69 protein-coding genes and 2 pseudogenes (2 of these 71 cut by a window edge) are annotated in these 55,123 nt (G+C 46.3%); 51 read left to right on the top strand and 20 right to left on the bottom strand.

Annotated features, from left to right (window positions below; translation table 11 throughout):
- The 6 genes from R5H20_RS13470 to R5H20_RS13445 all read left to right on the top strand — a co-directional run.
- Positions 1–407 carry the 3' portion of an isoprenylcysteine carboxyl methyltransferase family protein gene (locus R5H20_RS13470; protein ID WP_006636342.1) on the top strand. 103 nt of this gene lie to the left of the window's left edge, so only the last 407 of its 510 coding nucleotides appear in the window; its start codon lies off the left edge, out of view; the stop codon is at positions 405–407.
- A 64-nt stretch (positions 408–471) separates the two neighbouring features.
- The gene (gene fbpC / locus R5H20_RS13465) at positions 472–561 is read left to right on the top strand and encodes a Fur-regulated basic protein FbpC (RefSeq protein WP_006636341.1); all 90 of its coding nucleotides are present in this window, start codon (positions 472–474) and stop codon (positions 559–561) included.
- 139 nt (positions 562–700) lie between these two features.
- Entirely contained in the window at positions 701–4,267 is a 3,567-nt protein-coding gene (locus R5H20_RS13460) for a dynamin GTPase (protein WP_040347830.1), read from the top strand.
- A gap of 51 nt (positions 4,268–4,318) precedes the next feature.
- Positions 4,319–4,588: a YpbS family protein gene (locus tag R5H20_RS13455; protein ID WP_006636339.1), complete on the top strand. Its 270-nt coding sequence runs from the start codon at positions 4,319–4,321 to the stop codon at positions 4,586–4,588.
- A 78-nt stretch (positions 4,589–4,666) separates the two neighbouring features.
- Positions 4,667–4,816, top strand: a complete 150-nt coding sequence (locus tag R5H20_RS13450) for a hypothetical protein (RefSeq protein ID WP_006636338.1) — start codon at positions 4,667–4,669, stop codon at positions 4,814–4,816.
- Positions 4,817–4,909: 93 nt separating this feature from the next.
- Positions 4,910–5,797 (top strand): 5'-3' exonuclease, encoded by an 888-nt coding sequence (locus R5H20_RS13445; protein ID WP_006636337.1) that lies wholly within the window; start codon positions 4,910–4,912, stop codon positions 5,795–5,797.
- An 11-nt stretch (positions 5,798–5,808) separates the two neighbouring features.
- On the opposite strand, the gene sspL is transcribed toward R5H20_RS13445, so the two are convergent.
- Genes sspL through R5H20_RS13430 form a run of 3 tightly spaced genes read right to left on the bottom strand, consistent with a single transcriptional unit; the run spans position 5,809 to position 7,078 of the window.
- On the bottom strand, positions 5,809–5,946 hold the full coding sequence (gene sspL, locus R5H20_RS13440; RefSeq protein WP_006636336.1) for a small, acid-soluble spore protein L: 138 nt from the start codon (positions 5,944–5,946) through the stop codon (positions 5,809–5,811).
- Positions 5,947–5,988: 42 nt separating this feature from the next.
- On the bottom strand, positions 5,989–6,387 hold the full coding sequence (locus R5H20_RS13435) for a reverse transcriptase-like protein (protein ID WP_006636335.1): 399 nt from the start codon (positions 6,385–6,387) through the stop codon (positions 5,989–5,991).
- Positions 6,377–7,078: a queuosine precursor transporter gene (locus tag R5H20_RS13430; RefSeq protein ID WP_029418368.1), complete on the bottom strand. Its 702-nt coding sequence runs from the start codon at positions 7,076–7,078 to the stop codon at positions 6,377–6,379. The genes R5H20_RS13435 and R5H20_RS13430 overlap by 11 nt, the downstream gene beginning before the upstream one ends.
- A gap of 86 nt (positions 7,079–7,164) precedes the next feature.
- Here R5H20_RS13430 and R5H20_RS13425 point away from each other — a divergent pair.
- Positions 7,165–7,846: pseudogene (locus tag R5H20_RS13425) on the top strand (reverse transcriptase-like protein).
- Entirely contained in the window at positions 7,839–8,024 is a 186-nt protein-coding gene (locus R5H20_RS13420; protein WP_006636332.1) for a zinc-finger domain-containing protein, read from the top strand. Before R5H20_RS13425 ends, R5H20_RS13420 begins: the two are co-directional and overlap by 8 nt.
- Positions 8,025–8,063: 39 nt before the next feature.
- Here R5H20_RS13420 and R5H20_RS13415 read toward each other — a convergent pair whose 3' ends face one another.
- Positions 8,064–8,330, bottom strand: a complete 267-nt coding sequence (locus R5H20_RS13415; protein WP_006636331.1) for a DUF2564 family protein — start codon at positions 8,328–8,330, stop codon at positions 8,064–8,066.
- A gap of 158 nt (positions 8,331–8,488) precedes the next feature.
- Here R5H20_RS13415 and R5H20_RS13410 point away from each other — a divergent pair, with 158 nt between their 5' ends.
- Positions 8,489–8,671 carry a hypothetical protein gene (locus R5H20_RS13410; protein ID WP_003182837.1) on the top strand — a complete coding sequence of 61 codons (183 nt, stop codon included), beginning with the start codon at positions 8,489–8,491 and terminating at the stop codon, positions 8,669–8,671.
- Between the two features lie 60 nt (positions 8,672–8,731).
- Here the strand turns inward: R5H20_RS13410 and cspD are convergent, their stop codons facing one another.
- Positions 8,732–8,932 (bottom strand): cold-shock protein CspD, encoded by a 201-nt coding sequence (gene cspD, locus R5H20_RS13405; protein WP_003153604.1) that lies wholly within the window; start codon positions 8,930–8,932, stop codon positions 8,732–8,734.
- 272 nt (positions 8,933–9,204) lie between these two features.
- Here cspD and R5H20_RS13400 point away from each other — a divergent pair, with 272 nt between their 5' ends.
- Positions 9,205–9,894 carry an AIM24 family protein gene (locus tag R5H20_RS13400; protein ID WP_006636330.1) on the top strand — a complete coding sequence of 230 codons (690 nt, stop codon included), beginning with the start codon at positions 9,205–9,207 and terminating at the stop codon, positions 9,892–9,894.
- A gap of 58 nt (positions 9,895–9,952) precedes the next feature.
- Here R5H20_RS13400 and R5H20_RS13395 read toward each other — a convergent pair whose 3' ends face one another.
- Positions 9,953–11,104, bottom strand: coding sequence for a diglucosyl diacylglycerol synthase (locus tag R5H20_RS13395; protein ID WP_006636329.1), 1,152 nt, complete (start codon positions 11,102–11,104; stop codon positions 9,953–9,955).
- Between the two features lie 297 nt (positions 11,105–11,401).
- Entirely contained in the window at positions 11,402–12,310 is a 909-nt protein-coding gene (metA, locus tag R5H20_RS13390; RefSeq protein WP_006636328.1) for a homoserine O-acetyltransferase MetA, read from the bottom strand.
- 149 nt (positions 12,311–12,459) lie between these two features.
- Between metA and R5H20_RS13385 the strand changes: the two genes are divergently transcribed.
- The 11 genes from R5H20_RS13385 (at position 12,460) to R5H20_RS13335 (ending at position 22,688) form a co-directional block, all read left to right on the top strand.
- Entirely contained in the window at positions 12,460–14,139 is a 1,680-nt protein-coding gene (locus R5H20_RS13385; RefSeq protein WP_006636327.1) for a formate--tetrahydrofolate ligase, read from the top strand.
- A gap of 14 nt (positions 14,140–14,153) precedes the next feature.
- Positions 14,154–14,633, top strand: coding sequence for a glutathione peroxidase (locus tag R5H20_RS13380; RefSeq protein WP_006636326.1), 480 nt, complete (start codon positions 14,154–14,156; stop codon positions 14,631–14,633).
- Positions 14,621–15,283, top strand: coding sequence for an HD domain-containing protein (locus tag R5H20_RS13375; protein ID WP_006636325.1), 663 nt, complete (start codon positions 14,621–14,623; stop codon positions 15,281–15,283). Before R5H20_RS13380 ends, R5H20_RS13375 begins: the two co-directional genes overlap by 13 nt.
- Before the next feature lie 49 nt (positions 15,284–15,332).
- A complete protein-coding gene (locus R5H20_RS13370; RefSeq protein ID WP_006636324.1) occupies positions 15,333–16,472 on the top strand; it encodes a conserved virulence factor C family protein in 1,140 nt (379 codons plus the stop codon).
- A gap of 328 nt (positions 16,473–16,800) precedes the next feature.
- Positions 16,801–18,477, top strand: coding sequence for a dihydroxy-acid dehydratase (gene ilvD, locus R5H20_RS13365; RefSeq protein WP_006636323.1), 1,677 nt, complete (start codon positions 16,801–16,803; stop codon positions 18,475–18,477).
- An 87-nt stretch (positions 18,478–18,564) separates the two neighbouring features.
- Entirely contained in the window at positions 18,565–18,999 is a 435-nt protein-coding gene (locus tag R5H20_RS13360) for a BrxA/BrxB family bacilliredoxin (protein WP_006636322.1), read from the top strand.
- A gap of 42 nt (positions 19,000–19,041) precedes the next feature.
- Complete coding sequence (locus R5H20_RS13355) at positions 19,042–19,815, top strand: class I SAM-dependent methyltransferase (protein WP_224254543.1); 774 nt, start codon at positions 19,042–19,044, stop codon at positions 19,813–19,815.
- A gap of 269 nt (positions 19,816–20,084) precedes the next feature.
- Positions 20,085–20,690 (top strand): YpjP family protein, encoded by a 606-nt coding sequence (locus tag R5H20_RS13350; RefSeq protein WP_006636320.1) that lies wholly within the window; start codon positions 20,085–20,087, stop codon positions 20,688–20,690.
- Between the two features lie 16 nt (positions 20,691–20,706).
- Positions 20,707–21,252 (top strand): phosphatidylglycerophosphatase A family protein, encoded by a 546-nt coding sequence (locus R5H20_RS13345; protein WP_006636319.1) that lies wholly within the window; start codon positions 20,707–20,709, stop codon positions 21,250–21,252.
- Between the two features lie 312 nt (positions 21,253–21,564).
- The gene (locus R5H20_RS13340) at positions 21,565–22,053 is read left to right on the top strand and encodes a dihydrofolate reductase (protein ID WP_006636318.1); all 489 of its coding nucleotides are present in this window, start codon (positions 21,565–21,567) and stop codon (positions 22,051–22,053) included.
- Between the two features lie 14 nt (positions 22,054–22,067).
- Entirely contained in the window at positions 22,068–22,688 is a 621-nt protein-coding gene (locus R5H20_RS13335; protein ID WP_006636317.1) for a lysophospholipid acyltransferase family protein, read from the top strand.
- Between the two features lie 51 nt (positions 22,689–22,739).
- Here the strand turns inward: R5H20_RS13335 and trhA are convergent, their stop codons facing one another.
- The gene (gene trhA, locus R5H20_RS13330; RefSeq protein WP_006636316.1) at positions 22,740–23,378 is read right to left on the bottom strand and encodes a PAQR family membrane homeostasis protein TrhA; all 639 of its coding nucleotides are present in this window, start codon (positions 23,376–23,378) and stop codon (positions 22,740–22,742) included.
- Between the two features lie 15 nt (positions 23,379–23,393).
- The gene (locus R5H20_RS13325; RefSeq protein WP_006636315.1) at positions 23,394–24,395 is read right to left on the bottom strand and encodes a sigma 54-interacting transcriptional regulator; all 1,002 of its coding nucleotides are present in this window, start codon (positions 24,393–24,395) and stop codon (positions 23,394–23,396) included.
- A 241-nt stretch (positions 24,396–24,636) separates the two neighbouring features.
- Here R5H20_RS13325 and ilvA point away from each other — a divergent pair, with 241 nt between their 5' ends.
- The 7 genes from ilvA (at position 24,637) to ypmT (ending at position 29,558) form a co-directional block, all read left to right on the top strand.
- Positions 24,637–25,905 (top strand): threonine ammonia-lyase IlvA, encoded by a 1,269-nt coding sequence (gene ilvA / locus R5H20_RS13320; RefSeq protein WP_006636314.1) that lies wholly within the window; start codon positions 24,637–24,639, stop codon positions 25,903–25,905.
- Positions 25,906–25,998: 93 nt separating this feature from the next.
- On the top strand, positions 25,999–26,250 hold the full coding sequence (locus tag R5H20_RS13315) for a YpmP family protein (protein ID WP_006636313.1): 252 nt from the start codon (positions 25,999–26,001) through the stop codon (positions 26,248–26,250).
- A gap of 131 nt (positions 26,251–26,381) precedes the next feature.
- Entirely contained in the window at positions 26,382–27,224 is an 843-nt protein-coding gene (locus tag R5H20_RS13310) for a DegV family protein (protein WP_006636312.1), read from the top strand.
- Between the two features lie 65 nt (positions 27,225–27,289).
- Positions 27,290–27,823: an SCO family protein gene (locus R5H20_RS13305; RefSeq protein ID WP_373870211.1), complete on the top strand. Its 534-nt coding sequence runs from the start codon at positions 27,290–27,292 to the stop codon at positions 27,821–27,823.
- A gap of 128 nt (positions 27,824–27,951) precedes the next feature.
- On the top strand, positions 27,952–28,704 hold the full coding sequence (locus R5H20_RS13300) for an SGNH/GDSL hydrolase family protein (RefSeq protein WP_006636310.1): 753 nt from the start codon (positions 27,952–27,954) through the stop codon (positions 28,702–28,704).
- A gap of 10 nt (positions 28,705–28,714) precedes the next feature.
- Positions 28,715–29,281: a YpmS family protein gene (locus R5H20_RS13295; protein ID WP_006636309.1), complete on the top strand. Its 567-nt coding sequence runs from the start codon at positions 28,715–28,717 to the stop codon at positions 29,279–29,281.
- Positions 29,282–29,366: 85 nt separating this feature from the next.
- A complete protein-coding gene (ypmT, locus tag R5H20_RS13290) occupies positions 29,367–29,558 on the top strand; it encodes a protein YpmT (RefSeq protein WP_006636308.1) in 192 nt (63 codons plus the stop codon).
- A gap of 296 nt (positions 29,559–29,854) precedes the next feature.
- On the opposite strand, the gene R5H20_RS13285 is transcribed toward ypmT, so the two are convergent.
- Positions 29,855–30,280, bottom strand: coding sequence for a DUF4397 domain-containing protein (locus R5H20_RS13285; RefSeq protein WP_051056652.1), 426 nt, complete (start codon positions 30,278–30,280; stop codon positions 29,855–29,857).
- 89 nt (positions 30,281–30,369) lie between these two features.
- Between R5H20_RS13285 and R5H20_RS13280 the strand changes: the two genes are divergently transcribed.
- Entirely contained in the window at positions 30,370–31,722 is a 1,353-nt protein-coding gene (locus tag R5H20_RS13280; RefSeq protein WP_006636307.1) for an MATE family efflux transporter, read from the top strand.
- 21 nt (positions 31,723–31,743) lie between these two features.
- Here R5H20_RS13280 and R5H20_RS13275 read toward each other — a convergent pair whose 3' ends face one another.
- On the bottom strand, positions 31,744–31,992 hold the full coding sequence (locus R5H20_RS13275; RefSeq protein WP_006636306.1) for a hypothetical protein: 249 nt from the start codon (positions 31,990–31,992) through the stop codon (positions 31,744–31,746).
- 70 nt (positions 31,993–32,062) lie between these two features.
- Positions 32,063–32,497: a MarR family transcriptional regulator gene (locus R5H20_RS13270; protein WP_006636305.1), complete on the bottom strand. Its 435-nt coding sequence runs from the start codon at positions 32,495–32,497 to the stop codon at positions 32,063–32,065.
- A 362-nt stretch (positions 32,498–32,859) separates the two neighbouring features.
- Between R5H20_RS13270 and msrA the strand changes: the two are divergent.
- The 14 genes and pseudogenes from msrA to R5H20_RS13200 form a co-directional block, all read left to right on the top strand.
- Positions 32,860–33,390 (top strand): annotated as a pseudogene (gene msrA, locus R5H20_RS13265) (peptide-methionine (S)-S-oxide reductase MsrA); the annotation flags it as partial.
- 45 nt (positions 33,391–33,435) lie between these two features.
- Entirely contained in the window at positions 33,436–33,840 is a 405-nt protein-coding gene (gene msrB, locus R5H20_RS13260) for a peptide-methionine (R)-S-oxide reductase MsrB (RefSeq protein WP_236835546.1), read from the top strand.
- A 114-nt stretch (positions 33,841–33,954) separates the two neighbouring features.
- Complete coding sequence (locus R5H20_RS13255; protein WP_006636303.1) at positions 33,955–34,731, top strand: GNAT family N-acetyltransferase; 777 nt, start codon at positions 33,955–33,957, stop codon at positions 34,729–34,731.
- Positions 34,732–34,807: 76 nt separating this feature from the next.
- A complete protein-coding gene (locus R5H20_RS13250) occupies positions 34,808–34,942 on the top strand; it encodes a YjcZ family sporulation protein (RefSeq protein ID WP_081605340.1) in 135 nt (44 codons plus the stop codon).
- A 363-nt stretch (positions 34,943–35,305) separates the two neighbouring features.
- The gene (locus tag R5H20_RS13245; RefSeq protein ID WP_006636301.1) at positions 35,306–35,593 is read left to right on the top strand and encodes an MFS transporter; all 288 of its coding nucleotides are present in this window, start codon (positions 35,306–35,308) and stop codon (positions 35,591–35,593) included.
- Positions 35,594–35,789: 196 nt separating this feature from the next.
- On the top strand, positions 35,790–37,148 hold the full coding sequence (locus R5H20_RS13240; RefSeq protein ID WP_006636300.1) for an aspartate aminotransferase family protein: 1,359 nt from the start codon (positions 35,790–35,792) through the stop codon (positions 37,146–37,148).
- Entirely contained in the window at positions 37,132–37,821 is a 690-nt protein-coding gene (locus tag R5H20_RS13235; protein ID WP_006636299.1) for a CoA transferase subunit A, read from the top strand. Before R5H20_RS13240 ends, R5H20_RS13235 begins: the two co-directional genes overlap by 17 nt.
- On the top strand, positions 37,806–38,459 hold the full coding sequence (locus tag R5H20_RS13230; protein WP_006636298.1) for a 3-oxoacid CoA-transferase subunit B: 654 nt from the start codon (positions 37,806–37,808) through the stop codon (positions 38,457–38,459). Before R5H20_RS13235 ends, R5H20_RS13230 begins: the two co-directional genes overlap by 16 nt.
- A 13-nt stretch (positions 38,460–38,472) precedes the next feature.
- Positions 38,473–39,741 carry a peptidase gene (locus R5H20_RS13225; RefSeq protein ID WP_006636297.1) on the top strand — a complete coding sequence of 423 codons (1,269 nt, stop codon included), beginning with the start codon at positions 38,473–38,475 and terminating at the stop codon, positions 39,739–39,741.
- A gap of 27 nt (positions 39,742–39,768) precedes the next feature.
- Entirely contained in the window at positions 39,769–40,608 is an 840-nt protein-coding gene (gene ablB / locus R5H20_RS13220) for a putative beta-lysine N-acetyltransferase (RefSeq protein ID WP_006636296.1), read from the top strand.
- 130 nt (positions 40,609–40,738) lie between these two features.
- Complete coding sequence (gene ablA, locus R5H20_RS13215; RefSeq protein ID WP_006636295.1) at positions 40,739–42,148, top strand: lysine 2,3-aminomutase; 1,410 nt, start codon at positions 40,739–40,741, stop codon at positions 42,146–42,148.
- Positions 42,145–42,426 carry a YokU family protein gene (locus tag R5H20_RS13210; protein WP_006636294.1) on the top strand — a complete coding sequence of 94 codons (282 nt, stop codon included), beginning with the start codon at positions 42,145–42,147 and terminating at the stop codon, positions 42,424–42,426. The genes ablA and R5H20_RS13210 overlap by 4 nt, the downstream gene beginning before the upstream one ends.
- Positions 42,427–42,531: 105 nt before the next feature.
- On the top strand, positions 42,532–42,753 hold the full coding sequence (locus R5H20_RS13205) for a YozE family protein (RefSeq protein ID WP_006636293.1): 222 nt from the start codon (positions 42,532–42,534) through the stop codon (positions 42,751–42,753).
- Positions 42,754–42,918: 165 nt separating this feature from the next.
- Positions 42,919–43,599 carry a hypothetical protein gene (locus tag R5H20_RS13200; RefSeq protein ID WP_006636292.1) on the top strand — a complete coding sequence of 227 codons (681 nt, stop codon included), beginning with the start codon at positions 42,919–42,921 and terminating at the stop codon, positions 43,597–43,599.
- On the opposite strand, the gene R5H20_RS13195 is transcribed toward R5H20_RS13200, so the two are convergent.
- Positions 43,592–43,726 carry a hypothetical protein gene (locus tag R5H20_RS13195; RefSeq protein ID WP_006636291.1) on the bottom strand — a complete coding sequence of 45 codons (135 nt, stop codon included), beginning with the start codon at positions 43,724–43,726 and terminating at the stop codon, positions 43,592–43,594. The genes R5H20_RS13200 and R5H20_RS13195 overlap by 8 nt on opposite strands.
- A 122-nt stretch (positions 43,727–43,848) precedes the next feature.
- On the opposite strand from R5H20_RS13195, the gene R5H20_RS13190 reads away from it, so the two are divergent.
- The 3 genes from R5H20_RS13190 (at position 43,849) to R5H20_RS13180 (ending at position 45,112) form a co-directional block, all read left to right on the top strand.
- Positions 43,849–44,019, top strand: a complete 171-nt coding sequence (locus R5H20_RS13190) for a YozD family protein (RefSeq protein ID WP_006636290.1) — start codon at positions 43,849–43,851, stop codon at positions 44,017–44,019.
- Positions 44,020–44,125: 106 nt separating this feature from the next.
- The gene (locus R5H20_RS13185) at positions 44,126–44,737 is read left to right on the top strand and encodes a phosphatase PAP2 family protein (protein WP_006636289.1); all 612 of its coding nucleotides are present in this window, start codon (positions 44,126–44,128) and stop codon (positions 44,735–44,737) included.
- Positions 44,738–44,791: 54 nt separating this feature from the next.
- Complete coding sequence (locus R5H20_RS13180; protein ID WP_006636288.1) at positions 44,792–45,112, top strand: YodL domain-containing protein; 321 nt, start codon at positions 44,792–44,794, stop codon at positions 45,110–45,112.
- 37 nt (positions 45,113–45,149) lie between these two features.
- Here R5H20_RS13180 and R5H20_RS13175 read toward each other — a convergent pair whose 3' ends face one another.
- Genes R5H20_RS13175 through R5H20_RS13165 form a run of 3 tightly spaced genes read right to left on the bottom strand, consistent with a single transcriptional unit; the run spans position 45,150 to position 47,215 of the window.
- Positions 45,150–45,281, bottom strand: a complete 132-nt coding sequence (locus R5H20_RS13175; RefSeq protein ID WP_006636287.1) for a hypothetical protein — start codon at positions 45,279–45,281, stop codon at positions 45,150–45,152.
- 48 nt (positions 45,282–45,329) lie between these two features.
- The gene (locus R5H20_RS13170; RefSeq protein WP_006636286.1) at positions 45,330–46,196 is read right to left on the bottom strand and encodes a TIGR03943 family putative permease subunit; all 867 of its coding nucleotides are present in this window, start codon (positions 46,194–46,196) and stop codon (positions 45,330–45,332) included.
- A gap of 20 nt (positions 46,197–46,216) precedes the next feature.
- Complete coding sequence (locus tag R5H20_RS13165) at positions 46,217–47,215, bottom strand: permease (RefSeq protein WP_006636285.1); 999 nt, start codon at positions 47,213–47,215, stop codon at positions 46,217–46,219.
- A gap of 197 nt (positions 47,216–47,412) precedes the next feature.
- Here R5H20_RS13165 and deoD point away from each other — a divergent pair, with 197 nt between their 5' ends.
- Complete coding sequence (gene deoD, locus R5H20_RS13160; protein ID WP_006636284.1) at positions 47,413–48,111, top strand: purine-nucleoside phosphorylase; 699 nt, start codon at positions 47,413–47,415, stop codon at positions 48,109–48,111.
- 37 nt (positions 48,112–48,148) lie between these two features.
- On the top strand, positions 48,149–48,979 hold the full coding sequence (locus tag R5H20_RS13155; protein WP_006636283.1) for a M15 family metallopeptidase: 831 nt from the start codon (positions 48,149–48,151) through the stop codon (positions 48,977–48,979).
- A 136-nt stretch (positions 48,980–49,115) separates the two neighbouring features.
- Here R5H20_RS13155 and R5H20_RS13150 read toward each other — a convergent pair whose 3' ends face one another.
- Together R5H20_RS13150 and R5H20_RS13145 are read right to left on the bottom strand one after the other, a co-directional pair.
- Complete coding sequence (locus tag R5H20_RS13150) at positions 49,116–49,370, bottom strand: hypothetical protein (RefSeq protein WP_006636282.1); 255 nt, start codon at positions 49,368–49,370, stop codon at positions 49,116–49,118.
- 95 nt (positions 49,371–49,465) lie between these two features.
- Positions 49,466–50,173, bottom strand: coding sequence for a class I SAM-dependent methyltransferase (locus R5H20_RS13145; RefSeq protein WP_006636281.1), 708 nt, complete (start codon positions 50,171–50,173; stop codon positions 49,466–49,468).
- 135 nt (positions 50,174–50,308) lie between these two features.
- Here R5H20_RS13145 and R5H20_RS13140 point away from each other — a divergent pair, with 135 nt between their 5' ends.
- On the top strand, positions 50,309–51,706 hold the full coding sequence (locus R5H20_RS13140; protein WP_006636280.1) for a S41 family peptidase: 1,398 nt from the start codon (positions 50,309–50,311) through the stop codon (positions 51,704–51,706).
- A 41-nt stretch (positions 51,707–51,747) separates the two neighbouring features.
- Here the strand turns inward: R5H20_RS13140 and R5H20_RS13135 are convergent, their stop codons facing one another.
- Both R5H20_RS13135 and R5H20_RS13130 read right to left on the bottom strand, forming a co-directional pair.
- Entirely contained in the window at positions 51,748–53,229 is a 1,482-nt protein-coding gene (locus tag R5H20_RS13135; RefSeq protein ID WP_006636279.1) for a sodium:solute symporter family protein, read from the bottom strand.
- The gene (locus R5H20_RS13130; RefSeq protein WP_206702757.1) at positions 53,229–53,465 is read right to left on the bottom strand and encodes a DUF3311 domain-containing protein; all 237 of its coding nucleotides are present in this window, start codon (positions 53,463–53,465) and stop codon (positions 53,229–53,231) included. Before R5H20_RS13130 ends, R5H20_RS13135 begins: the two co-directional genes overlap by 1 nt.
- 151 nt (positions 53,466–53,616) lie before the next feature.
- On the opposite strand from R5H20_RS13130, the gene R5H20_RS13125 reads away from it, so the two are divergent.
- Entirely contained in the window at positions 53,617–54,531 is a 915-nt protein-coding gene (locus R5H20_RS13125; RefSeq protein WP_006636277.1) for a ring-cleaving dioxygenase, read from the top strand.
- 12 nt (positions 54,532–54,543) lie between these two features.
- Positions 54,544–55,123, top strand: partial view of an alpha/beta hydrolase gene (locus R5H20_RS13120; RefSeq protein WP_006636276.1) — the 5' portion only. Its footprint extends 26 nt past the window's final position; only the first 580 of its 606 coding nucleotides appear in the window; its start codon is at positions 54,544–54,546; its stop codon lies beyond the right edge, outside the window.

Below are 55,123 nucleotides of genomic sequence, written 5' to 3'. Positions count from 1 at the left end.
ATGGGAAGCGCCACTATCCATTTATCGTGACGATGCATGTCCTGTTTTTCGCCTCTTTCATTTGTGAAGCGGCCGTTTTTGAGCGCGGAATCCTGCCGTTCCCGGCCCTTGTTTTGACGGGGTTCGCGCTTCTGCTGACACAAGGCCTGCGGTATTGGTCGCTTTTTTCGCTTGGGGAATGCTGGAATACGAAAATATTGGTTATTCCCGGGGCGAACCTGATCAGAAAAGGGCCTTACCAATGGATCAAGCATCCAAATTATCTGGCCGTCGTGCTTGAATTGTTCTTGCTTCCGTTGCTTTTTCAGGCGTATGTGACAGCGGTTGTATTTACGGTTACGAATGCCATATTAATGATGATCCGCATCCGTGAAGAGGAGCAGGCGCTGAAGAAATTATGTCATTGAAAATGATTATCATTTCATTTATAATGGATGTGAAAAACATTCTCATTATAGGATGGTGAAACATATGACAATGTTTTTTTTAGTTGGTGCTGTATGTACATACAGTCTGATGATCGGATATGTGTTAAAAGGAATTTCAAAGCGCTCCGCATAATTGAATATATCTGTGAAGCTGCCGTCCTGGCAGCTTTTTCTCATGTTTTCGTTAGATGGTGCAGAAAAATACAGAATTGTCGTGTAAAATGGGAAAAGGAACTGCATCTTCAACGACACTGCAAAAAGGGGTAAGATTGATGGCACATGTTAATACGAAAGACGAGCTGAAGAGGAGAGCGGGAGCTGTTTTCAAAGAGCTCAAGAAAAACGGGGATGAAAAACGGGCGGAACAGCTTGCATCCGTCATTCAAAAATGGGCCCGCAAAGAAGTGTATATCGCCTTGTGCGGGCATTATTCGGCAGGGAAATCTTCATTGGTAAACGCGCTGCTTCAAGAACATGTTTTACCGACAAGCCCGATTCCGACAAGCGCCAATCTCGTGCTTGTCCGCAGGGGCGAGACGAAGACGGCGCTTCATACGACAGACGGAAAATATGCTCTTATAAAGGGCGCTTACGATAAAGAAAAGGTGCAGGCGTACTGCAAGGATGGAAGCCAGATCGAAATGGTTGAAATCGAAGGTGATTTTCCGGGGATTGCGCCTCATGCTGTGCTCATCGATACACCCGGAATCGATTCTACGGACGATGCCCATTTCCTTTCGGCATCATCGATTCTGCATCAGGCAGACGCGCTGTTTTATGTCGTCCATTATAATCATGTCCATTCTGAAGAAAACGTGAATTTTCTTCGCTCCATTCGTGAAAAAATCCCGAATATTTATTTCATCGTCAATCAAATCGACCGTCACGATGAATCGGAAACAGGCTTTCAGACCTACAAAAAACAAGTTCTCGACATGCTTCAAAGGGAAGGAATCAAAGCGGATCATCTCTTTTTTACATCCGTTACAGAAACAGATCATCCGCTTAATGAATTCAATCGGCTTCGGAAGAAACTGACCGAGCTCCAGCAACAGACAGAACAGCAATTGCGCGGATATACGGAGCAGAAAGTCATCGCCTTGATCAGCGAGCATACCGAGATGCTGATGAGCGATGAAGACTCGTCTCTCTCAGACGAAACTTCCGCACTTTCAGAAAAAGTCCGGACTTTGAAGGCGGAGCTCTCTGAATCGCCAGTTATGGTCAAACAGGCGGAAGAACAAATCAAAAAAGAGATTCAGACGATCATTCAAAATGCAAATTTAACGCCGTTTGATATGAGAGAGCTGGCCAAATTTTATTTGGAATCGAACGAAAAAAACTTTAAAAAAGGATTCCTCTTCAGCAAAGCAAAAACGGCTGAGGAGAAGCAAAGACGAAAAGATGCTTTTCTGAGAGATATCAATAAAAGAATTCAAGCTGAAATTGACTGGCATATCATTGAAGCTTTCAAAACATTCGCAAATCGATTCGGGGTCAAAAGCGACGACTTTCTTTCCGATGTTCTTCAATTTGCGACAAAAGTGGGTGAACCCCATTTGCTCAAATCACTGAAAAACGGAGCGGCGCTTTCTTCTGAATATGTACTGAATTATACAAAGGAGCTTGCGGAAAGCATCAGAAGAGAAGCGAAAGCTTGTGCCCAGAATCTCATAGAACAGTTCACACACCTTCTCAGGCGGAAGGAAGAGCAACGGCTGACGGTGGTCAAGAACGAATATGAGGAGGGGAAAACGAAGCTTGCTGAGTTGAATTACCGCCTCGCTGCTCAGCAGAATTCCTATGAAAAAGCGAACCGCCTCTGGGATCATTGGGAAAACGGAGGAGGGGATGTACCGGAAGAAGATTGGTACGAACCCAAAAAGAAAGAATGGCAAAATCCGCTTGAAACGAAACAGCCTGACGACAGCATACGGCATCAGGATGACAACACCCCGGAATCTGGAGGTATCGGCAAAAGAAGTGTGTCTGAATACATGGACCGCTTTTTGCGGCTCGCCCGCGACCTTGAGGATGTTCCGGTCCTCCAAAAGCAAAGGAAAGCATTTTTAGCGAAAACAGAGCGGCTTCATTCAAGACGCTTTACAATAGCTCTTTTCGGCGCTTTCAGCTCGGGAAAATCATCGTTTGCAAACGCGCTCTGCGGTCAAAAGGTGCTTCCGTCGTCACCGACGCCGACAACGGCGACCATCAATAAGATCACAGAACCGACTGATGAAAAACAAAATGGGACGGCTGATGTGGCCTTTAAAACCGAAGAGGAAATAACCGCAGAACTAAACCAGCTTTTAGATGGCAAAATGTCAGGCGCAAAAGGCGCGACATTTTCTGAAAAGCTGGAGCATCTCTTGAGAAAAGGAAAGCTGCATCAGGATGAGCGTCCGGCAGTAGAGCATGTTCTATCAGCATATCAGCGTTTTCAGCACTATATTGTCAATCAAGATGTATGCACGATTTCATCCGGAGAGCTTCACCCATATGTGGCTGATGAGGAAACAGCTTGCGCCGTGCGGGAAGTCACCGTATATTTACATACGCCCGTCACAAATAAAGGGATCACGATTGTTGACACACCTGGTGCAAGCAGCATAAATAAACGTCATACAGAACTTGCTTTTCAATATATGAAAAACGCCGATGCACTGCTTTATTTAACATATTACCAGCATGCGTTTTCAAGAGCGGACAGGTCGTTTTTGCGAAAGCTCGGTTTAATTAAAGACGCATTTGGCATGGATAAAATGTTCTTTATTCTAAACGCGGCAGATCTTGCCGGAAGTGCTGAAGAGCTGGAATCGGTTGAACATTATGTGCGTGGCGAGCTGAGCAAAGAGGGGATAAAGCATCCGCATATCTATCATGTCTCAAGCAAACAGGAGCTCAGCGGAACAACAGCGCCTTTCAACGAATTCAGCCGTTTCAGGAAAGACCTTAGCGAGTTTATAGAAAACGGATTGGCGAAAGCTGCCGTCGATCAGTTGATACATGAAGGCAAAACGCTTTGCGAGACGGTTTTTCAGCTCCGCCGCTCTCTGCACCGTTCAGCAAAAGAGACGGAAGCAGAAAAAGAGCGGATCGCAAAAGCTTATGAAGCAGCAAGCTCGGCGATTGCAGAGACGAAAGCAGGAACGTACATTGTACAAATGACAGAAAAGGATATTGAAGAGCAATTTTACTATATCAGGCAGCGCCTTTCTTTTTATGCCTATGATCTGTTCAAAGCCGCCATCCATCCCGGGCTGCAAAACGGAAATTGGCAGGAAAATCTGCAACAAGCTTTGAAAAGCGTCCTGAAGGAGTATGAATTTGAATTTTTGCAGGAATTGAAAGCACTCGACATCAGGATCGAAAACATGATGGTCAAGTATGCAGATGAACAATGGGGAGCCGCGCTTCAACAAAAACTTGAAGGAAACCCGTATTTTTCAGTGCATTTGAAGGCGGAGCCGCCTAAAGCGGGCGGGGCGGTCGCCGATGGGGTCTCTGCAGAAGAAGCTGTTTTTCGTGAGGAGTTGAAAACATTCAAGTCACCGAAAGCATTCTTTCAGCAAAATGGAAAGGCGCGACTGGTCGAATCCCTCACGTCAAAGCTTTCGTCCATAACAGATGAATGGATTCAACACGAAAAGCAGACATTTCTAAGCCGCAGCCGGAAAAACGCAGACGTTCTCCAGGAGAAATCTTTTCAGAACGCGATGGACCAACTGGCGGAACAAAAAGAAGTATATTTCCATGAACCTGTAAACAAAACGGACGGAGAAACCATTGAAAAAGCATACGCCGCAGCAAAAGAATGGCTCCGCGACATCGAGTCATAGCCTTATTTCATCAGGCGTGGTAGACTGAATAAAAAAGAAGGGATAAAGACGATGACAAACGTACATGAAGCCATTACAGCACATTCCAAAAAACAGCACCAGCTTATTAAGGAGTTTGTCCTCCTTGAACAGGAGAGAGAAAGAGCGATCGAAGAGGTGGTCGCAACATGTGAACGGCAAGAACCTTTTTCAACAGACCGCATCAATCAGGTGACAGCGAAAATGAACGAACTCGCCAAAAAGGGCATCGTCCCGCAAAGACGGTTTGTCACAAAGGAAATGGTTGAAGAATACGTCAGCCGAAAAAACGCGCAAGCATAGCTGGCTGATCCTTCCGCGAGTGGTTCTCGATCTTCATGCAAAAAATAAGATCTGAACCTTCCGTGGAGGTGAAAGACGATGGGAAGAACAAAGCTCGGCAATGCAAATGCGCAGCGAAACAATAACGCCAAAAAGAAAAACGGCTTTAACACCGAATTTTCTACTGAATCTTATGCGCAGATGGAAGCCGCAAAGATGATCTCAAATAAGAAAAACCACCAAAAATAAGCAGATGAAAACAGCGTCTATTGGCGCTGTTTTCATCATTTTGGCTCCTGTGGTACAATAGGAACATTGTATGTATGAAAGGGAGTTTCCAGAATGAAAAAGAAGTTGCTGCTTGTTGACGGAATGGCATTGTTATTCCGGTCTTTTTTCGCGACAGCGGTGCATCGCAATTTTATGATGAATGCCAAAGGCGTTCCGACAAACGGAGTGCACGGATTTTTAAAGCATCTGCTGACGGCCGTGACGGTGTTTGAACCGAGCCATGTCGTCTGCTGCTGGGACATGGGCAGCAAAACGTACCGCAATGACTTATTTAAAGATTATAAAGCAAACCGGGGGGAGCCGCCGCTCGAATTAATTCCCCAATTTGATCTGGCGAAGGAAGCTGCGGAGGAGCTTGGCGTGCTGAATATCGGCCTTGCCGGATATGAAGCCGACGATTGCATCGGCACGCTGTCTGCGCTTTTCCGAAATGAAGCAGACATTACCATCGTTACAGGAGATAAGGATTTGCTTCAGCTTTTGGCGGATTCTGTCCAAGTCGCTTTGATGCAAAAAGGCATCGGCAATTATAAAGTGTATACAAGAGAATCGTTCATAGAGGAAACGGGAATCGAGCCGAAGGCGCTGATCGATATAAAAGCTTTGATGGGGGATACGAGCGATAATTATCCAGGTGTGAAAGGAATCGGTGAAAAAACGGCGTACAAGCTGATCAAGGAGTATTCGACAGTTGACCGTCTGCTTGAAAACATCAGCCTCCTGACAAAAGGACAGCAGACGAAAATAACCGAAAGTCTTGAAGACCTGAAGCTGTCGAGAATTCTCGCGGAAATCAAATGCGATGTTCCGCTTTCCTGCTCACTTGAAGATGCGGATTTTACGCTCTCACACGAGAGGGCTATAGAGATGCTGAAGCTTCATCAGATCAGGGGAATTGAACCGCTGCTGATGAAAATGGCAAAAAGAGAGATCGGGTAACATCGATCTCTCTAATGCTTTGTGTTGCTTTTTTTTGCCCGATTTTCAAGCTCTGTTTTCGGGTCTGTATGACGGTTCATTTCAATATCGCCCTGCGGCGTGACACCGCCTGTCAGACGGCCTTTGCCGGCCGGCTTCTGCTTTTCCACATCAACCACCTCAGAGCTTATGATGCACAGCCCGTGATGTTTTTAATCTGCCGGATTCAGTAAAATCGCATGTTTCGCGAGCTTATCGGCCGTCTGATTTTCCTTTGAGGGAATCCACTTGATGAAGAACAGATCAAAGGCCGCCTTTAAGCGGATAATTTCATCAAGATAAGGCTTGAACGCCGGATTTTTGACATATTCAGAATCCGCCGCGCGCTCGACGATTTGAGAATCGGTGCGGAAGGAAACGATCGAATATCGCCTGTCGGCGCAAAGCTTCATTCCTTCAATCAGCGCCATAAATTCGGCTTCATGGTTGCTTAAACGTCCGGCGGGAAGAGAAAAGGATTCCGAGTCCCTTCCATTTTTAATGAAAATGCCGAGCCCGGAAAGTCCGGGATCCCCGGCGCTTGCACCGTCAATATAGACCTCAACAGGCATCGTTCCCGCTCCTTTCATCCAAAGGAGTGATCCGTTTGGCAGCATAAGCGTAAGGGGCTGCAAAAAGGGCGACAACGAATTTTAGTGCATATGTAGTGATAAAAATCTGCACCCATACGTCGAGGGGATATGTGCCGATAAAAGCGACGCTCGTAAAAATGAACGTATCGAGAAGCTGGCTGACTGCGGTGCTGCCGCTGTTGCGAAACCATAATGCCCGATCGGAAGGAAATAACCTTCTGATCCCCGAATATACATAAACATCAAGTGTTTGGCTGATGATATAGGCAAGCAGGCTCCCGAGCGCAACGCGCGGCAGAAATCCGAAGATCGTCTCAAGCGCCGGCTGTGCGATGTCTTCAGGATGCGGCTTGAAAAGCAGGGCGCCCTGCATGACGGCGGTCAGGCTGATAAGGATGAAAAAACCGAGTGATACGGCTTTCTTCGCTTCTTCTTTGCCATATTTTTCATTGATGACATCTGTCGCAAAAAATACGCTGCCATACATGATATTGCCGAGCGTCGAGGTCAGGCCGAACAGCTCGACCGTTTTCGCAACCTCGATATTGGCGGCGACTGTGGCAAAACCGATCCAAACAAACAGGCCGGTTTTGCCGAATCGTTTAAAAAAGAAGAGAACAATGATAAAATTAATGATTGCAAAACTAATCCACAACATCTCGTTAAACAAAAACAAGTACTTCCTTTCTCTATAAGCTGTAATCAGACCGTTTTGATTATAGCATAACAAAACATCATTTGAATAAAGGTGATTTTGTGAAACTAAGAGCAAGCATGAATATAAATATGAACGCATCCGCATCCGTCCCGTTCACCGCCGATGAATGGATCGAAGTGAAAGATGCGGTGGCGATCGGCCGCAGGCTCACACGGAGTCCATATGTCAGCGGGCTTGAGTTTGAAGATGAAAAGGGCAGCTTCTGGACGCTGAAGGAACTTGAAAAGCTAAAGGAAGAACTGGCGCATGAACCTGATGAAATCACGGTGTTTTTTGACGGAAGCTATGACAAGGAAAGCGAGCTGGCAGGCCTGGGGATCGTGATTTATTATTCCCTCGGAGGGGAAAGATATCGATTAAGAAAAAACAAAAGCTTTCGGCTGACGACAAATAATGAAGCGGAATACGCCGCCCTCCATGAAGCAGTAAACGAGCTCAGGGATCTTGGAGCGAGCAGAAACTCAGTCATCATAAAAGGGGATTCGCTTGTCGTCTTAAACCAGCTTGAAGGAAACTGGCCGTGCTATGATCCAGTTCACTCAAAATGGCTTGATCGAATTGAAAAACAGCTTGAAAAATTAAAACTTTCGCCGACCTATATTCAAATCAGCCGCAAAGACAATAAAGAAGCAGATTAGCTTGCCAAAAAAATGCTTGAGCATACCATTGTGGAAAGCCACACGAAACTAGATAAATAACGGAGATGAAAGCCTTGGATAAGAAGGAGATCTTGAAAGAACTGACAAACCTGCAGGACACCTATTGTGAAGGGTGTTTTATCAAAAAACATTTCAGAAAGGAATACGGAAAAACGTATGCCCATGCATTTTGCATTACAAAATGCACTGTCGGAGAGAAGCTCCGCACATATGGAGAAGTGCTGACAAATAACAGCTGACACATTCATGAAAAAAACCGCAGTCATGCGGTTTTTTTGTTATCGCTGGGCTTCATCCAGCTGGTGCTGGCATTCGTTTAATCTCTCCAGCTGCTGGTGTAAAAATTCTTCATCCAAAGCGGATAATTCATCGGCTTGCGAGAGCCGTCTGGCATCCTCAATCGACTTGTAGGCTGATTCCAATAAGGTGGAGCTTTTTTGTCTGGTCGCCATCCCGGTCGTTTTCTGGGCGGTTTCCACGGCCAATTCAAGCTGTCTCCGCTGATTAAACCCCGTGTCAACGGCATCGTGATGTTCTGATGTCATCATTCATACACCTCCATCATTATTTTCCTGAAAACAATTATATTTATGTGCAAAAAAAGAAAAAATATAATAAAATTAAGCCGATATAACTATTGAGCCTAAAAAATATAAGTCTATATTACTAATTTGGGTATCTTATAGAAAAGGGGCCTGTGACAGTGGAAAGCAATGAATTGCAAACCGTTCTGCACAAGACATTTGTGGAGGTATATAAAGATTTAGAACAGCTGGTGGATATTGCGAAAAAGGGGCGTCCGTCTCTGGAAAAAAATATCGAGGAAATCGAACAACGGCTAAAACAAAACATTCTGGCCATTGAAATTCAGCTGAAAATTAAATAGGAGAGGCGCATATGCCTCTCCTCTATTTGAAGTCTCATTTTTTCTTCATTCTGTTAAAAGTTACAGCTTCACAACGTTAGATGCTTGAGGTCCACGATTACCTTCAACGATTTCAAAAGAAACTTCTTGTCCTTCTTCTAAAGACTTGTATCCTTCACCTTCAATTGCAGTGAAATGAACGAATACATCGTCTCCGCCTTCAACTTCGATGAAGCCGAAGCCTTTTTCATTGTTAAACCATTTTACTTTACCGTTTTGCATATTGCTTAATCCTCCTAGTACTGTAGCACAAAGTGCTAAAAAAAATTTTCATCATCTAACGATGTTTCTGCTAAATGATGGTTTCACTATACACCATCTACAGAGTCGCGTCAAGCTGTCAAGAGAAAAAAATGAACTTTTATGCTTTTTTAAGGAATTTTTTTGAAATCGCTTTCAGCATAAAGTCTTCAGAACTTATCTGAAGAAGAAAAAAATGAAACATGGAAAGGGCTTTTCCGTATATAAGTAAACAGTCATAAGGAGTGTGGATGATGAATCGTTATTCGATTGATGAATTTGTGAAAAAAACGCAGCAGGAAGACAAAGGGGAAGGGATGTTTGAACTTGAGACCCCGCGCCTGCTTGAAGTGAATCTAGACGGGAAAGTTTGGGCTAAAGCCGGTTCAATGATTTCCTACAGAGGGCAAATCAAATTCGAGAGGGAAGGGGTGTTTGAACACGGACTTGGGCGGATGATGAAAAAGGTGTTCAGCGGTGAAGGCGCTTCACTTATGAAAGCCGAAGGGGATGGAAAACTTTACCTTGCCGATCAAGGGAAAAAGATATCGATTTTAAATTTAGACAATGATGCCATTTTTGTTAACGGGAATGATCTGCTGGCCTTTGAACCTGCAATCAAGTGGGATATTAAGCTGATGAAAAAAATCTCGGGCATGCTGGCAGGCGGACTGTTTAACGTCAAGCTTGAGGGCACGGGAATGGCAGCGATCACAAGCCATTATGAGCCGCTTACTCTGCTTGTTTCTCCGGAAAGCCCCGTATATACCGATCCAAACGCAACCATTGCTTGGTCAGGCGGACTTCAGCCTGAATTTGTTACAGATGTCTCTTTTAAAACATTCATCGGCAGGGGGAGCGGGGAGTCGATTCAAATGAAATTTGCCGGAAACGGATTTGTCGTCGTTCAGCCGTTTGAAGAAGTGTATTATACCGAATCATAAAGCAAAAGAAAAAACACTTGTGAAAACAAGTGTTTTTTCTAATTGTCGGGAGCCCGGCTTAAGACAGGGCTCTCACAGCCTGTTTTTTATTCATGATGATTTCAGACTGTTCGACGATGTCAGTCAGGATGACTTCTGAAGAATTGGATAAGTGCAGGCTTTTAATATTCCGTTTCATTTCGTTTAGTTTTTGTTCATCCGCCAATAGGGAAGAGACGGACTCAAGGATCTCCTCATGCCTGTTTACCACGATGGCAGCGCCTTTATCCTCAAAGTACAGGGCGTTTTCTTTTTCCTGCCCCGGCACAGGTTTGTAAAGGATAACCGGAACACCGATTGCGGTAGCTTCCGTAAGGGTGATTCCGCCCGGTTTTGTGATCATGCAGTCGGCCACTCTGAACAGCTCGTCAATTCTTTCGATATAGCCGAACGTTTTCAGTTTATTCGGATATACGGCTTCAATTTCTTCAAGCGAGTTTTTTAATACCGTGTTTTTTCCGCAAACGACAGCGATTTGGACATCTTCTTTTGTCACAAGGGATTCGCACAGTTCCTTTACATTTTTGAGAACCCCGTGGGCGCCCGCCATGATCAGCAGAATCTTTCGATCAGGAGACAGCTGATACTTGGCGTAAATTTCGTCTTTGTCCATTTCTTCTTCAAACTGCCGGCGAATCGGAATGCCTGTAATTTTTACATTATTTGGGTGGGTGCCGATTTCAAGAAGTTTTTCCTTCACGTAATCAGTCGCCACATAATATTTATCGATATGTTCATGAACCCAAATTTTATGAAGGCAGAAATCCGTCATCACGTTGAATGTCGGAATGACTTTCCCCATTCTCCGTCTGTATTCAGGGACGACGATCATCGGAAACGTATTGATGATGATATCCGGCTGATGCTTTTTAATAAGCTGGTCAAGCCGCTTATTCCCCATTTTAAAATAGATATTAAACTTTCTTTTATTGTAAATTTTATCGACCCCATAGTAAAAAAGGCGATAAAACTGTTTCCCGATTGAAAAACTTTTCAGGTAGAGATATTGCGTAATGTCAGACACAATCGGATTTGATTCTTGATACAAATTCGAAACAGTTACATTCTTAAAACCAAGCCTTTCACACTCTTGATAAAGAGTTTTGGCTACTTGAACATGGCCATTTCCGTAATTTGCAGTCAAAATTAATATATTTTTGTTGGTATTCAAACATATTCACCTCAATTAATTCAAACAGCAAGAGCTCTAAATAGTAAAAAAACAGGAGTTAATGTCCACAGATACCATACCATAAAATTATAATTTAATTATAAATGAAGAACAAAAATTAAGGTATTTTTAAAGTTTGGATTCGCAGGAAAGCACTGGTTTCCAAGAGCTTCCTGACCCCCCGTAAAAAAGCCAGGGGCTGATGTTTGCGATGGTATAGATTCTTTTATGGAAGACTAACCCAACTGTATTTTATCATATTTCGGACATCTTGCATCAGACCGGAGCATGAGAATTTCATTTCCACTCATACGGTGTTTCCTGATAAACATAGTAATTCAGCCAATTCATAAACAATAGAGTGGCATGGGCTTTCCAGCGATTAACAGGCACCGGTCCGTCCGGTCCATCCTTAAAATAGTTCACTGGCGGGTCAATCTTCATGTTTTTGGCCAGATCTCTTTCATACTCCTCTTTAAGAGTATCGGTATCATACTCAGGATGTCCAGTCAAAAAAACTTGTTTTTCATCTTTTGAAGCAATTAAACAGACGCCTGCTTCATCAGAGATGCTGAGCACTTTTAAATCCTCCGCCGATTTTAAATCGTCCATGTTTATATCTGTATGCCTGGAATGCGGGACATAGTAGAATTCTTCAAATCCTCTTACCAATCTTTCATTTTTCTCTAAAATTCTGTGTTCGAACACGCCGAACGTTTTTTTCGGCAATTTTGTTTTGCGAATGCCGTAATGATGGAACAGCCCGGCTTGGGCTCCCCAGCATATGTGAAGCGTTGACGTGACGTTTGTTTTGCTCCAGTCAAAAATGTCCTGAAGCTCATTCCAATATGAAACTTCTTCATATGCCAGATGTTCGATCGGCGCTCCTGTAATGATCATGCCGTCAAATTTTTTGTCCTTGATCGAAGAAAAGGTTGTATAAAATTGTTCTAAATGCTGCCTTGCTGTGTTTTTTGGTGTGTGTGTAGACGGTATTAAAAAAGTGAAATATACCTGCAAAGGAGAATTTCCGAGCATTCTCAGAAGCTGTGTCTCCGTTTTGATTTTCTGCGGCATCAAATTGAGAATCACAATGTTCAAAGGCCTGATATCCTGATGGAACGCCCGTTTTTCATCCATGACGAAAATATTTTCACTTTCAAGAATCTGCTTTGCTGGCAAATCAATAGGAATGTTGATAGGCAACACGCCACCTCCGGTTTTCTCCGCTGATTTTTCTTCATTATAGGAACTTTTTGGCGATATTTCAATGTGTGAATTGTGATACAATAAAAGAAGTGTGTGAAAAATATGGAAATCATCATGTAATCAACGAAAAGGAGGCTCCTCTTCATATGAAATCCCACTTATCAGACATTGAGATCGCTCAAAGCCAGAAATTAAAACCGATAGCGGAAATTGCACGGAAACTCAGTATAGATGACGAAGAAATAGAGTACTTTGGTTTCACAAAAGCGAAAATTTCTTTAGATATTTTTGAGCGTTTAGCAGATCAACGAGACGGACATGTTATTTTGGTCACTTCCATCAATCCGACGCCCGCGGGTGAAGGAAAGTCAACTGTGACCGTCGGACTGAGCCAGGCGCTCTGGCAGGAGGGGAAACGGTCGATTGTGGCGCTGCGGGAACCGTCTCTCGGACCGACGATGGGTTTAAAAGGCGGCGCAGCAGGAGGCGGCTATTCGCAGGTTCTGCCGATGGAGGACATCAACCTTCACTTTACTGGAGATATGCACGCGATTACAAGCGCGAACAACGCTTTGGCTGCTTTCATTGACAATCATATTCATCACGGAAACGAATTAAACATTGACATCAGAAGAATCGTCTGGAAAAGGACCCTCGATCTCAATGACAGGGCGCTAAGGGAAACTGTCATTGGACTGGGCGGCAAAGCAAACGGCTTTCCGCGGGAAGACGGGTTTGACATCACGGTCGCATCTGAAATCATGGCCGTTTTATGTCTTGCCTCCGATTTGAAAGATTTAAAGAACAGACTTGCGGCAATGATTGTTGCATACACAAAAGACCAAAAACCGGTGACAGTCGAAATGCTTGGAGTTGAGGGAGCGCTCGCTCTTCTCTTAAAGGACGCGCTGAAGCCGAATCTCGTGCAAACCGTCGAGGGAACGCCGGCGCTCGTGCACGGGGGGCCGTTTGCCAATATCGCCCATGGCTCAAATAGTCTGATCGCGACTAAAATGGCGGCGAAGCTTGCTGATTACGTCGTAACTGAAGCGGGATTCGGCGCTGATTTAGGAGCCGAAAAGTTTTTCCATATCAAAACGAGGGCTGGCCGATTTACTCCGGGTGCGGTCGTGATCGTCGCCACGGTAAGGGCGCTGAAGATGCACGGCGGCGTCGCGCTTCAAGATTTAAAGATCAGCGATACGGGAGCCGTAAAAAGAGGCATTGCCAACCTTGCAAAACACATTGAGACGATCAGAGCTTTCGGTCTTCCTTATGTCGTTGCGGTAAACCGGTTTGTCCAGGATGGAGAGGAGGAACTTGAAGCCGTGCTTGACTGGTGCCGGGAAAACGGCCATCCAGCTTCAGTGTGCAATGTTTGGGAAGAGGGCGGAAAAGGCGGTGTCGAGCTTGCCCGAAACGTCATCAATGTGCTTGAAGAAAAAGAAAACCGCTTTTCTTATTTATACGAATTAACAGACCCAATCGAGGAAAAGCTGACGAAGATCGCCAGGATCGTATATGGAGCGGAAGGTGTCAAATTCACGGAAAAGGCGAAAAAGCAACTTGTCGAATTGGAAAAAAACGGCTTGAACGGGTTGCCTGTTTGTGTGGCGAAAACTCAATACTCTCTTTCAGACGATCCAGAGAAGACCGGGAGACCGCATGGATTTTACATTACTGTCCGCGAATTAAAGCCGTCAGCAGGAGCCGGCTTCATCGTCGCTCTGACAGGCAGCATTTTGACGATGCCGGGGTTGCCGAAGCGTCCGGCCGCGCTTCAAATGGATGTGGATGAAAACGGCAGGGCAAAAGGGTTATTTTAAAAGGAGCGATGGACATGTCCATGTATGATATCAGCGTAAAAACGATTAAAGGTGAAGAAACGACCCTGAAGCCGTATGAAGGGAAGGTTCTTCTCATTGTCAATACAGCCAGCAAATGCGGATTCACCCCGCAGTACAAACAGCTTCAGGAGCTTTATGATACATATAAAGACCGGGGGTTTGTCATTTTGGGCTTTCCGTCCAACCAATTTATGAATCAGGAGCCGGGCGATGAAAAAAGCATAGAGGAATTCTGTACGATGAATTACGGGGTGACGTTCCCGATGTTTGCTAAAGTCGATGTAAAAGGCGAACATATCCATCCGCTGTTTTCACATTTGACGAGCAAGGCGAAAGGAATGCTCGGAACAAAAGCAATCAAGTGGAATTTCACAAAATTCCTCGTCGATCAAACGGGCGAGACTGTTGAGCGCTTTTCGCCGCAGACAAATCCGAAGGAAATGGAGGATACCATTCAACAATGGCTGGGATGAGTCAGCTGAAAAAGAAGCAGATCAGCCTGATTGCAGAATGGGTCGGCGGAAAGCTTAGCGATGAAGGGACAGGCCATGACTGGCTTCATATCAAACGGGTGCAGCGCCTGAGTCTTATGATCGCAAAAGAAGAAGGGGCGGATTTGTTTATCACAGAAGCGGCCGCCCTTGTACACGATTTAATCGATGAGAAACTATCGGCGCGACATCGAATGCCGCTCTCAGCGCTGAAGCGGCAATTATCAGGCTTCGGCATTGACAATCAAGCCGCAGAGGACATCATTAGCATCATTACGAAAATGTCCTTCAGAGACAGGGAAAAATACAAGGATCAAAAGCTTTCTTTAGAAGGACAGGCCGTTCAGGACGCCGATCGTCTTGATGCCATGGGCGCCGTCGGAATCGCGCGGGCTTTCATGTATGCGGGTGCAAAGGGGCATTTGCTCTACCGGGAAGGCTCCCATGATAAAAACGCCCCATCTGCGGTCGGCCATTTTTATGAGAAGCTGCTTCTTCTAAAAGATCTGATGAATACCAAAACAGGGAGAAGGCTTGCCGAACACCGGCACAAGCTGATGCGTTCCTTTCTCAGCGAACTCAAAAACGAGTGTGCCTGCACTGAACAAGCCGCCTGGATAGATCGGGAATAACGGTTATGGTAGAATAAGACCCGGATCTTTTAACAGAGGGGGACAACTGATGAAGATTAAATCGATAGAACCGACACCGAGTCCAAATACAATGAAGGTCATTTTAACCGAGGAGCTGCCGGGCGGGAAAAGCAATAATTACAAAAAAGGCCAGGCGGAAGGGGCACCGCCTGTCATTCAGCAGGTGTTAAATATAGATGGTGTAAAAGGGGTCTACCATGTAGCAGACTTTTTAGCTGTGGAGCGAAATGCCAGGTTTGACTGGAAGGATATCCTGCCGGCGGTTCGTTCCGCCTTCGGGATGGATGAAACCGAAGCAAACGGCGGAGCTTCAGAGGAAAAAGAGTCGTTTGGCGAGGTCAAAGTATTCGTGCAAATGTTCAGCGGCATACCGATGCAGGTCAAACTGACTGACGGCGAGCGCGAAGAGCGGTTTGGACTGCCGGAGCGGTTTCAGGAGGCGATCTTAAAGCTGAAAACGGCTTCATCCAATGTCGTGCTTGAGCGCGCATGGAAGGAACAGGGCGTCAGATTCGGCGACTTTTCAGAAATCGGCCGTGAACTAACGGAAGAACTCCAGGCAGCCTATGATGAGGAGCGTCTCCGGAAATTAACGGAATCCGCCGCATCTCAGGACAAAGGAACCGAAAAACAAGCCGTCCAAAGAAAATCTTACAAAGTCACACTTGAGATGCTGGAGGATGAAGATTGGCAAAAACGCTATGCCCACCTTGAGCAAATGGATCCGGAGGAAGAGGACATTCCGGTGCTTGAAAAAGCGCTCAATGATCCGAAAACATCGATCAGAAGGCTGGCCGTCGTTTATTTGGGCATGATCGAAACACCTGAGGTCCTCCCGCTTTTATACCGGGCGCTTGAGGACAAAACCATTACGGTAAGAAGGACGGCCGGCGACTGCCTCTCTGACATCGGAAATCCGGATGCCATCCCCGCGATGATAAAGGCGCTGAAGGACCCGAGCAAGCTCGTCCGCTGGAGAGCGGCGATGTTTTTATATGAGGTCGGTGACGAAAGCGCGCTTTCTGCGTTGAAAGAGGCTGAAAACGATCCGGAATTTGAAGTCAGCCTTCAAATCAAAATGGCAATTGAACGGATTGAACATGGAGAAGAAGCAAAAGGATCCGTCTGGAAGCAAATGACGGAAAGCCGCAAAAAAGAAAATCGGTAAAAGGCGCTGAATCCAGCGCCTTTTGTTTTTCAGTCAGAAATCAAGACCGTTCCATCCGCTACCAAACAATTTCAACACCATCGCGTGTCCTGTCATAAAATATCACTTTTTCTATAAAAATATTTCGAATATTGTTGAAAAAAAGCCTGAAAATATATATAGTAGGTACCAATCAAGTGGAATGTGGAGGTTCTGATAGAATGGGGAGCGATTTTCAGATTGAAAAGCAAAACAGCCATCAGCTTGAAAATCCGTAATAAGAAGTATTGTAAAACGAATATTCTAAAAATACAGAATATAAAAACGAAGATATTTTAGGAGGATCATCATGACAGGTTTACGCAGTGACATGATTAAAAAAGGGATCGACAGAGCGCCGCACCGCAGTCTGCTGAGGGCGGCAGGGGTAAAGGAAGAGGACTTCGGCAAACCGTTTATCGCCGTTTGCAACTCATATATTGACATCGTCCCCGGTCATGTCCATTTGCAGGAGTTTGGAAAAATCGTCAAAGAGGCGATCAGGGAAGCCGGCGGAGTGCCGTTTGAATTTAATACAATCGGTGTCGACGACGGTATTGCAATGGGGCATATCGGAATGAGGTACTCCCTTCCGAGCCGAGAAATCATCGCGGACTCCGTGGAGACGGTCGTTTCCGCTCACTGGTTTGACGGGATGGTTTGTATTCCGAACTGTGACAAAATCACGCCGGGGATGATCATGGCGGCAATGAGGATCAATATTCCGACCGTTTTTGTCAGCGGGGGTCCGATGGCTGCGGGAAGGACGAGTGACGGGCGCAAAATCTCGCTTTCCTCTGTTTTTGAAGGCGTAGGCGCCTATCAATCTGGCAAAATTGATGAAAAAGGATTGCAGGAGCTTGAACAGTTTGGCTGCCCAACCTGCGGATCATGTTCCGGCATGTTCACAGCCAACTCGATGAACTGTCTATCCGAAGCGCTCGGCATCGCGCTCCCGGGCAACGGAACGATTTTGGCGACGGCGCCGGAACGAAAGGAATTCGCCAAACAATCGGCGCGCCAGCTGATGGAGCTGATCAAATCAGATCTAAAACCGCGTGACATCGTGACGGAAAAGGCGATTGACAACGCGTTCGCCTTAGACATGGCGCTCGGCGGATCGACGAATACGATCCTTCATACACTGGCAATCGCCAATGAAGCGGGTGTTGATTATTCGCTTGAGCGGATTAATGAGGTTGCCGCGAGAGTTCCTCATTTATCAAAGCTTGCGCCTGCATCAGATGTGTTCATCGAAGATTTGCATGAAGCAGGCGGGGTATCTGCGGTCCTAAACGAGCTATCCAAAAAAGAAGGCGCCCTGCATTTGGATACGTTGACTGTAACAGGAAAAACGCTTGGCGAAAATATTGCGGGGTGCGATGTAAAGGATTACGATGTCATTCATCCGATTGACAAGCCGTTTTCAGAGCAAGGCGGGCTTGCTGTGCTATTCGGCAATTTGGCGCCGGACGGGGCGATCATCAAAACTGGCGGCGTCCAGGACGGCATTACCCGCCATGAAGGACCTGCTGTCGTCTTCGATTCTCAGGAGGAGGCGCTCGACGGCATCATCAACCGGAAAGTGAAAGCGGGAGACGTCGTCATCATCCGGTATGAAGGCCCTAAAGGCGGACCAGGAATGCCTGAAATGCTGGCTCCGACTTCCCAGATCGTCGGTATGGGACTCGGACCGAAGGTGGCATTAATTACAGACGGCCGTTTTTCCGGGGCATCACGCGGACTTTCAATCGGTCATGTATCGCCGGAAGCCGCTGAAGGCGGACCTCTTGCATTTGTAGAAAACGGCGACCATATCGTGGTCGATATCGAAAAACGAATCTTGAATATTGAGATTTCCGATGAAGAATGGGAAAAAAGAAAAGCGAACTGGCCGGGCTTTGAGCCTAAAGTGAAAACAGGGTATCTCGCCCGCTATTCAAAGCTTGTCACTTCAGCCAACACAGGCGGAATCATGAAGATCTGACGTTTTTTACTTTTGGATGTTTGAAATTCGGCCCCCTCTGTAGTATCCTTTACATCAGTAGTTAAGGTTTATAGAGGGGGCTTTTATATGTCAACAGCTTATGAAGAATACATGCGCCAGCTCGTTGCTCCTATGCGTCAGGAATTGGCGCAGGCCGGGTTTAAAGAGTTAACGACTGAAGAGGAAGTTGAGAATTTCATGGAAGCTGCCGAGGGCACGACGTTTGTCGTCGTCAATTCAGTGTGCGGGTGTGCAGCCGGATTGGCAAGACCAGCCGCCGTTCAGGCAGTCTCCGGAAGCGAGAACGGACCTGATCAGACCGTGACAGTGTTTGCCGGACAGGACCGTGAAGCGACCGCAAAGATGAGGGAATACTTTAAAGGCCTGGAGCCTTCTTCTCCTTCCATGGCTTTACTGAAAGGAAAAGAGGTCGTTCATTTTATTCCGCGTGAAGAAATCGAAGGCCGTGAAATGACGGAAATTATGAAAAACATCACAGACGCTTTTGAAAAACACTGCTAACACGCCCTTTTTTTCAGGGCATTTTTTACGGAGAAAAACATGATTGTGACGACAAGCTACAGACCGGCAGAAGACACTATATTAACGGCAAAGAACATCAGCCGGACGCTCGGTGCCAAATTTTCCGAGCGGAGGAAAAGACCGATATATCAAATCATGGAAACGGAGCAGGATGAAGTCCTTGTGGTCGGAAAAGAGCGCTTTGAGCTTTATCACTCGGAAGGGGAAAAGTTTTTCTTCCACCCAAACTCGGCCATGTTCCGTGCCAAGCGGTTTTTAAAGGGGGAGGCAGATCCGTTTGTCGAAGCGGCTCACATACAGCCTGGAGATCAGGTGATCGACGGCACGCTCGGCCTCGGGGCGGACGCAATCATTGCGAGTTTGGCTGCCGGGGAGCGGGGAACGGTTCTCGGAATTGAAAAAAGCCCGCTTTTGGCATTCCTTGTAGAGGCCGGGCTTCAGGCGTGGGAGACCGATCTCCCTGTTTTGAATCAGGCGATGAAAAGAATCAGCGTCCGCCCGGGCGACAGCTTTGAATACCTTAGCCGGCTTGATGACGATTCAGCTGATGTCGTCTACTTCGATCCCATGTTTGATGAAGGGATTCAAGAATCTGACGGCATCGCCCCTTTAAGAAAATGGGCGTTCGGGAACTTTGAGCTTTCTGGATGTTTAGAGGAGGCTCTTCGCGTGGCGAGAAAAAGAGTTGTCCTTAAAGACCATTGGAAAAGCCCCCGATTTGCGGCATACGGCTTTGATGTCAAACGGCGGAAAACCGCTCTTTTTCATTACGGTGTTTTGAAACCGGAAAAATAACCCAAGGGTGCAGGCCCCTGGGTTTTTTAATCTGCGATTTCCATGATGATAAAGTAAGCGAGGGTAATGAAAGAAGCTGTGATGAAAAGTCCTTCTACCATTGAAGATCACTCCCGATTTTGGAATTTTCTCCTTTGATTGTAAACGTTTTAATAACAAAAGAAAAGCCGCTTTTGCCCTAATGTGCCCAATATGTTTTGAATGACTGAATATTCAACTTATGATAGAATAAGAGAAAACAATGTTGTCAGAAGGGAACTTAATCGGTTATGAAGATGTGGATGAGAAAAGCTCTTGTTGCCTTATTTACAATTGCGACGTTCGGCCTTGTATCTCCTCCCGCCGCTTTGATGGCGGACAAGCCGTCAGAGCACCAGAATATCAAGGAGACGGGATATACGGCTGTCTATGAAAACCGGGAAGAATCCCTGGCTGACGGGGAACAGGCTCCCAAGCCCTCCTCCTTTGACGCCTACACGGAGGAACTGCTGAATAAGGCGGAAGACCAGTCTTTTGCCAAGTTCGGGAACAGAATATCGCCTGTCATTGAAGACGAATACAGAGAAGAAGTTCTGCCGAAGATCGAAGAGGCGATCGTCAGCCATCTGATGACGCTGAAAGATGATGAAGCATACCAGGACCTCGTCATTTCCAAACAGCCGACGCCGGGAAAATCGGAAAAAATCTTCCACGTATACAACCGGAAAACGGGCGAGGATGTTTTGCGGTTTCATGTTCGAAGGGACCAGCCGCCGCAACAAGGCTACTGGTTTAATTTTCATTATCACAGCGCAGAAGACGGCTTTCAAAAACACCATGATCTCGGAAGCATTTATTGGGACCGCAATACACCGCCCAATTGGATGAGTCATTAAAGGAGATTGATTGCAGATGAAAAAATATACGATGAACGAAATGGTGCATTTGACAAAAAACATGCTCAATGAACGCGGCGTAGCCATTGAAGATATCGCGCTCATCGTTCAAAAACTGCAGGAGAAATATCATCCTGACCTGCCTTTGAGCGTTTGTATTGATAATGTGGAAAAAGTTTTAAATAAAAGGGAAATCATCCATGCCGTTTTAACGGGCATAGCGCTCGACCAGCTTGCAGAAAAAAAACTCCTGCCTGAGCCGCTTCAATATTTGGTTGAAACGGATGAGCCGCTTTTCGGAATAGATGAAATCATCCCTCTTTCCATCGTAAATGTATACGGGTCAATCGGCCTTACCAACTTTGGATATCTGGACAAAGAAAAATTCGGGATCATTAAAGAGCTTGATGATTGTCCCGAGGGAGAGGTCCATACATTCCTTGATGATATCGTGGCTGCGCTGGCCGCAGCAGCGGCAAGCCGCATCGCCCACACGCACCAGAATCAGCAGGATGAAGAGCAGGAAGAGAAAACCGAACATCCGAGCGTGCAGGGAAGCTGAGAAACCGCCGAAGGGCGGTTTTTTTATTTTGACGTCCTCTGAAAAATGTCTTGTTGCAAAAGGCCAAACGAGATACACTACAAAAGGATGAAAAAAATGAAACGAAATCGGGATTTATGCCGTCATATGGTTAGAAAACGGGAAAAAGACAAGGCGCTGCCATCAGCCGACGCAACCTCAAGGAAGCTTAGCCTCTTAACGCCGACACGCCCCGCAGGGAAGCAACATCGGCCCATTGAATTGCCCCGGACGATGCGGATCTTGATCATCCATAAAAAACGAGAAATACATATAGAGGAGGCTGTCATGCGCATGATCTCATTTATTTTTGCTATGGACAAAAACCGCCTGATCGGCAAGGACAACGACTTACCATGGCATTTGCCAAATGATTTGAAATACTTTAAAAACGTCACAAGCGGGCATGCCGTCATCATGGGGAGAAAAACATATGAATCAATCGGCAGGCCTTTGCCGAACCGGAAAAACATCGTTGTGACTTCGAATCGAGAGCTGGACTTTCCGGGCTGCGACATTTTGCATTCTGCAGAAGAAGTCGTCCAGTTTGCAACAGGCAGTGATGAAGAATGTTTTGTAATCGGCGGTTCAACACTATATACAGAACTGCTTCCTCACGCGGACAAGCTGTATATGACAAAAATTGATGAAGCATTTGAGGGGGACCGCTTTTTCCCGGAATTCAACGAAGATGAGTGGGAAATCGTTTCAAGACAAAAAGGTTTGAAAGATGATAAAAACCCCTATGACTACGAATTTCTCGTTTATCAAAGAAAAGGATAGAGGGGAGGGTGTTTATGTTTCGCTATTATTTTCTGGTGATATATACGGTATATATGCTCTTAAAGCACATCAAATTGTTATATGAGCTGCAGACGCTTGATCCGAGGCTTTCCTATGCCAAGCAGATGGAAGCTGTGTATGATAAGCCGAAGTCATTCATGCGGGGGTGCATCGGTTTAACCGGTTCGACCGTTTCCATTCATCAATTCGGCAAAACGCCGAAAGGTCCCGTGCTTTATGTCCATCCGAAGCTTAAGCTTGCGGATTTGGCTGTTTTGCTCGGCCATCTTGATAAAACGCCTTCTTTTTTTGCGGAGCCCCGCGCATTTCGATACCCGCTGGTCCATCAATGGCTGAATAAAATGGGCGCCATCAAAAAAAACGGCGGGGAACATACGGCCGTTGAACAAATCGAAGAAATCGTCCGTAAAGGCCAAAGCTTTATCCTTTCCGAGGCTGACGGAATCGATTATGAATCACTATCAAGCCGGCTCGGCGTACCTATTGTTCCAATTGAAACATCCGGTATCGAAGACATGCAAAAAGGCTCGTTTTTCAAAAGGCTGAAACCCGCTGATCTTGATCTCACGATTCATCGTGCCTACCTCCCTGAAAATAAGCGGCTTCGGGCATAGCGCCGGAAGCCGTAAAAAACCCGGGCTCATCAGAAGCCCGGGTTTTTTTGCTTATACAAAAGGCACCTTCGCCACGTAGAAGAGGATGCAGAAGAACATAGATGCGCTCCCTGCGAGAACAAAAGTGTGCCAAATAGCATGGTGATAGGGAATTTTCCGCCATAAGTAAAAGATTGTTCCGATGGAATACAAAATTCCTCCTAAGAGGAGAAGGGCAAAACCTTCACCGGTTAAAGCCGTATAAAGCGGTTTGATCGCAATGATCGCCATCCAGCCCATTAAAAGATACATCAGTGTGCTGACGACGATAAAGCGCTTGACGAAAAAGATTTTAAAGACGATGCCGCAAAGGGCAAGGCACCAGATGACCGCAAGCATCGTATAGCCGAGAGTGCCTTTCAGCGGACCGAGGAGAAGCGGAGTATAAGTACCTGCGATCAACACATAAATAGCCGAGTGGTCAATAATTTCCAATATATCTTTCGTTTTTTGATGCTGTATGCTGTGCAAGAGCGTTGAACTGATATAGAGAAACAGCATTGAAGCGCCGAAAATGGAAAAGCTGACGATGTCGACAGGATTACCGTAGCGGATCGCGAAAATCACCAAAAATACAATCGCAGGGATGGACAGCAGGACGCCAAGACCGTGTGTAATGGCATTGGCGATTTCTTCTTTAATCGTGTACAAAACAAAACACCCTTTCTATTCCTGAATAATATGATTTTTTAGCGAGCTTAAAAAACGCAGTCCTTCAAGTGTTATTTTCGTTCCCGCTCTTCCGCGGCCTTTTGTGACGTATTCCCTTTTTTCCAGGTAGTCCAATCTGCCCCGAACCTGCTGGGGGGTGAGCTCTGACTTCCCGTTCTTGCTCAGTTCAGATAGGATTCTCCGGCTGGCAGGCTCTCCTTTTTCATTTAATTGTTTGATCGTGTCCAGCAGAAAGGCGAATTCTTCTTTTTCCATCAGTGTCAGTGAAGCAGGCGCATTTTTTTTGTCCTTCGTTTTTTTCTTCTCAACCTGCCCCCTTAATACCGGCGGAATATCATAAAGCTGAATGGTTTTTTGATCTGAGACGGTTTTCATATAATCCGCCATGTTTTTCAGCTCCCTTACGTTGCCGAGAAATTCGTATTGCTCCAAAGCATCCCAGACGATGGGCTCGACATATATGTCATGTTCTCCGCTTTTTAGGAAATGATGCACGAGAATGGGGATGTCGCCTCTTCGCTCCCTTAGAGGAGGCAGCGGCAGATCAAGTACATTCAGTCTGTAGTACAAATCCTTGCGGAACTCACCTTTTTTAATCCGCTCCGGAAGCGGAACGCTTGAGGATGAGATCAGCCTCAGGCCGATTCCTTTTTCAATGGCGGCCAAAAGCCTTCCCTGAAGGTGTAAAGAGAGGCCCCACACTTCATCGAGAAACAGGGTTCCCTCTGTCTGTCCGGCTTCATGAAAAAGCTTGTCATCCAGTTCTTCTTCACTTACAGCGCCGCAATTGATTTGCAAAAACGGGCCATTGCCGAATGGGGAGGCGTGATGGATGGCTCTTGCAAACAGCCCTTTGCCCGTTCCCGTTTCCCCGGATATGTAAACCGAATGTGCGGATTCCGCAAATCGTCTCGCCCTGTTTTTTACCTGCAAAAAAGAATCGGCTTCACCGATCAGGTCGGCAAATGTTATCGAATGGCTCAAGTTTTTGATCATGGTCAATCTCCTTTTGGTTCCAATTGGTTCTATTATAACACCCAATTGGAACAAATAAAGTCTTTTTTACAAAACAATTTTTTGAATGAAACGTTTGAAGCCGCCGTATATATGGAAAAAGCCATTGAAGTTCTAAAAAGTCTATAATATTCTGAAATAAGAGAGAATTGCCCTTTAATTTTTGAATATTCATGATATAATGGCGTATTAAATAGAGCTTTAAAAAGAAAGGATCCTATAAATGAAACCGTTGCTTAAAGAAAACTCTCTCATCCAAGTCAAAGATATTTTAAAAGCACACCAAAATCTAAAAGATGTTGTCATTCATACCCCTCTGCAAAAAAACGAGAGGCTGTCTGAGAGGTACGATTGCAACGTTTATTTAAAAAGAGAAGATTTGCAGGTTGTCCGCTCATTCAAGCTGAGAGGCGCATATTACAAAATGAAGCAGCTTTCAAAAGAAACGACGAAAAACGGCGTTGTCTGCGCAAGTGCCGGCAACCACGCCCAGGGGGTTGCTTTTTCGTGCAAGCATCTCGGCATCCACGGCAAAATATTCATGCCTTCCACCACCCCGAGACAAAAAATTTCCCAAGTCGAGCTGTTTGGAAAAGACTATATTGAAATCATCCTGACCGGTGATACGTTTGATGACGCCTATCAAAGCGCAGTGGCCTGCTGTGAGGAAGAAAAACGGGCGTTCATCCATCCGTTTGACGATCCTGAGGTCATGGCGGGGCAGGGAACGGTCGCCGTCGAAATCTTAAATGATATTGAATGTGAGCCGCATTATGTATTTGCGAGCGTCGGTGGAGGCGGCCTTCTTTCCGGAGTGGGGACCTATATGAAAAACGTGTCCCCTGAAACGAAGCTGATCGCGGTCGAGCCCAAAGGGGCGCCCGCTTTGTTTGAGTCCAATAAAAACGGCGAAGTTGTCACACTCCAAAAAATCGATAAATTCGTCGACGGCGCCGCCGTCCAAAAAATCGGCGAACAGACATTCAAAACACTCGAAAACGTCGTGGACGATATTCTGCTCGTTCCGGAAGGCAAGGTCTGCACAGCGATACTCGAATTGTATAACCAGTGCGCGATTGTAGCGGAGCCGGCCGGAGCTTTGCCGATCGCCGCTTTAGATCTTTACAGGGATGAAATCAAAGGGAAAAATGTCGTGTGCATTATCAGCGGCGGCAACAATGACATCGGAAGAATGCAGGAAATCAAAGACAGATCGATGATGTACGAAGGACTTCAGCATTATTTCATCGTAAATTTTCCGCAGAGGGCCGGGGCGTTGCGCGAATTTTTGGATGAAGTGCTCGGGCCCAGCGATGATATTACGCGATTTGAGTATACAAAAAAGAATAATAAAAGCAGCGGTCCCGCGCTTGTCGGCATCGAACTGAAGCAGCGGGAAGATTATGAACCGCTGATCGCAAGGATGGACCGAAAAGGGTTCCGCTACCTTGAAGTCAATAAAGATGAAGGGCTGTTCAATCTGCTGATATGAGAAATTTTTTTGAAAAGAGCGTACAATTCACAGACAAAGCTTCCCGGGATTATGTATAATAAAGAAAATATCCAATAAAAGAGGATTGATACTTTGTTACTCAAAAGCCTAGAGTTCAAACGATCGGATGGACAGCAGGTGAAGGTGACGGAAATACCCTTGCTGAAGGAGGACGACCCCCATTTTTTCATGGCGCAGCTGAGGCTTGAAGCGTTTTTGAAGAAGCTTTACTGTTCGAAACGGAAAAAAAATGTGTACTCTTTCAGGGAATACTTAAAAAGAGCGCTAAAATGGCATGATTATCAAGCCATTTATCAGCAGGAAGAACTGAAACATAATGCATAGCATATAAACATTCTTTGCCAGCCTATATACCGCTCTGAAAAAACGGCGGCAAAACGGGCAGGCAAAGAATTTTTCATGCGTTTTTACAGCATCAGGATACATCACTTGAGACCGACAGGATGTGAAAGAGATTGACAAATATTAAAATTGTAACGGATTCAACGGCGGATATAAGCGATGAAGAGAAGCGCAAATACGGTATTTCCGTATTGCCGCTTTCGATAGCGATTGACGGGAAGGTGTACAGAGACCAGCTGGATATTCAATCAGAAGAATTTATTGTGAAAATGGAGGCCGCAGCTGAGCTTCCGAAAAGCTCGCAACCGCCTTTAGGAGCATTTCTCGAGCTGTATGAAAAGCTCACAGAGGATGGGAGCGAAGTCATCAGCATCCACCTTTCAAGTGAATTAAGCGGGACGTTCCAAACAGCTGTAAGCGCTTCGAACATGGTTGGCGGAAAGGTCACAGTCATCGACTCCATGTACATTTCAAAAGGTCTGGGTTTCCAAGTGTTAAGAGCAGCCGCACTTGCCGGACAGGGGTGGACATCTTCCGCTATTATCAAAGATCTTGAAGACATCAGAAACCGCACCTCTCTTTATGTGACCATCGACAGCCTTGAGAATTTGATCAAAGGCGGTCGGATCGGCAGGGGAAAGGCGCTGATCGGTTCACTGCTCAAAATAAAACCGATCGCAAGGCTTGAAGACGGCATCTATACGCCTGAAAAAAATGTCCGCAGCACTGCTCAGCTCATTAAATATTTAACAGGACAATTTCTCACGTCCGTAAAAGGAAAAACCGTACAAGCGGTCGGCATCGCCCATGCGGATGCATTGGATCTGGCGCATAAATTGAAGGCTTCATTGCTTGAACATATACCGGGGATCGACATCGATATTTTATGCACCACGCCGATTATATCGACCCACACGGGAAGAGGAGCGATCGGTTTTTCCTTTTATACCGACTGACAAAGGGGAGAAAAGGATTGAAAAACGTTTTCGGCTTGTTGATTGCGGGTGTTGCCATCATTTTGATGTGCGCCTGCGGAACCAATAAAATTAAAGATCCGTTGAATTATGATGTGCAGTCTTTCTCTTTTCAAAATCAAGACAACAAAACAGTATCGCTGGACAGCTTAAAAGGTAAAGTATGGGTGGCGGACTTTATTTTTACAAACTGTAATACGATTTGTCCGCCGATGACCTCGCATATGGCAGAGCTGCAAAAGCAAATGGATGAAGAAAATCTTCAAGCCCGGATTGTCTCATTCAGCGTAGACCCGGAGAATGATACTCCGGAAAAGCTGAAAAAATTTGCGGCTAACTATCCGCTTTCTTTTGAAAACTGGGACTTTTTAACCGGGTACTCACAGGCTGAGATCGAAAGGTTTGCGCTCAAAAGCTTTAAGGCGATCGTCAAAAAACCGGAAAATGAAGATCAGGTGATTCACCAAAGCTCTTTTTATTTAGTCGATCAGGAAGGGAAAGTCGTCAAAGATTACGATGGCGCGAAAGATACGCCGTACAGCGAGATCATCGCCGATATTAAGATTTTGGAAAATCGTTGAATATAGCGTTTAAAAGCCTGTTTATCCCCGGAAAGCAGGCTTTTTGAGCATCCGTAAATGATTTTTCAAAAGAAATAAAACATGTTACACTTTTTTTTAGGCTATAAAGAAGGAAGGGGCTTCGTTATTTGAGCATACGGTTTATATCAGTGGTAGCAGCCCTTGTCTGTCTGCTGTCCGCTTGTACCGGAGGTAACGCCGGAGCCGGAAAAACGGCGGCCGCACCCAAGCGGAGCATCGTCATTGCCGCAGTTGGAGATTCTTTGACAGAGGGGGTGGGCGATCAGGGAGGGAAGGGTTATGTCGGCATGATAGCCGAAAAGCTGAAAAACAGCAGTGATGTGACATCCGTCAAGGTGAAAAATTATGCGGTGAAAGGCTACCGGACTGACGATCTGTTGAAAAAGCTCGAAGAAAAAAAGGTGCAAGACGGGCTGAAGGACGCTGACTATATCTTCCTGACAATCGGCGGCAACGATCTGATGAAGGTCGTCCGGCAACATTTTTCCCATTTGACGCTTCAGCCTTTCCGAAGCGAGCAAAAGGCATTTGAGCAGCGGTTTGCCAAAATTTTGACAGAAATCAGAAAGCAAAACGGCAGGGCTGACATGATTTATGTCGGCATGTACAATCCGTTTACGTTTACCCTTTCCGAACTGAGGGAAGTCGATCAGGTCGTTGGGGAATGGAATCTGGGCGCTGAAAGGCAGCTGAAAAAGATTCCAAACGCAAAAATGGCGGATATCGCAGATATATTTGAAGAATACAGTGATGAAAAAAAGATGGCTGATGATGATTTTCATCCCAACCAATTCGGGTATGCTCTAATAGCAAAGCGGGTTTACGATCAAATGAGACAAGAAGAACTCCCGACAGAATAAGGTGAAAAGCATGAAGAAATGGAAGAGTTTATTTTTCATATTAGTGGCAGTCAATGCGGCCATCATTGTCGGCGCCTTGATTCTCATGTTCCTTCCAAGTGAAGAAAGGGAGCCGGCCGAACCTTCTCCAAGCGGATATGAACTGAATGTCACCAGCACAAAAGAATCATTGGCGGCATTCATTAATTCGTATTTGCAAAAAGAAACGTCATCTGAGCTTGACTACAAAGTGGAAATCGATGATGAAGTTCATGTCATCGGCGCCATCCGCGCCTTTTCATCGACGGTCGATGCAACGGTTTCATTTCGCCCGTCTGTCGAAAAAAACGGGGATGTCGCACTTCATGTGACAAAGTTTTCTATAGGCAGACTGGACATTCCGATTTCCTTTGTTTTACATTACATGGATGAGTTTTACGATCTTCCCGATTTTGTTCATGTCCGTGCACACGCAAAAGAAATTCAAGTCCGCTTATCAGAGATGCCGCTGAAAAACGGTATGTATGTAAAAGCCAAACACATCGATTTAGAAAAAGATCAGATAGAATTTGTCTATTATCAGCCGGCATCATCATAAAGTTGACGAATCGTTTAAAATACAGGAAAATAAAAAATATTAATCTGTAAGACGCGATGTTTTTTAATCATTCAGAGGTGACGGTATGGAGCGTATCAATCGATATTTCAGTTTACTCTCGTCATTATTTTCACTGTACTTTGCAGGACAGGCTGCCCTCAGCTTTTTCGATGAAAACATGGACAAAATGTATTTCAACATCGGCTATTGCGCGTTATTTTTAAGCATTATGGTGTTTACGCTTGATGTGAAAAAACGAAAAAACAACGGATCATAGCAACCGATAAAAAAGAGACGTCATGTCTCTTTTTTTCAATGCAGCCCATCATGGAGCCTTCAATATTTCAAGAGACGGAGTTCCATTCATATATCCGGTGCAATAGAACGTGACTGACTGACCGTATTGGAAATCGACTTTCGGGATGTTCAGCAAGACGGTTTCTGTTCCGGCAGCACGTATTTCCAATTCGTTTTTTTTCAAAGGGACATGAAATGTAATGGCTGGCATTTGCAAAGGGGATGTTGGCAAAAAGAACAGGGCCCTTTTTGATGGCAAGATCGAGAGCGGGAGCATCAGGAGAAAGATGAACGAATCTCATGCTGCGTTCTCCAGGAGGAACCGGCATCCCTGTCTGACATCACGATGGGCAGAGGCTTTGACAGTGTTCCTGTCATGCCAGCTGTATAATGGCCGGCCGGCATGAGATGATATTGTACGGTAAGGAGGGGAGAACGGTTTCCATTCGCCTTTAAAATGTCGATTCGGGAGAGGCCGGAGGCAACCGGTGCAAAAGCAGAAAGTTCTCTGTACGCTGCGTTTCGAAACAGCGGCAGTCCATTGACAAGTACATCAATATTTCCAATGTCAGGAGCGGCGTGAAGCACCCTGAGCAATGCCTGCCTTCCGCCGGATCGAAAAGCAGGGAGCGCGGTCAGGTTTTGCCGTTTGCCCGGCGGCCCCGCCCACATCCGCCGGCCGGCATGTATTGTGCAGCCCATCTGCATACGCCCCTTTCTATTTTTTCTTTATAATATGAGGTCTGCCCTCTACCTGTCACAGTACGAAAAAAGCTAAAAAGGAGCAGGATATGAAAACGGATTTTACAGAAGGAAATGTTTTAAAACAATTGATTTTTTTCTCTGGGCCCATCATCCTTGCCAACCTGCTGCAAATTTCCTTCCAGTTCGTCGACAGCCTGTGGGTCGGAAACCTGCTCGGCGCAAAAGCGCTTGGAGCGACGGCTGTGTCCGGCACGGTTTTCTTTACGGTCCTGTCGTTTGTATTGGGGATCAATAATGCAGCGCTGACGATACTGTCCCAGCAAAAAGGGAAGGATGACAAACATGGCCTTGCTTCATATGTCAATGCGTTTGTTGTGATTATGACAGTGATGAGCCTTTTGCTGGGCATCATCGGGTTTATCGCCGCAGAACCGCTGCTTGCGCTTCTGCAGACGCCTGACAATATGATGCATTTCGCTTCAGGCTATTTAAAAATTCATTTTATTGGAATTATTTTTTTGTTCGGCTATAATTTTATCAGCACTGTATTAAGGGCTGTCGGCGACAGTCAAACACCATTGCGGTTTGTCCTGATCGCTGTGATCTTAAACCTTTTCTTGGACCCGCTGTTTATATCGGTGTTCCATTTAGGAATTTTCGGAGCGGCCTATGCCACCGTCCTTTCTCAAGGAATCGCTTTTATTTACGGAATGGTCTATACAGTGAGAAAAGGACTTGTCCCATTTGCTTTGCCAAAACTTCCTTCGCTTTATGAAACATCGGTTATTTTAAGACTCGGGATTCCCGCAGGATTGCAGATGGTGGTGATTTCCGGCGGTTCAATGGCGATCATGAGCGTTGTCAACTCATTTGGAGAAAGCGTTGTTTCCGGATTTGGAGCCGTTCAGCGGATTGACAGTCTTCTCATTCTGCCCGCGATGGCGATCGGAACGGCCGTCAACAGCATGGCGGGCCAGACGATCGGCAGCGGGGACATGGCGCGCACGAAAAAAATCGCAAACTACGGCGTTCTTTATGTGATGATATTCATGCTTACGATCAGCGCCGCCGTTTTCTTTGCCGGATACCATGCGGTGAAGCTGTTTATTTCAGAAGTGCAAGCGGCCGGCTTTGGGGAGCAATATTTGAGAACGGTAGCCTTCTTCTATCCGTTTATCGGCATTAACTTTGTCCTGAACGGCGTGGTAAGGGCGTCGGGGGCGATGTTTCAGATTTTGATTCTGAATATCATCTCATTTTGGGCGCTCCGATATCCGTTTTCATATATGTTTTCCAGCTGGATCGGAGAAAACGGCATTGCGCTTGGCATCGGCATGAGCTTTTTATTAAGCAGCCTGACCGCGTTTCTTTATTACCGCTTTGGGAAATGGAAGGATCTCGTCCTGTTTGAAAAAGAAAAAAGCACACCTTCTGTATAAAAGGGGGTGTGCTTTTTCATATCAGTGTTTATCAAATTCGGCGAGCTTGATAAACGTTTTTTCATCTTCAATTAATCCGCAGGCACCGCACTGCACTTTTATTGACGGGCCGTTGTACGGAAGGTGAAAAGGGGACCGCTCGTCCTCTGAATACGTTTCCAAAATTTCCCCGGTAGAAGGATCAAGCTTCACGGAGGTCGGCGCTTGTTCAATTAAATTGAATCTCGTCCGGTTCGTCTTGCAGTTTGGACATAGATAAGGAGCTGTCATAATCTTGTGCACCTCTTTTTGGTTTTAATGTGCTCATGGGGGTGCCGATATATGTAAAAGCCCTTTCTTTTTAGTGCTGCCCTTTTTTCTTGTCAAGCTTGCTGAACAGATCGATTAATGTTTTCAGCTCCTCGTCGCTGTAGCAGCTGAACCGTTTAAAATAATATTCCGTTTTCTTTTCTTCGAAATATCTGATAATTTCTTTTCCTGCATCTGTCAGGTGGATTTTAATGATCCGTCTGTCTTCTTTGGAGCGGACTCTCGTAATCCAGCCTTTTTCGACCAAAGTATCGGTAACCGCAGTGATGTGGCTGGCGGACACTCCTAAAATCGTTGCAAACTCCGTCACTTTTTTCGGACCCTGTTCGCTTAACAGGCGCAGGATCATAAATTCATTGCGGGACATCTCTTTTTCGAGCAGTTCATTTATCTCATCACGTATTTGTTTAAATACTGTGCGAAGCAATGCTTCCATGTCATACATCATTTGTTCTCTAACTTTCAAATTTCGCCCCTCCATATAATTAGCAAATTCCGCTTTCTTTTTTAAAGGAATGACCGAATCAGCATGAATTTATTTTTCATGAACATGATAACACTATGATACCATAATTTTTGCCTTGCAAGTAAAAGTTTAAGCAGATTTTTAGTTCATTTGACCATCAATTGAACAAAGGAAAAATCAGGAACGGCGGGAGTATTGACGGTTTGTCCCTCTATTTGTGAAGATAAAGACAAATAATTGTCATAATTGTTTGCTGAAAACGGATGTGGTTTACCGGCTGATTGATGAGCAGAAGAAGCTTGAAAAACGGCCGGCTATGTTATAATAATTCCTATCACGTTTTAGAAAAGGAGGCAGCACAAATGGCTGAAAAGCGCGAACTCGCCACATTTGCAGGAGGCTGTTTCTGGTGTATGGTCAAGCCTTTTGACGAACAGCCCGGCATTATCAAAGTGGAATCGGGATATACGGGCGGGCACACGGAGAATCCGACATATGAAGAGGTCTGCAGCAATACGACCGGACATAGGGAAGCCGTTCAGATTACGTTTGATCCCGATGTATTTCCATATGAAAAACTGCTTGAACTCTACTGGCAGCAGATCGACCCGACAGACAGCGGAGGACAGTTTGCCGATCGCGGTGAATCCTATCGCACGGCGATTTTTTATCATAATGACAGACAGCGGAAGCTCGCCGAGGAATCAAAGCAAAAGCTTGCCGAAAGCGGTATATTTAAGGATCCGATTGCAACCGACATCCTTGAAGCCGGCCCATTCTATCCGGCTGAGGAGTATCATCAGGATTACTACAAAAAACACCCGGACCGCTATAAAAGATACCGGATCGGCAGCGGGCGTGAAGGATTTCTGCATGAGCATTGGGGGTCGAAAGAGCATGGCGGTCAAAAAGAAGAACGGTTGAAACAGCTCAATCAGATGCAGTACGAGGTCACGCAAAAAAACGGAACAGAGCCACCGTTTCAAAACGAATATTGGAACCATCGGGAAGAGGGCATCTATGTCGATATCGTTTCCGGGGAGCCGCTGTTTTCTTCACTTGATAAATTTGATGCCCATTGCGGCTGGCCGAGCTTTACGAAACCGATCGATTCAGAAGAGATCGAGGAAAAGCTTGATACCTCACACGGCATGATCAGGACGGAAGTCAGAAGCAAAACGGCCGATTCACACCTCGGCCACGTATTTCCGGACGGGCCCGGACCAAACGGTCTTCGCTATTGCATCAATTCAGCAGCGCTTCGCTTTATTCCGAAAGATGATCTTGAAAAAGAAGGATACGGGGAATATGCCGGTTTATTCCGGACACGGGAAAAAGAGTAGCGGTTAAAGAACATATTGACATTTACCCGGCAAAAGATGATCCTTTTATAAAAGGGTCATCTTTTTTATATCGCACCAAAAAAATCCTCCAGCAAACGAAAAGAGGCTCCAGTCATGAGATCCATACGACAAACTGAAGAAAACTATTTATTGCTGACATGCAGCAAACAAACGGAATCATTATACGATATATACATAGATGATCAGCTGCCGCAAATGTTTGCCCATCATTTCATACAACTAAAAGACGATTACCCGCTGGCCGAGTTATATTCGCTGCTTACTCGTGTTCCCGGGATGTTAAAACGCCGTTATGTTCATGTGAAAAGTTCATGTGGCGTAGATATTCCTTTTTCTATGAAAAAAGCTTTATTTGATCTCGGATATATTCTTGATGAAGAGCTGTTTTACAGTATAGACTTATCGGAATGGACCGGGCAGCAGCGCTTTGGCTCTGCAAAATGGGGAACGGCGGAATCGCTGCATGACGGCTGTCATGTAATGCAGGCCTATGATTCATTGTACATCAATGAGGCGTTTGCCAAAGAAAAACTGCGCCGCAAGTATCCTTTTTACGAAAAAGGCATCATTCAGCTGTTTGTCTGCTACTCGGACGAGGGAGAGCCGGTCGGCTGTGCGGAACTTTATGTTGACCACCGGGAAAAAATTTCAAAAATCGAAGAAGTCGCCGTTTTAGAACCTTATCAGCGCAAAGGCTATGGAACAAAACTGCTCAGGGAGATGCTTGCCGCATCAAAACGGGCGGGCATGAAGTCGAGCTACCTTGTCACTTCCGGCAGCGACAAGGCAAAATGGTTTTATGAAAAGCTCGGGTTTCAAAAGGAATATCATCTGACAACGATTTTTAAATATTTGTTTTCTCCCATGTAGGCAGATGCACAAACCAATGATAACTTGGCCCGCATAGGCTGGGGTGTAAAGACTTTTTAAGAAAGGATGATAGCCCGTGCATCATCATTACCCCCATCATTGCTGTGATTATGGAGGATATGGTTATGGATTTTACGGAAGAAGCACGTTCGTATTAATCGTCGTACTCTTTATTTTGCTCATTATCGTGGGCGCGGCTTTTGTTTACTAAGAAAAAAGAAACGATACCGGCACTTCATGTTTACAAACCTTCCATACGTCGGAAGGTTTTTGTTTTGAAAGATATTTGGGATGATGTGATATGCGTTGTGAAATGTTTACTTATTATGTGAAATGACCCTGTGGGATGAAGCTCATCCCTGTTGAATGATCAGGCCTGGCTGAGAGGGGAGCTTTTCAGTCTTTTTGGGCATGCGGGAACGCTGGGCGCCGCTCTTTTTTATCATTTGTCGCAAAGCCGGAGCATGCAAAGGCGGCTGTCCCTATATTGATGTTCATCTTTTGACTGCTTATATTTCCGCTCGGCTCGATCAAGAACGTCGTTCTCGGCGCCGCTATTCTGATCTTGATTGGAATGATCAGCGGAATCGTGAATATTTATATTGAGGGATATTTACAAAGGGCGACAGAAGGTGAGGATAGAGGAAGGGCATTGGGCGCCTTTTTCGCGGCCAACAGCGCCTTAATGCCGCTCGGTTATGCATTGGCGGGGATTTTGTCCGATGTGCTCAGCCCCGAATACCTGTTTCTCATCGCCGCTCTCCCAGCGCCGTTTGCCGCATTTTGTATGCTCAGATCTTTTCGTTTCTGGGAAAAACCGACGATGCGAACGATCGCGTCTGAAAAAGAAGCCTCAATGTAAAGCCAATAGGAATGATCTGGTGATAAAAGGAGATAGGCCCGAAGCCGGAGCCTGCTTTCGGGATGAACAAAACGGTCAAGCGCTTCTGTAAACAAAATTTCTCCCGCCATTACGGCGATGAAAAAGAATGCCGCCATTTCCCGCTTCATACAATGTAAAGAAAAATCCTGTTCTTCGGGAAGGGGGGATGTGCTGCATGTCATTTTTGATTAAACCGGATCTGCATGGACGCTATCCGGTCGTTCATCATGCGAAAGGAAGCTGCATTTTCGATCAATCCGGAAAACGATATCTTGATGGCTGTTCAGGTGCTGTTACCTGCAACCTTGGCCACGGTGTGCCAGAGGTTATAGCCCCGCTAAAAGAACAGCTTGATGCTGTTTCTTTTGTCTATCGTTCACAGTTTACGAGCGAGCCGGCCGAACAGCTTGCAGAGCTGCTGGCTGATGTGCTGCCTCAGGAACTGAATTGGTCTTTCTTCGTCAACAGCGGTTCTGAGGCGGTGGAAACCGCCATGAAGATCGCTGTCCAATATTGGCAGGAAAAAGGACAACAAGCTAAAACGATCTTTCTTTCGAGATGGAACAGCTACCACGGAATTACAAACGGAGCTCTTTCACTGTCGGGCTTTTATGAACGCCGTTATCGATTTACCCATCTTCTCCACAAATATCCCGCCGCATCGGCGCCCAACTGCTACAGATGTCCATTTGAGCTCGATCCTTTCGCTTGCAAAGAGGCGTGTGCAAATGAAGTGGAGCTTGCGATCAAACGAATCGGCAAGCAATTTATCGCAGGCTTTGTGGCTGAGCCGGTGATCGGCGCCGCGGGAGCCGCGATCACAGCTCCTGACCACTATTACAAAAAAATAAAAGAGGTATGTGAAGCAAATGACATTCTGTTTATTGCGGATGAAGTGATGAGCGGCATGGGAAGAACGGGGAAAATGCTGGCCATCGAGCATTGGGGCGTCACACCGGACATCGCTGTTCTCGGCAAGGGAATGAGCGCCGGCTATTCTCCGATTGCGGCGGCCGTCTTGTCTGATGACATCATGGAGACGATCAAAAAGGGATCAGGGGTCATCATGAGCGGACATACCTATAGCGCCAATCCTTTTTCAGCAGCTGCAGCGCTTGCGGTTCTCCGTTATATCGTGAAGCATGACCTGCCCAAAAAAGCCGCGGTGAAAGGGGAGAGGCTGAAGAAGGAATTGGAAGGAATCATGAAACAATCAAAGATTATCGGCGACATTCGCGGCAAGGGATTGCTGCTGGGTGTTGAGTTTGTTTCTGATAAAAAAAGCAAAACACCATTTCCCGCTTCAATGGAGCTGTCAGCGCGAATTATTTCCGAAGCGAAAAGAAGGGGCCTCCTCATCTACCCGGCACAAGCCGGAATTGACGGAGGGGAGGGCGACGCTGTCATCATCGCACCGCCGCTTACGGTTTCCGAAGCGGAGATGAAGGAGCTCGTACAAATATTCAGAGATTCTGTCCATATGGTAGAAAAACAAGCGGAAAAGGTGATGCGCGCAGATGACGCTTTTGAATAAACGAATGACAATCGAAGATGCGGTTTCCGGTTTAAAGGATGGAGCGATTGTGATGTTTGGCGGATTCGGCGGTGTCGGTTCACCGCCGTCACTCATCAGGGCGGTTTTGGAAACAGGCGTCAAAAACTTAACGGTCATTTGCAATGATGCAGGATTTCCCGAGATCGGCATCGGGCCCCTTATCGTCAATCACCGGGTCAAAACGCTGATCGCCTCCCATATCGGCTCCAACCCGGTCGCAGGCAAACAAATGACAGACGGTGTGCTTGAAGTCAAATTTTCGCCCCAGGGAACGCTTGCCGAAAGGATTCGCGCTGGCGGAGCCGGTCTTGGCGGCATTTTGACCGATATTGGGATTGACAATCAGATGGTGCTGGAAGACAAGAAAACCGTCACTTTAAATGGCCGTACGTATATTGCCGAAACGGCATTGACTGCGGAGGTGGCATTTATATCTGGAAAAACGGCTGATGAATGGGGAAATATCACCTATGACAAAACAGCCCGAAACATGAACCCGCTCATGGCGATGGCGGCTGACAAAACGTATGCGGAAGTTGAAGAGATCGTGCCGGCCGGCGGACTTGCCGAAGAAGAAATCGTGACACCCGGCATTTTTGTAAAAGGGGTAGCCGAAACAAGAGGGGTGACGTGGAAATGGGTTTGGGAGTAATCGAGAGGGAGAGCATCGCCAGACGGGCGGCTAAAGAAGTGGAAAACGGAATGATCGTCAACTTAGGGATCGGCATCCCGTCACTCGTCCCAAACTTTCTGCAGCCGGGGGTTTCCGTCATGATTCAATCGGAAAACGGTGTGCTCGGCATCGGAAAGACACCTGAAAAAGGGGATGAGGATGAGAATCTTTGCAATGCGGCAGGCTACCCGGTCACCGCTGTGAAAGGAGCGTCTTATTTTGACTCCTCCATGTCATTCGGGATGATCAGAAAGGGCTGTATCGATTTGACAATCCTCGGCTCGCTTCAAGTCAGCCAAGCGGGCGATCTTGCCAACTGGATTGTGCCGGGGAAAAAAGTTCCCGGGATGGGAGGGGCGATGGAGCTTGCGCAAAAAGCAAAAAAAGTGATTGTCGTCATGAGCCACACCGATAAACATGGAGCGCCGAAGCTTCTTGAGAGCTGCACGCTCCCATTAACAGCCAGGGGCTGCGTTGACATGATCATCACTGATAAAGCCGTGATCGAGATCAAAAACAACAGCTTTGTGCTGAAGGAGCTGATGAATGAAGCATCTGTTGATGATGTGTTGCGCCTGACGGATGGACGCGTCCGGATCGATCTGCCGTTTTCGTAAGAGGAGGAATTCGATGGAAAAGATAGAGAAAAAAGTGTGTGACTGGATTGATTCGCATGAAAAAAAGGCGGTTCGGCTGTTGAAAAAACTTGTCGGAGAAAAAAGCACAATGGGCCGCGAATTCAACGCGCAAGCGGTCGTTTTGGAAAAGCTGCGGCAGTTTGACGCCGAAATTGATGTCTGGGAGCCGAGCATCAAGCAATTAAAACAGCATCCGCTGTTCAAGTCCGACAGAACGAGCTTTAAAGAAAGCCCGAACATCGCAGCCAGAAAACGGGGCACAGGCGGCGGAAAATCGCTCATTCTGAACGGCCACATCGATGTTGTCCCCGAAGGAAGCCGCAAAGACTGGGATACTGAACCGTTTCAGCCTGTTGTCAAACAAGGAAGGATCTACGGCAGAGGCACAACAGATATGAAAGGGGGGAACACCGCCCTCTTAATGGCGATGGAGGCCCTCGAACAATGCGGGGTCAAGCTGAAAGGCGATCTCATTTTCCAAAGTGTTGTTGACGAAGAATGCGGGGGAGCTGGAACCCTCGCCGCCGTTGTCAGGGGATACCGCGCGGACGGCGCCCTCATCCCGGAGCCGACGAATATGAAACTGTTTATTAAACAGCAGGGGTCAATGTGGTTCAGAATTTCGGTCAAGGGGCTTTCAGCGCATGGAGGTACAAGGTATGAAGGGGTCAGCGCGATTGAAAAAAGCATGCATGTCGTCCAGTCCATACGCCAGCTTGAAATGGTGAGGAATAAAAGAATAACAGATTCATTATATGAAAATATCCCGATTCCCGTTCCGATTAACATCGGGACGATCAAAGGAGGAACATGGCCTTCTTCAGTAGCCGACACCGTTACAATAGAGGGAAGGTGCGGCATCGCCCCGAACGAATCCCCGGAAGACGTCCAGTCTGAGCTGGAGAGCTGGCTGAAGGATCTGGAATACCACGATGAATGGTTTAAACATTATCCGGCCGAAATCGAATGGTTTGGCGCAAGATGGCTCCCCAACGATTTAGCTGAGGATCACGAATTGGCGAATACGCTGAAAGCAGCCTATCAAACCGTTGCCGGTGAACAGCCTATCATCGAGGCATCTCCATGGGCGACAGACGGCGGCGTATTATCGCATGCGGGAAACACCCCTGTCATCGTATTCGGCCCGGGGGAAACGAAGATGGCGCACCAGGCCAATGAATATATCGAAAAAGACGCGCTCATCAAGGCGGCGAAGATTATCAGCCTTTTTATTATGAATTGGTGTGATTATAACAGATAAAAAGGCCGTCTGTTTCGGAGGGAAAACATGATCAAAACATGGGAAAATGAATGCTGCCGGCTCGAGCTTGATCTCGACGTCTTCAACAAAAGAATCAGAATCATCAATTATGAAGGGAATGTCTGCTCGTTTTTTCGCGACATCATGGAAATGGCAAAAGCAAATGATATTGAAAAAATCATCATCTTTGCGAAAACAAACGATATCGCCGGCTTGTTAGAGCATGTGTTTGAACCTGAAGGGCAGATTGATGGTTATTACAACGGGCATGATGCGGCCGTGCTTGTCAACTATTTGAAGGAAAGCAGACGAAGGACAGATGAGTGGATCGTGCAGGACGACATGCTCAGAAAGCTGTTTGGTTCGCCCATCCCGCAGGAAAAGAAGCTGTCGCCTTTTTTGATCCGGCCGGCTGCTCCGGGAGACGCTCCATTGCTGGCAAAGCTTTATCAAGAAGTATTCCCTGTTTATCCGGCGCCGGTTTCTGATCCGGTATATGTCAACAAGACGATGGAAGAAGGAGCTGTTTACTATCTCGCCTTTGATCAAGAAAAGCTTGTCGCCGCGGCAGGCGCTGATGTCAATTATTTATTGGGGCATGCGGAAGTGACAGACTGCGCCGTTCTTCCCTCATACCGCGGACATTCTTTGACAAAACGGCTGATTTCCGCCCTTGAAACTGAATTGAGGCAAGCGGGCATCTTTCATGTTTTTTCAATTGCGAGGGCGGCTTCCATGGGGATGAACGCCACGCTCTACCATTTATCCTACCGGTACAGAGGCCGGCTCATCAACAATTGTGTCATTTACAAAAGCATCGAAAACATGAACATATGGTGCAAAAATTTAAGCCGGCTGTCTGAATGACGGGAACCTGATCCGGATCAGCAGACCGACCTGTTTTTCGGGGGTGGTTTTCAAAATAAAGAGTCACTTTCCCTGCTGTTCACATAACTTGGAAAGTAATATAGGAAAAATGCTGATAGGGGGATGAAAAATGACAAACGGCCTGTTCAAGCCGAAAAGACACTGGAAAGAGATTGAGCTTTGGAAGGATGTAACGGACGAAAAATGGAATGATTGGATATGGCAGCTGACCCACACGGTCAGAACGCTCGATGATTTAAAAAAAGTCGTGAATTTGACAAAGGAAGAAGAAGAGGGGGTCCGCATTTCCACGAAAACGATCCCTCTGAACATTACGCCTTATTACGCCTCGCTGATGAATCCGGATGATCCCCGCTGTCCGATCAGGATGCAGTCCGTTCCGATTTCTGAAGAAATGCATAAAACAAAATACGACCTTGAAGATCCTCTTGACGAAGATGAAGATTCACCCGTCCCCGGCTTAACCCACCGCTATCCGGACCGGGTTCTGTTTCTCGTCACAAATCAGTGCTCCATGTATTGCAGATACTGTACGAGACGGAGGTTTTCGGGCCAAATCGGAATGGGAGTGCCCAAAAAGCAGCTTGATCAGGCGATCGGCTATATCCGTGATACCCCGGATGTCAGGGACGTGCTCATCTCCGGAGGCGACGGACTGTTAATCAACGATCAAATTCTCGAATATATTTTGAAAAACCTGCGCGCCATACCGCACGTTGAAATCATCCGGATCGGGACGAGGGCGCCGGTTGTGTTTCCGCAGCGAATTACCGACAAGCTTTGCGAGATTTTAAAAAAGTATCATCCCGTTTGGCTGAACACGCATTTTAACACAAGCATCGAAATCACCGAGGAGGCAAAGGAAGCCTGTGAAAAGCTGGTGAATGCCGGCGTACCGGTCGGCAATCAGGCCGTTATTTTGGCGGGCATAAATGACAGCGTTTCCATTATGAAAAAGCTGATGCACGATTTGGTGAAAATCAGGGTGCGCCCGTATTATATCTATCAATGCGATTTGTCTGAAGGAATCGGGCACTTCAGGGCGCCGGTTTCAAAAGGGCTTGAGATCATCGAAGGCTTGCGGGGGCATACAAGCGGATATGCTGTTCCCGCGTTTGTCGTCGATGCGCCGGGCGGGGGCGGAAAAATCGCGATTCAGCCGAACTATCTGATTTCACAAAGCCCCGATAAAGTGGTGCTCCGCAATTTTGAAGGGGTCATCACCTCTTATCCGGAGCCGGAAAACTATGTGCCCGGCAGAGTTGATGAGTATTTCAGCGAAATCTACCCTGAAGTGCTGAAGGAAAAAGAACGCACGGGAATTTCCGCCATATTCGAGGATCGCGCCCTTTCCTATACACCTGAAGGCTTAAACCGTTTAAAAAGAAGGGAAAGCTATAGAGAGAGGCCTGATTATGAAACATTGAAAAGCCGCAGAGCAAAACGGGATGAGCTAAAAGAAAAGAAATTTCTCGCCCAGCAAAAGAAAGAGGGCGAAGCTGAGGGGCATGCCACATGAAGCGCTGCGACTGGTGCGGCTATGCGGAAGCCGAAGATGCTCAAACGACCGTCTACTGGGAGCTGCCTGACGGAACAAAAGCGATTGAAATTACAGAGACGCCCGCAGTCGCATGTCAAAGCTGCGGGATGGTCTATCAGGAAGACTCCGTCACTGAAGATATTGAAAACCAGCTGCTTCTGATCGATACAAAGAAATTACCTTCATCCGTATCGTTTGACAGACTGATGAAAACCGAGCGGATTTTAAAGCGCAATTACTTTGATTTCTCTTCGTGACCGGCTTCCCAGGCCGGTTTTTATGTTGCGGAAAACGGTTTTTCGTTTGTGTTTTTTTCCATGGGCTGTATAATAAAACAACAAAAGAAGAGAGGAAGGGAAGCCGTGAAATCTTTTTACCACTATTTAATGAAATACCGTCATCCGAAGCCGAAAGACGATATCAGCGTTTTCGCCAATAACGCATACCTTGATCACGGATTTCCCAAGACATCAAATCATTACGATGAAATCAGTTCTTATCTTGAGCTCAATGGGGATTATTTATCATCAATGACGACATTTGATGAAGCTTGGGAAAAATATATCACCGATACAAAACAATAAAAAAAGCCGCAGCTATGACACCTGCGGCTTTTTCACTTCACACAGCCACGGCTCAAGGGCTTTTCGGAAAACTCGTCACCGCTTTGTATGCCTGCCCATGCGAATTGACGGCCTGGCGCATACGATAAGCGTAAGACGGAAGCTTTCAGGCAAGGGGGAATCAACATGAAGTCAAATACGCCTAAATACAAAGTCGGAGATGTGGTTGTGGTCGTCATGTACGGTACGGTCGGCACTGTGACAAAAGTTCATAAGATCGACAAGCATTTTCTGTATGAAGTCAACCATAATGAAGTGCTTTATTTCGAGACTTCTCTACAGCTTTATAAAGACTATGACGGGGTCATCGTTGATACAGAAAAGCTAGATATCGAATATGAATTTTTAATCGGTGATGTCGTGTATGTGAAAAACTACGGCAAAGAATTGTTTAAGATCACCGGCCACAGAACCGAAATCTGGAGGTATTTAGAGGACGGCTGGGAAGACATTATCTACGAACTGATCCGGCTGAAAGACGGGGAATGGCTGGAGACAGAGGAAGAGGATTTGACCCTTGTGCTTAGAACATACGAAATGGACCAGTTTGTTCATCAGCTCCTTTTTGTCCACTATGTGGGAGAAGCCGGACAGGAGCTTGATGAACCGCTCACAGAAAAGGTATTTCTGCCTTTTGCCGGTGACCGCGAGGAGCAGGAAAATGAGGGTGAAATGGCCGCAGTGGTGGTGGATGAGCTGCTGGATATTTACAACGACTATAAAGTATTGTATGAAATGTTTCAGGATGCGGAATATAAAGATATGATGGATTTTGTTCTGGAGAGCCTCAAAGAATATTTCAGCTGAAAAACACCACATATAAAAAATAAGGAAAACAGCCGAAAAAAATCAGTCCGGACATCACGCGCAAGATCTTCGCCAAGGCCAGGTCAAAACCGTCTCCGTCAATAGCTTCAATGGCTTTCCGTATCATTTTCTCGTCCCCCTTAAGGCTTTGTTTTGCTACAACATGTATATGTCAGGGGACAAACTTTATGACAAACCGGTTATAAAACCGGAAGACTGCTCATACATCAGAATAAGGAGGCGATCAAAGTGAAAGACATTGAGCTGATGATAGATACAGAAGAAATCGCTGATTTTTTTTATCTTGAGCTGACAAGAAGAGGCTACATACCGAGCGAGGACGAACTGTTCGAAATTGCCGACATCACCTTTGATTATCTGATTGAAAAATGCATGATAGAAGAGCATATAGATGATTAAGATGGAAAGATCGAAGCGATGATGCTTCGGTCTTTCATCGTTGCTCCCATAAGAAAGCGGAGTGTAAAATGGTTAAAACATATATCAAGGAGGCAGCAGCTGTTTCATGTACAAAGCAATTACTTCAGCGGTTCTTTTTATCATAATGGCCGTTCTTATCCGTGTACCATTCATTCAATCCATTGATGCCAACATTCTTCAGGCAGTCGAGGGCGTTAGACAGCCTTTTTTGAACCAGGTATTCAAAGTGGTGACCGATATAGGATCAAGCAGTGTCATGCTGCCGCTGATCCTTGTCTTGACGCTTGTTCTGGCGGTATATAAAAAGGCGGCCGCCACATTGTACGTGTATCTTTTATTTATTGTTGAAAGGATGGCCAATGAAGGCTTTAAAGACTGGATTTCAAGAGAGCGGCCGGCATTTCACCCGCTCGTCCATGAAACGTCATACAGCTTTCCGAGCGGCCACTCGATGAATGCGGCGGCCATGTATCCGTTTATCGTCTATGTCCTTATCATGCATGTGCCGTTTTTTAAAAGGCATCAGACGTCTGTTACGGTGTTGGCCGGGATTCTGATCGCATTGATCGGAATCAGCCGCATCTATCTCGGCGTTCATTACACGACCGATGTCATCGGCGGTTTTTCCCTCGGCATGGCGCTGTTTTTCATCTTCAAGAAAATTGACGAAAACTTCCCGCTCGTTCGACAAAAGTAGTCAAAGGGATCAAAAAACGAAACGCCAATATAATAAAAAAAGGGAGGGATCGTGTTGCCGTTACAGTTTCAATTGTTTAAAAAAAAGCTGACAGCTTATGATGTGACGATTTTTCAAACGCCCCGCTTTGGTGAGAAGAAGGGATATGAGATGGTTTACAGAACAGAAATAAACGGCAGAACCCATGAGGATGTATTGGAGCGTACGTTTTCGACTTTTAACGTTTATGACACGGTGCCAAACGATTATAAAGCCAGATTTCTTGCGACAGGCGACATTGTATTAATTGATGAAGGAAGGAAAGGAAAAACCTATTATAAACTGCTTTCAACAGGATGGAGCAAAATCAACCGCTTGTTGCTGCAGTCATCCTAGCGCTCAAAAAAACTGCGGACAAGTTCTCCGCAGTTTTTTATGTTGTATTCTTTCGTTTTCTGGCGCTGAATTCTTTTTCGTGCGCTTCCTCCGCTGCAATCACATCCTTCGTCGGGATGTGGTTGTTTTTTTTCTGTCCGGTGATTCTGTTGCGCTGTTTTTTTCCCATTGATGCTTCCTCCTTCCTAAAAAATAGGATGACTAAACAGCCCCGGATTTATTCTGTCATCTTGATTGTCACTGGATACACATAAGGGTGTTTCGGCTCTTTGATCATTTTTCGCTTTTCGGCTTTGATGACGGGGATGATGTTTCCGTTCCATGAAGCCTTGCCGAGCGTTCCTTCTATTTCGAGCCATGTATCCGGTTTTACATCCCGCGCTCCGTCCCATTCGGCAAGAAAGCCGATCAGACTTGCATCTGCAATACAATGTGTAATCAAAAAGCGGGACAAGACAAGCTGATCCTTTTTCAGGCCGGGATCTTTATGGACAAAACCCTTGACAATGATCTGTTTGCCGGTGAAATCACCTGGGTTCGAGCTGATTTCGTCGTAATAATCGGCAAACAGATCATCGTTCATCACGAGCGGGTTCGAGCTTTTAAACCGGGCCATATTCCGCTCATATGCCGTTTGCGAAATGGCGGACTCTTCCAATCCTTTTTGGATCCCGGGTGTTGTGACATGTCCGTTGTTTTCAGCATTGGCGCCCGGCTCTGTTTTGGCCAGCATCGTTCCTTTATTGGCGGCAACGGATGAGTTTAGAACAGCGGGGGCAAACGTAAAGCCGGTGATCAGCGGCAGAGAGATCACCGCATAATGAATCATCTTGATGAAAAAGGGTCTTGATTGGCCGTGGTCATGTCCGCATCCGCAATCATGCTTAGTTGTCTGAACCGTCCAAATTCTTGTCAGTTGAATGAAAAACAGGAAAGCGAACGCTCCGGCGGCAATCAGGCTCGTATACTCATATTTCGGATTGATCAGCCTGGCGATTTCTCCTGTGTAATGGATTTTGAACAAGTATCCTGAAAAGGCTGCCAAAATGACGGCCCGCAAAAATTGCTGCGGCTGAAACACCATGTGGATCAACCTCCTTTCTATCAAAGGCCGGCGGCCCTCACGCAAATATAGACAATCAGGGTGATCAGCACCGATAAACAAATCACAAACTTTGGTTTAAACACACTGAGCATCATAATCGTGTTTTTCAAATCGAGCATAGGTCCGTACACCAAAAATCCGAGGATCGCTGATTCAGGGAACAAGCTCCTGAAGGAAGCTCCGATAAATGCGTCCGCCTCGGAACAAAGCGACAAAACGTACGCCATCCCCATCATCACAAGGGTGGAGTCAAGCATCCCGCCTCCCAGAACAAACAGCGATTTTAAAGGCAGATACGTTTGAACAAGTGCGGCGACGAAAGCGCCGATAATCAGATATCTGCCCATCTCAAAAAATTCATCAATGGCATGCTTCAGCATATGATAGAGCCGTTCCGAAAAAGGGGGAGAAGGAGGGGCGGTTTTGCGGTCATCTTCGCGGCTGAGCATCTTGAGCTGGCTTGACCGAAATAACAGGCTGATTACCAGTGCGACAAGGACGGCAGCCGCAAAACCCGAGACGGCTCTCAAGACCGCCATGCGGACATCATTGCCAAATGCCATATAAGTCGATAACATGACGACCGGATTGATCAGCGGACCGGTCAGAAGAAAGCCGACGCCGGCGTAAATCGGAACTCCTTTAGCGACGAGTCTCCGGACGATCGGAACAATGCCGCATTCACAAGCCGGAAAACATGCGCCAAGCACACAGCTGGCAATGACGGCTGAAAACCTGTTTTTTGGCAGCAGGGCGCGAATATGATCTTCAGTTACAAATATCTGAATAAAGCCGGCGATCAACACTCCGATTAAAACAAAGGGAAGCGCCTCAATCAAAATGCTGATAAAAATCGTGTTGAGCTGTCCGATGGATGCCGGAATACGGAAAGGAAGGGCATCAGCCAGAGATTTTCCAATTGTCACAAGACATATTAAAACACCGAACACAAGTATACCGGTAAAATCGATGAGATATCTGTTAAATGAGCGAAACATCATCTTCCCATCCTTTCAGGCTAATCGGAATGATTCTTGTTTAAGATATGCTTGTCCTTATTTAAACATGACAGTTTTTCTGCAGCATGAAACATTGCTTTATTTTCTTTTTCTGCCATGTTGGTTTATAATACATAATGCGAGCGGAAGCTCCACCATTCATCACCAGTCAGCTTTAAAAGGCAGGAGGAATAATCATGAGCGTACATATTGGCGCGGAAAAAGGGCAAATCGCAGAAACGGTGCTCCTTCCTGGAGACCCGCTGCGTGCAAAATACATTGCCGATACATACTTGGAAAACGTCGAATGCTACAATGAAGTGCGGGGCATGTACGGTTTTACAGGCACCTATAAAGGAAAACGCGTTTCCGTGCAGGGAACAGGCATGGGTGTGCCGTCCATCTCCATTTATGTAAATGAACTAATCTCAAGCTATGATGTGAAAAACTTAATTCGCGTCGGATCATGCGGCGCAATCAGAAAAGATGTGAATGTAAGGGACGTCATTCTGGCGATGACTTCTTCCACGGATTCGCAGATCAACAGGGTCGCATTCGGGTCGATCGACTTTGCCCCATGCGCCGATTTTGAGCTTTTAAAAACGGCCTATGACGCCGCGAAAAAACGGAATATCCCGGTTACCGCAGGGAATGTGTTTACGGCCGACCAGTTTTACAATGAAGACAGCCAAATCGAAAAGCTTGCCAGATACGGCGTGCTTGCAGTTGAAATGGAAACGACTGCGCTTTATACATTAGCGGCGAAATTCGGCCGGAAAGCCCTGTCGATTTTAACGGTCAGCGACCACGTCATTACAGGAGAAGAAACGACGGCCGAAGAAAGACAGACAACATTCAATGATATGATTCTGCTGGCATTGGACACGGCTTTATAAGGCCGTTCCGCAGCTTTTGATAAAAGGGTGGATATTAATGAACAAAAAGTATAAATACGCATCGATCGCATCTCTGTTGAGCGCGGCGGTTTTGCTCGGCACAGGATGCTCAATGACAGAACAGAAGCAGACAGATACGACCAATACGAAAAACGTTTCAAATGTAAACAAGGATGCGAAAGATCAAAAGACGGACAACAGCAACAACGATCTCGAAGATCAGGAATTTGTGCTTGAAAGCAAATACTTCAACAAGATCAAAGATGTTAACGGTCTGCCGACGATTCAAAACCCGGAAAATATCCTGGCGCTTGTCAATAAAGAATATGCGCTTCCGGGAGACTATGAACCATCTGATTTAACAGTGCCGAATGTTGAATTCTCCTTTAAGGAGGACATCGATAAGCGCTATATTCGAAAAGAGGCGGCAAAGGCGCTTGAAGACATGTTCACCGCCGCAAAAAAACAAGGTTTTCAGCTTGTCGCCGTCTCCGGCTACAGGTCATATGACAGACAAAAAACGGTCTATGATACCGAGGTAAGCCAAAAGGGAGAAAAGAAAGCGAAAGAAGCCGTCGCTTTTCCGGGGCAGAGTGAGCATCAGACCGGGCTTGCGATCGACATTTCCAGCAGAAGCGCGGGCACAGCTCTTTCCGAGGCCTTCGGCAATACGAAAGACGGAAAATGGGTCGAGGACAACGCCTATAAATACGGATATATCATCCGCTACCCGAAAAACAAGGAAAGCATCACGAAGTATAAATATGAGCCGTGGCATATCCGCTATGTCGGCAAAAAAGCCGCCAAAGTCATGAAAGAGCATGATCTGACGCTCGAAGAATATTTTAAAGAAGTGAAGAAAATATAAAAAAGAAGCTTTCGCGCCATGCGCGGAAGCTCTTTTTTTATAAGAACCGATATCATAAGGCGGCGATTTTCATGAGCACTGGATGGAGTCACTTTCTCAAAAAAGCAAAAGACCGATGTACATCGGCCTTTTCATTCTACCAGAAAAATAAGCCCGCAAGTGCGACACCGGCGATTAAACCGAGTCCGAGTCCGTAAACAGGGCCCCAGCCCCACCAGCCGCCGTAATATCCATAGCCGTAGCCCGGAGCGCCTCTTCTGATCATCGGGGCGATAAATACTTTATTTGGCGACACACGGACAATTCTGCCGACATGGACGCGGCCTGTTTTGTCCGTGATTCTGGCCACTTTGCCGATGTTCTGATGACAAAATCTATAGTAGCGTTCCATTTACATGCTCCTTCCATCATCTAGTATATTCTCTATTCAGCATATGACAGGATTGCTAGAAAAGGGTGGACGAAAGAAGGAGGACAAATGATGGTTTATTGGCCGCACACAAAAATAATAGGATGAAGAGAATCCTGATATTTTGCCAGCAGCCGCTGATGTTTTTCCATTGTTTGATAGGATTTTTCTGGAATGACCTCCGACAGATCCATCTCTGTGACGGCTTCATCAATATCGGTTTCTTCCAAGGAGGAGCTGATTATCTCAATCTGTGAAAAGCCGCCTTCGCGGAGTACGCCCATCCATTCGTCTTTTGTGTACAAAGCGGTGAATCCGTAAAAATCACAGATTTCTTGTTTTTCTTCTTTTGAAAGGCTGTCGTCTGCAAGAGTTACTTCAATACAGATCAGCTTGCCGTCGGGCTCAAGTATCCGGCGGATTTCTGCCAATGATAAGTCAAGGTGTGTGAAGCTTAATACCGATTCTGACAATACATATCCAAAGCTGTCAGGCTGAAAAGGGGTCTCTTCGATTTGAGTGTGAACAACAGGGATGGATAATCCTTCATCTGCAAATCTTTTTTTCGCCTTATCAAGCATGACCGCATCTGAATCAAGAGCTGTCACCGAAAACAGAAGCTGGCCTAAATAAGCGGCGGTTTGGCCTGTGCCGCAGCCGGCATCAAGAATCGGACGTTCCGGGTCGATATCGGCTTTTGCGAGAACGGCTTTTGTCAGCGCCATCCCGCCCGGATGTGCGCCGGAAACTCCGAAATAAGCCAGCATGTCTAAATAATCGCTCAAAATAAAATCCCTCCTTTTTGTATGCATATGCGAAAAAAATGAAACCGTTTATCGAAAGCCGCTTTTCAAGTGATCCGAGTTGACGAATAAAGAATCGTCCGTGATAATATGGTAAGAAGAAAAGGTGGTGTTCGTTTGAAACAGCAGGTTAAGCTCTTTTTGATTGTACTGGTTACCGCCGTCGCAGCCTCGGCGCTTACGCTTTTTATCGTGGGCAAAGGAAACGGCGGGTCAGCATATTCCACGGCAGACAGCGGAAAATTTGAAAAGCTGATGGCGGCCTATGACAAAATCAAGAGTGACTATTACAAACAAGCAGATGATGAAAAACTGACAGACGGAGCGATTAAAGGAATGCTTGAGGCTTTGGGGGATCCGTATTCTACATACATGGATAAAAAAGAAGCAGCATCCTTTGAAGAAAGCATTACCTCTTCATTTGAAGGGATCGGCGCCCAAGTCGAAGAAAAAAATGGACAAATCTTAATTGTCGCGCCAATAAAAGGCTCTCCCGCAGAAAAAGCGGGCTTAAAGCCGCATGACGAAATTCAGAAAGTAGACGGAAAAAGCGTCAAAGGAAAGACGGTCAATGAAGCGACAGCTATGATCCGCGGCGAAAAAGGCACAAGCGTCAAGCTGGTGTTGAACAGGGAAGGCGTCGGTCAAATCAATGTCACCATTAAGCGGGATACAATTCCGATTGAAACGGTTTACTCGAAAATGATCGACGGCAATATCGGCGAAATCCAAATCACGTCATTCTCCGAAAATACGGCAAAAGAATTGACCAAAGCCATTGACGATTTGACTGAAAAAGGAGCGGAAAGTTTCGTATTAGACCTCAGAGGAAATCCCGGAGGCTTAATGGACCAGGCGATTGCCATGAGCAACCTGTTTGTCGACAAAGGCAAAACGATCATGCAGGTTGAAACGAAAAACGGCAAAAAAGAAGTGTACAAAGCCGAGAATGACCGCAAAGTGAACAAGCCGACCGTTGTACTCGTAAACGGAGGAACGGCGAGCGCCGCGGAAATCATGGCCGCTGCACTTCATCAGTCTTCAGGCATCCCGATTGTCGGAGAAAAAACATTCGGCAAAGGAACCGTGCAAAATGCGGAAAACTTCTCAGACGGATCTACTGTCAAGCTGACGATTGCCAAATGGCTGACGCCGAACGGAGACTGGATTCACGAAAAAGGCATCAAGCCTCAATACAAAGCTGAGCTCCCCGGCTATGCCAAACTGCCGTATCTCGATCCAAAGAAAAAGTATCAGTCAGGCAGCACGGGAGACGAAGTGAAAGTTGCGCAGCAAATGCTGGAGGCGCTCGGATACAATGTAAAACCGACAGGCTCGTTCGACGATCAGACAGCAATAGCCGTGAAAGCTTTCCAACGCGATCAAAAGCTGAAAACGACCGGCGTCATCACCGGAGAAACAACGACCGGGATGACAGTCAAGCTTCAGGATAAGCTTTCGAAAAATGATACGCAATTAAATAAAGCAATTGAGATTCTCAAAAAGGAACAATAATCAAAACCCTTACGCCCGGAAGAGGCGTAAGGGTTTTTTGATCAGGCGCTTGTTTGGACGTTTTTCTTTTGTTCAAACAGATAGCTGATAACGGAATTCGATTTTACATGTTTCACGAACAGCGGATTAAGGATGACGACAGACAGCAGATTGGCCGCCAGCCCCCAGAAGCCCTCGTAAATCCCGAAAGACGTCTTTGTCAGATAGACCGTAAATGTTACGGCAAGGCCAACCAAAAGCCCAATGATGGTCGCTTCTTTTGTCTGATTCCTCCAGAATAAACTGATGACGATCGCCGGAAAAATCTGCACCATGCCGGACACTCCGAGCAGCTGCAGTGTGACGAGTGCCGTTGGGAAAAGCATGCCGAACAAAAGCGCAAGCCCGATGACGACAAACACCATTGAACGGGTGATCAGCGTCAATTTGCTTCCCGCCACACTAGGATTGATTAAATCGCGGTACAAATTATTGGCAAACAGGTTGGAAGCGCCAATCGCCATAATCGAACACGGGATGAGACTCGCCAGGGCGATGGTCGAATAGGCAAGCCCTTGTGTAACGCCTCCGTAAGAGCTTTGAATCAAATAAAGCAAGGCGAGCCTTGGATTGATATTGTCCGGAAGAACGAGGAATGCGATAAACCCGAGAAAAATCACCAAAATCAGCACAATATTGTAAAGCGGCAGAAACATGCTGTTTTTCCTGAGTGCATCGGCGCTGTTCGCCGTGAAAACGCCTGTTGCCGCATGCGCCCACATAAATAAAGCGAGTGCGGATACAATGGAAGCCGTAATAAACCAGGCGATTCCTTTCGGCCCGTCCGCAGGGATCGTCAGCATGTGCGGCGCTTCACTTGCCAATTTTTCGACCATCGGCGTCCAGCCGTTAAAATGGATGAGCGGCAATGAGACGACCATAAACAGCATCATCACCCAAACTAAAATGTCTTTAATAATGGCTGTATATGTAGGGCCTTTGATGCCGCTGAAAAACGTATAAAGCGCAACAAGAATGAAAGAGATGATGACGACCGCTTTGACGTTAATGTAGCCTGTTCCCGCCACCTGTAGCGTATCCTGAATGCCGCTGAGCTGAAGGCAGATGTACGGAATGAGCATGAGAACCCCGACGATGGCGACAAGCGAGGACAGCAGTTTGCTGTTGAAGCGTTCCCTCGCGTAATCGGCAAGCGTCGTCAATTGATGAACCTTCGCGACATGCCAGATTTTCGGCAGAAAGAAGTAGGCGATGAAATAGGCCAAAACCGAATAAGGAATCGCAAAAAAAGCCACGCTTCCGCTCGTAAAAGCCGTGCTTGTCAATCCTAAAAACGTGTAGGCCGTGTATAAATCGGCGCCGACGAGAAACCAGACGAGCAGCCCGCCAAACCGCCTGCCTCCGACAGACCATTCTTCAACCGATGTGCGCGACTGCTTGTTGCTGCCGGCAAGAAATCCAATGCAGACAACGGCCAGAATAATGCCCGCCGTTATCAATAGCGCTGTTAAATTACCCTGCATCATTCATAACCTCCGTTTTTCTTCTCGATCTTGTAAATCAAAAATGTGATCAGCGGTGTCAGCACGATCCACAGCACCAGCCAAAAATGGAAGAATGGAAGCCCGATCAAGATCGGCTCGATCCGGTTAACATACGGCAGCAAGACAAGCTGTCCGATAAAAGGGGTGATAAATAGAATGAAAATAAAAAACCGTTTATTCACCTTGTTTCCTCCTTGAACGATTTTAATGTTCATTATCATAGCAGTTGTCAGATTTAATCACAAGATAATTATTAGAAAAAAGTGATTTTTTAAATTATTAAAACAATACTTCCGCCTTGCGAAAAAGAAAAAATAACATTACAATAATGAATATCTTGAATTCGAGATAAAAAGGAGAATCATCATGAAAACAGAAGGACTTCACCATGTTACGGCATTTGCGAAAAATCCTAAGGTGAATTTGGCATTTTACACGGAAGTTTTGGGGCTCCGCCTCGTAAAAAAAACGGTAAATTTTGATGATCCCGGCACTTATCATTTTTATTTCGGAAATGAAACCGGCGATCCCGGGACCATTTTAACGTTCTTTCCATTCCAGGGCAGCATGAAGGGCACGGTCGGGAACGGACAAGCGGGAAGAATTGATTTGGCGGTGCCGAAGGGCGCGCTTACCTTCTGGAAAAGGCGGCTTGAAGGCCTTGGCATCGCTGTTCGCGAAACCGAGCTCTTCCAAGAAAAAGTGCTCCTTTTTCAAGATGCGGAAGAGCTTCAGCTTTCCATCACAGAAGCCGGAGAAAGCGGACAAAGCACATGGGAAGCCGCAGGTATCCCGCGGCATTATGCGATTATTGGCATGAAAGGCGTTACATTGAACAGCCACCGTCCGGAGGCGACGATCAGCTTTTTGGAGGAGCAATTCGGCTATCGGAAAAAGGGCGAAGACGGGGATTGCGTCCGGCTGGAATCGGGCGGAACAATCGGAAACCGCTTGGATGTCAAAATCAACGGACAAACGAGGGGGACAGGCGGTTACGGAACGATTCACCATGTTGCGTTCAGAACGAATCATAAAGATCAACAAGAATGGAAAAGGCTGCTGAACGCAAGCGGGTTTTCTACATCAGAGGTTCTTGACCGGCAATATTTTACGTCCATCTACTTCAGGGAGAAAGGCGGGATCTTATTTGAAATGGCGACGGACGGACCGGGCTTTCTTGTCGACGAAGACCCCGCGGCTCTCGGAACAGCATTGAAGCTTCCGGATTGGCTTGAACAGCACAGGCGTCAAATCGAAGGCGTTCTTCCAAAATGGGAATAGGAGTGACTACATGTGAACCATATTTTTGAAAGAGGGACATCAGATACTACCCTTCTGCTATTGCACGGAACAGGAGGAAACGAACACGATCTTCTGCCAATCGGCCGCATGATTGATCCCCGCGCCAATTTGCTCGGCGTCAGGGGAAATGTGTTGGAAAATGGCATGCCGCGCTTTTTTAAGCGATTAAGAGAAGGCGTTTTTGATGTGGAAGATTTGATTGAAAGAACGGATGAGCTGAAAGCCTTTCTCGATCAAGCGGCAAAAGAGCTTGAGTTTGACAGGGGGCAGGTAGTGGCCGTCGGTTACTCAAATGGCGCAAATATCGCCGGAGGCTTGCTGTTTCGCCACAAACAGGTGCTGAAAGGAGCCATTTTGCATCACCCGATGGTTCCGTTCAGAAACGCCGCGCTTCCCGATATGACGGGGGTACCGGTTTTCATCGGCGCCGGGAAGATGGATCCGCTTTGCCCGCCGGAAGAAACAAATGAGCTTGAAGACTTATTCAAAAGCGCCGGAGCCGATGTGCTGCTTCACTGGGAGGACGGCGGCCATCAGCTTGCGCGCAGGGAAATGGAACAGGCAAAAAGCT

This window comes from Bacillus sp. KICET-3, assembly GCF_033261025.1.
Classification (GTDB): Bacteria; Bacillota; Bacilli; order Bacillales; family Bacillaceae; genus Bacillus; species Bacillus sonorensis.
This window is presented reverse-complemented; position numbering and strand designations above follow the sequence as displayed.

What these genes read in the sequence shown, in the direction of transcription:
- R5H20_RS13455 (WP_006636339.1), top strand. Translation starts at nt 4,319, where the DNA reads ATGACAAACGTACATGAAGCCATTACAGCACATTCCAAAAAACAGCAC.
- R5H20_RS13325 (WP_006636315.1), bottom strand. Translation starts at nt 24,395, where the DNA reads ATGATCAAAAACTTGAGCCATTCGATAACATTTGCCGACCTGATCGGT.
- R5H20_RS13415 (WP_006636331.1), bottom strand. Translation starts at nt 8,330, where the DNA reads ATGACATCAGAACATCACGATGCCGTTGACACGGGGTTTAATCAGCGG.
- R5H20_RS13295 (WP_006636309.1), top strand. Translation starts at nt 28,715, where the DNA reads ATGAAGAAATGGAAGAGTTTATTTTTCATATTAGTGGCAGTCAATGCG.
- fbpC (WP_006636341.1), top strand. Translation starts at nt 472, where the DNA reads ATGACAATGTTTTTTTTAGTTGGTGCTGTATGTACATACAGTCTGATG.
- R5H20_RS13335 (WP_006636317.1), top strand. Translation starts at nt 22,068, where the DNA reads ATGTTTCGCTATTATTTTCTGGTGATATATACGGTATATATGCTCTTA.
- R5H20_RS13345 (WP_006636319.1), top strand. Translation starts at nt 20,707, where the DNA reads ATGAAAAAATATACGATGAACGAAATGGTGCATTTGACAAAAAACATG.
- R5H20_RS13435 (WP_006636335.1), bottom strand. Translation starts at nt 6,387, where the DNA reads ATGCCTGTTGAGGTCTATATTGACGGTGCAAGCGCCGGGGATCCCGGA.
- R5H20_RS13445 (WP_006636337.1), top strand. Translation starts at nt 4,910, where the DNA reads ATGAAAAAGAAGTTGCTGCTTGTTGACGGAATGGCATTGTTATTCCGG.
- ablB (WP_006636296.1), top strand. Translation starts at nt 39,769, where the DNA reads ATGATCAAAACATGGGAAAATGAATGCTGCCGGCTCGAGCTTGATCTC.
- R5H20_RS13255 (WP_006636303.1), top strand. Translation starts at nt 33,955, where the DNA reads ATGAGATCCATACGACAAACTGAAGAAAACTATTTATTGCTGACATGC.
- R5H20_RS13460 (WP_040347830.1), top strand. Translation starts at nt 701, where the DNA reads ATGGCACATGTTAATACGAAAGACGAGCTGAAGAGGAGAGCGGGAGCT.
- R5H20_RS13450 (WP_006636338.1), top strand. Translation starts at nt 4,667, where the DNA reads ATGGGAAGAACAAAGCTCGGCAATGCAAATGCGCAGCGAAACAATAAC.
- R5H20_RS13125 (WP_006636277.1), top strand. Translation starts at nt 53,617, where the DNA reads ATGAAAACAGAAGGACTTCACCATGTTACGGCATTTGCGAAAAATCCT.
- R5H20_RS13230 (WP_006636298.1), top strand. Translation starts at nt 37,806, where the DNA reads ATGGGTTTGGGAGTAATCGAGAGGGAGAGCATCGCCAGACGGGCGGCT.
- R5H20_RS13150 (WP_006636282.1), bottom strand. Translation starts at nt 49,370, where the DNA reads ATGGAACGCTACTATAGATTTTGTCATCAGAACATCGGCAAAGTGGCC.
- msrB (WP_236835546.1), top strand. Translation starts at nt 33,436, where the DNA reads ATGCAGTACGAGGTCACGCAAAAAAACGGAACAGAGCCACCGTTTCAA.
- R5H20_RS13210 (WP_006636294.1), top strand. Translation starts at nt 42,145, where the DNA reads ATGAAGCGCTGCGACTGGTGCGGCTATGCGGAAGCCGAAGATGCTCAA.
- R5H20_RS13170 (WP_006636286.1), bottom strand. Translation starts at nt 46,196, where the DNA reads ATGGTGTTTCAGCCGCAGCAATTTTTGCGGGCCGTCATTTTGGCAGCC.
- R5H20_RS13375 (WP_006636325.1), top strand. Translation starts at nt 14,621, where the DNA reads ATGGCTGGGATGAGTCAGCTGAAAAAGAAGCAGATCAGCCTGATTGCA.
- R5H20_RS13240 (WP_006636300.1), top strand. Translation starts at nt 35,790, where the DNA reads ATGTCATTTTTGATTAAACCGGATCTGCATGGACGCTATCCGGTCGTT.
- ablA (WP_006636295.1), top strand. Translation starts at nt 40,739, where the DNA reads ATGACAAACGGCCTGTTCAAGCCGAAAAGACACTGGAAAGAGATTGAG.
- R5H20_RS13155 (WP_006636283.1), top strand. Translation starts at nt 48,149, where the DNA reads ATGAACAAAAAGTATAAATACGCATCGATCGCATCTCTGTTGAGCGCG.
- ypmT (WP_006636308.1), top strand. Translation starts at nt 29,367, where the DNA reads ATGGAGCGTATCAATCGATATTTCAGTTTACTCTCGTCATTATTTTCA.
- R5H20_RS13385 (WP_006636327.1), top strand. Translation starts at nt 12,460, where the DNA reads ATGAAATCCCACTTATCAGACATTGAGATCGCTCAAAGCCAGAAATTA.
- R5H20_RS13305 (WP_373870211.1), top strand. Translation starts at nt 27,290, where the DNA reads ATGTGCGCCTGCGGAACCAATAAAATTAAAGATCCGTTGAATTATGAT.
- R5H20_RS13175 (WP_006636287.1), bottom strand. Translation starts at nt 45,281, where the DNA reads ATGGGAAAAAAACAGCGCAACAGAATCACCGGACAGAAAAAAAACAAC.
- R5H20_RS13200 (WP_006636292.1), top strand. Translation starts at nt 42,919, where the DNA reads ATGAAGTCAAATACGCCTAAATACAAAGTCGGAGATGTGGTTGTGGTC.
- R5H20_RS13275 (WP_006636306.1), bottom strand. Translation starts at nt 31,992, where the DNA reads ATGACAGCTCCTTATCTATGTCCAAACTGCAAGACGAACCGGACGAGA.
- R5H20_RS13280 (WP_006636307.1), top strand. Translation starts at nt 30,370, where the DNA reads ATGAAAACGGATTTTACAGAAGGAAATGTTTTAAAACAATTGATTTTT.
- R5H20_RS13135 (WP_006636279.1), bottom strand. Translation starts at nt 53,229, where the DNA reads ATGCAGGGTAATTTAACAGCGCTATTGATAACGGCGGGCATTATTCTG.
- R5H20_RS13245 (WP_006636301.1), top strand. Translation starts at nt 35,306, where the DNA reads ATGATCAGCGGAATCGTGAATATTTATATTGAGGGATATTTACAAAGG.
- R5H20_RS13340 (WP_006636318.1), top strand. Translation starts at nt 21,565, where the DNA reads ATGATCTCATTTATTTTTGCTATGGACAAAAACCGCCTGATCGGCAAG.
- R5H20_RS13350 (WP_006636320.1), top strand. Translation starts at nt 20,085, where the DNA reads ATGAAGATGTGGATGAGAAAAGCTCTTGTTGCCTTATTTACAATTGCG.
- R5H20_RS13165 (WP_006636285.1), bottom strand. Translation starts at nt 47,215, where the DNA reads ATGTTTCGCTCATTTAACAGATATCTCATCGATTTTACCGGTATACTT.
- R5H20_RS13285 (WP_051056652.1), bottom strand. Translation starts at nt 30,280, where the DNA reads ATGGGCTGCACAATACATGCCGGCCGGCGGATGTGGGCGGGGCCGCCG.
- R5H20_RS13195 (WP_006636291.1), bottom strand. Translation starts at nt 43,726, where the DNA reads ATGATACGGAAAGCCATTGAAGCTATTGACGGAGACGGTTTTGACCTG.
- R5H20_RS13370 (WP_006636324.1), top strand. Translation starts at nt 15,333, where the DNA reads ATGAAGATTAAATCGATAGAACCGACACCGAGTCCAAATACAATGAAG.
- R5H20_RS13380 (WP_006636326.1), top strand. Translation starts at nt 14,154, where the DNA reads ATGTCCATGTATGATATCAGCGTAAAAACGATTAAAGGTGAAGAAACG.
- deoD (WP_006636284.1), top strand. Translation starts at nt 47,413, where the DNA reads ATGAGCGTACATATTGGCGCGGAAAAAGGGCAAATCGCAGAAACGGTG.
- R5H20_RS13130 (WP_206702757.1), bottom strand. Translation starts at nt 53,465, where the DNA reads ATGAACATTAAAATCGTTCAAGGAGGAAACAAGGTGAATAAACGGTTT.
- R5H20_RS13360 (WP_006636322.1), top strand. Translation starts at nt 18,565, where the DNA reads ATGTCAACAGCTTATGAAGAATACATGCGCCAGCTCGTTGCTCCTATG.
- ilvA (WP_006636314.1), top strand. Translation starts at nt 24,637, where the DNA reads ATGAAACCGTTGCTTAAAGAAAACTCTCTCATCCAAGTCAAAGATATT.
- R5H20_RS13185 (WP_006636289.1), top strand. Translation starts at nt 44,126, where the DNA reads ATGTACAAAGCAATTACTTCAGCGGTTCTTTTTATCATAATGGCCGTT.
- R5H20_RS13235 (WP_006636299.1), top strand. Translation starts at nt 37,132, where the DNA reads ATGACGCTTTTGAATAAACGAATGACAATCGAAGATGCGGTTTCCGGT.
- R5H20_RS13225 (WP_006636297.1), top strand. Translation starts at nt 38,473, where the DNA reads ATGGAAAAGATAGAGAAAAAAGTGTGTGACTGGATTGATTCGCATGAA.
- ilvD (WP_006636323.1), top strand. Translation starts at nt 16,801, where the DNA reads ATGACAGGTTTACGCAGTGACATGATTAAAAAAGGGATCGACAGAGCG.
- cspD (WP_003153604.1), bottom strand. Translation starts at nt 8,932, where the DNA reads ATGCAAAACGGTAAAGTAAAATGGTTTAACAATGAAAAAGGCTTCGGC.
- R5H20_RS13400 (WP_006636330.1), top strand. Translation starts at nt 9,205, where the DNA reads ATGAATCGTTATTCGATTGATGAATTTGTGAAAAAAACGCAGCAGGAA.